At 44.0% G+C, this 57,671-nt stretch carries 47 protein-coding genes and 3 pseudogenes (1 of these 50 running past the window's edge); 30 read left to right on the top strand and 20 right to left on the bottom strand.

All coding sequences use genetic code 11. The features are described 5' to 3' along the window. Positions 1–870, bottom strand: partial view of an NAD(P)/FAD-dependent oxidoreductase gene (locus AB4407_RS09380; RefSeq protein WP_017059483.1) — the 5' portion only. It extends 762 nt beyond the left edge of the window; the window shows 870 of its 1,632 coding nt (coding positions 1–870); its start codon is at positions 868–870; its stop codon lies off the left edge, out of view. Positions 871–1,125: 255 nt separating this feature from the next. Here AB4407_RS09380 and fdxA point away from each other — a divergent pair, with 255 nt between their 5' ends. Then, positions 1,126–1,449 (top strand): ferredoxin FdxA, encoded by a 324-nt coding sequence (fdxA, locus tag AB4407_RS09375; protein WP_050650887.1) that lies wholly within the window; start codon positions 1,126–1,128, stop codon positions 1,447–1,449. Between the two features lie 96 nt (positions 1,450–1,545). Here the strand turns inward: fdxA and AB4407_RS09370 are convergent, their stop codons facing one another. From AB4407_RS09370 to AB4407_RS09360, 3 genes are all read right to left on the bottom strand, one after another. Beyond that, complete coding sequence (locus AB4407_RS09370; RefSeq protein WP_372120358.1) at positions 1,546–2,280, bottom strand: RNA methyltransferase; 735 nt, start codon at positions 2,278–2,280, stop codon at positions 1,546–1,548. Between the two features lie 215 nt (positions 2,281–2,495). Then, on the bottom strand, positions 2,496–3,548 hold the full coding sequence (locus AB4407_RS09365) for an aldo/keto reductase (RefSeq protein WP_372120357.1): 1,053 nt from the start codon (positions 3,546–3,548) through the stop codon (positions 2,496–2,498). Between the two features lie 369 nt (positions 3,549–3,917). Continuing rightward, positions 3,918–4,064: a hypothetical protein gene (locus AB4407_RS09360; RefSeq protein ID WP_008215590.1), complete on the bottom strand. Its 147-nt coding sequence runs from the start codon at positions 4,062–4,064 to the stop codon at positions 3,918–3,920. 348 nt (positions 4,065–4,412) lie between these two features. Between AB4407_RS09360 and pepT the strand changes: the two genes are divergently transcribed. The 3 genes from pepT to AB4407_RS09345 all read left to right on the top strand — a co-directional run bounded on the left by pepT (position 4,413) and on the right by AB4407_RS09345 (position 7,182). Then, complete coding sequence (gene pepT, locus AB4407_RS09355; RefSeq protein WP_372120356.1) at positions 4,413–5,645, top strand: peptidase T; 1,233 nt, start codon at positions 4,413–4,415, stop codon at positions 5,643–5,645. Between the two features lie 75 nt (positions 5,646–5,720). After that, complete coding sequence (locus AB4407_RS09350; RefSeq protein ID WP_372120355.1) at positions 5,721–6,188, top strand: DM13 domain-containing protein; 468 nt, start codon at positions 5,721–5,723, stop codon at positions 6,186–6,188. Between the two features lie 151 nt (positions 6,189–6,339). Then, a complete protein-coding gene (locus AB4407_RS09345) occupies positions 6,340–7,182 on the top strand; it encodes a mechanosensitive ion channel family protein (protein WP_372120354.1) in 843 nt (280 codons plus the stop codon). Between the two features lie 145 nt (positions 7,183–7,327). Here the strand turns inward: AB4407_RS09345 and AB4407_RS09340 are convergent, their stop codons facing one another. Then, a complete protein-coding gene (locus tag AB4407_RS09340; RefSeq protein ID WP_054541800.1) occupies positions 7,328–7,771 on the bottom strand; it encodes a dCMP deaminase family protein in 444 nt (147 codons plus the stop codon). Between the two features lie 259 nt (positions 7,772–8,030). On the opposite strand from AB4407_RS09340, the gene AB4407_RS09335 reads away from it, so the two are divergent. From AB4407_RS09335 to AB4407_RS09325, 3 genes are all read left to right on the top strand, one after another. After that, positions 8,031–9,167 carry an efflux RND transporter periplasmic adaptor subunit gene (locus AB4407_RS09335; RefSeq protein WP_372120353.1) on the top strand — a complete coding sequence of 379 codons (1,137 nt, stop codon included), beginning with the start codon at positions 8,031–8,033 and terminating at the stop codon, positions 9,165–9,167. A gap of 11 nt (positions 9,168–9,178) precedes the next feature. Further along, positions 9,179–12,331 carry an efflux RND transporter permease subunit gene (locus tag AB4407_RS09330; RefSeq protein WP_372120352.1) on the top strand — a complete coding sequence of 1,051 codons (3,153 nt, stop codon included), beginning with the start codon at positions 9,179–9,181 and terminating at the stop codon, positions 12,329–12,331. 333 nt (positions 12,332–12,664) lie between these two features. Beyond that, complete coding sequence (locus AB4407_RS09325; protein ID WP_372120351.1) at positions 12,665–13,351, top strand: MaoC family dehydratase; 687 nt, start codon at positions 12,665–12,667, stop codon at positions 13,349–13,351. A gap of 176 nt (positions 13,352–13,527) precedes the next feature. Here the strand turns inward: AB4407_RS09325 and AB4407_RS09320 are convergent, their stop codons facing one another. Next, positions 13,528–14,343 (bottom strand): phosphate ABC transporter substrate-binding protein, encoded by an 816-nt coding sequence (locus AB4407_RS09320; RefSeq protein ID WP_009844791.1) that lies wholly within the window; start codon positions 14,341–14,343, stop codon positions 13,528–13,530. 253 nt (positions 14,344–14,596) lie between these two features. Between AB4407_RS09320 and AB4407_RS09315 the strand changes: the two genes are divergently transcribed. After that, entirely contained in the window at positions 14,597–14,959 is a 363-nt protein-coding gene (locus AB4407_RS09315; RefSeq protein WP_372120350.1) for a DUF3024 domain-containing protein, read from the top strand. A 233-nt stretch (positions 14,960–15,192) separates the two neighbouring features. Here AB4407_RS09315 and AB4407_RS09310 read toward each other — a convergent pair whose 3' ends face one another. After that, entirely contained in the window at positions 15,193–15,999 is an 807-nt protein-coding gene (locus tag AB4407_RS09310) for a helix-turn-helix domain-containing protein (RefSeq protein WP_372120349.1), read from the bottom strand. Between the two features lie 277 nt (positions 16,000–16,276). Further along, positions 16,277–18,283 carry an exoribonuclease II gene (rnb, locus tag AB4407_RS09305; protein WP_372120348.1) on the bottom strand — a complete coding sequence of 669 codons (2,007 nt, stop codon included), beginning with the start codon at positions 18,281–18,283 and terminating at the stop codon, positions 16,277–16,279. 308 nt (positions 18,284–18,591) lie between these two features. Between rnb and AB4407_RS09300 the strand changes: the two genes are divergently transcribed. Further along, positions 18,592–20,661: a DEAD/DEAH box helicase gene (locus tag AB4407_RS09300; RefSeq protein WP_372120347.1), complete on the top strand. Its 2,070-nt coding sequence runs from the start codon at positions 18,592–18,594 to the stop codon at positions 20,659–20,661. A 696-nt stretch (positions 20,662–21,357) separates the two neighbouring features. Beyond that, on the top strand, positions 21,358–22,551 hold the full coding sequence (locus AB4407_RS09295; protein WP_372048982.1) for an acetate/propionate family kinase: 1,194 nt from the start codon (positions 21,358–21,360) through the stop codon (positions 22,549–22,551). A 201-nt stretch (positions 22,552–22,752) separates the two neighbouring features. Here AB4407_RS09295 and AB4407_RS09290 read toward each other — a convergent pair whose 3' ends face one another. Beyond that, positions 22,753–22,968 carry an acetyltransferase gene (locus AB4407_RS09290; protein WP_372120346.1) on the bottom strand — a complete coding sequence of 72 codons (216 nt, stop codon included), beginning with the start codon at positions 22,966–22,968 and terminating at the stop codon, positions 22,753–22,755. A 170-nt stretch (positions 22,969–23,138) separates the two neighbouring features. Between AB4407_RS09290 and AB4407_RS09285 the strand changes: the two are divergent. Together AB4407_RS09285 and AB4407_RS09280 are read left to right on the top strand one after the other, a co-directional pair. Next, positions 23,139–23,564: pseudogene (locus tag AB4407_RS09285) on the top strand (pyridoxal-phosphate dependent enzyme); the annotation flags it as partial. 2 nt (positions 23,565–23,566) lie between these two features. After that, a pseudogene (locus AB4407_RS09280) lies at positions 23,567–23,689 on the top strand (zinc-binding alcohol dehydrogenase family protein); the annotation flags it as partial. A gap of 254 nt (positions 23,690–23,943) precedes the next feature. Here the strand turns inward: AB4407_RS09280 and AB4407_RS09275 are convergent. From AB4407_RS09275 to AB4407_RS09255, 5 genes are read right to left on the bottom strand one after another with little or no spacing between them, the layout of a single operon-like run. Then, positions 23,944–25,146 carry a type III PLP-dependent enzyme gene (locus AB4407_RS09275; RefSeq protein ID WP_372120345.1) on the bottom strand — a complete coding sequence of 401 codons (1,203 nt, stop codon included), beginning with the start codon at positions 25,144–25,146 and terminating at the stop codon, positions 23,944–23,946. Beyond that, a complete protein-coding gene (locus tag AB4407_RS09270) occupies positions 25,139–27,004 on the bottom strand; it encodes an IucA/IucC family siderophore biosynthesis protein (protein WP_372120344.1) in 1,866 nt (621 codons plus the stop codon). Before AB4407_RS09270 ends, AB4407_RS09275 begins: the two co-directional genes overlap by 8 nt. Further along, a complete protein-coding gene (locus tag AB4407_RS09265) occupies positions 26,976–28,181 on the bottom strand; it encodes an MFS transporter (RefSeq protein ID WP_372120343.1) in 1,206 nt (401 codons plus the stop codon). The genes AB4407_RS09270 and AB4407_RS09265 overlap by 29 nt, the downstream gene beginning before the upstream one ends. Before the next feature lie 6 nt (positions 28,182–28,187). Next, positions 28,188–29,999, bottom strand: a complete 1,812-nt coding sequence (locus tag AB4407_RS09260) for an IucA/IucC family protein (RefSeq protein WP_372120342.1) — start codon at positions 29,997–29,999, stop codon at positions 28,188–28,190. Beyond that, a complete protein-coding gene (locus tag AB4407_RS09255; protein WP_372120341.1) occupies positions 29,996–31,207 on the bottom strand; it encodes an acetyl-CoA carboxylase biotin carboxylase subunit family protein in 1,212 nt (403 codons plus the stop codon). The genes AB4407_RS09260 and AB4407_RS09255 overlap by 4 nt, the downstream gene beginning before the upstream one ends. Before the next feature lie 239 nt (positions 31,208–31,446). Here AB4407_RS09255 and AB4407_RS09250 point away from each other — a divergent pair, with 239 nt between their 5' ends. The 7 genes from AB4407_RS09250 to AB4407_RS09220 all read left to right on the top strand — a co-directional run bounded on the left by AB4407_RS09250 (position 31,447) and on the right by AB4407_RS09220 (position 40,243). After that, complete coding sequence (locus AB4407_RS09250; protein ID WP_372120340.1) at positions 31,447–33,483, top strand: TonB-dependent receptor; 2,037 nt, start codon at positions 31,447–31,449, stop codon at positions 33,481–33,483. A gap of 242 nt (positions 33,484–33,725) precedes the next feature. Further along, positions 33,726–35,849, top strand: coding sequence for a TonB-dependent receptor family protein (locus tag AB4407_RS09245; protein WP_372120339.1), 2,124 nt, complete (start codon positions 33,726–33,728; stop codon positions 35,847–35,849). 87 nt (positions 35,850–35,936) lie between these two features. Beyond that, positions 35,937–36,914, top strand: a complete 978-nt coding sequence (locus AB4407_RS09240) for a Fe(3+) dicitrate ABC transporter substrate-binding protein (RefSeq protein WP_372120338.1) — start codon at positions 35,937–35,939, stop codon at positions 36,912–36,914. Then, positions 36,911–37,966, top strand: a complete 1,056-nt coding sequence (locus tag AB4407_RS09235) for a FecCD family ABC transporter permease (protein ID WP_372120337.1) — start codon at positions 36,911–36,913, stop codon at positions 37,964–37,966. Before AB4407_RS09240 ends, AB4407_RS09235 begins: the two co-directional genes overlap by 4 nt. After that, the gene (locus tag AB4407_RS09230; protein ID WP_372120336.1) at positions 37,966–38,937 is read left to right on the top strand and encodes an iron chelate uptake ABC transporter family permease subunit; all 972 of its coding nucleotides are present in this window, start codon (positions 37,966–37,968) and stop codon (positions 38,935–38,937) included. The genes AB4407_RS09235 and AB4407_RS09230 overlap by 1 nt, the downstream gene beginning before the upstream one ends. Before the next feature lie 2 nt (positions 38,938–38,939). After that, the gene (fecE, locus tag AB4407_RS09225) at positions 38,940–39,704 is read left to right on the top strand and encodes a Fe(3+) dicitrate ABC transporter ATP-binding protein FecE (RefSeq protein ID WP_372120335.1); all 765 of its coding nucleotides are present in this window, start codon (positions 38,940–38,942) and stop codon (positions 39,702–39,704) included. A 152-nt stretch (positions 39,705–39,856) separates the two neighbouring features. Further along, positions 39,857–40,243: a hypothetical protein gene (locus AB4407_RS09220; RefSeq protein WP_009844806.1), complete on the top strand. Its 387-nt coding sequence runs from the start codon at positions 39,857–39,859 to the stop codon at positions 40,241–40,243. A gap of 129 nt (positions 40,244–40,372) precedes the next feature. On the opposite strand, the gene AB4407_RS09215 is transcribed toward AB4407_RS09220, so the two are convergent. Then, positions 40,373–41,305 carry a LysR family transcriptional regulator gene (locus tag AB4407_RS09215; protein WP_372120334.1) on the bottom strand — a complete coding sequence of 311 codons (933 nt, stop codon included), beginning with the start codon at positions 41,303–41,305 and terminating at the stop codon, positions 40,373–40,375. A gap of 206 nt (positions 41,306–41,511) precedes the next feature. On the opposite strand from AB4407_RS09215, the gene AB4407_RS09210 reads away from it, so the two are divergent. Then, the gene (locus AB4407_RS09210) at positions 41,512–42,537 is read left to right on the top strand and encodes a zinc-binding alcohol dehydrogenase family protein (RefSeq protein ID WP_372120333.1); all 1,026 of its coding nucleotides are present in this window, start codon (positions 41,512–41,514) and stop codon (positions 42,535–42,537) included. Positions 42,538–42,688: 151 nt separating this feature from the next. On the opposite strand, the gene AB4407_RS09205 is transcribed toward AB4407_RS09210, so the two are convergent. After that, entirely contained in the window at positions 42,689–43,309 is a 621-nt protein-coding gene (locus tag AB4407_RS09205; protein WP_372120332.1) for a CIA30 family protein, read from the bottom strand. Positions 43,310–43,339: 30 nt separating this feature from the next. Beyond that, the gene (locus AB4407_RS09200; RefSeq protein WP_372120331.1) at positions 43,340–43,606 is read right to left on the bottom strand and encodes a DUF3081 domain-containing protein; all 267 of its coding nucleotides are present in this window, start codon (positions 43,604–43,606) and stop codon (positions 43,340–43,342) included. 379 nt (positions 43,607–43,985) lie between these two features. Between AB4407_RS09200 and AB4407_RS09195 the strand changes: the two genes are divergently transcribed. Beyond that, positions 43,986–44,402, top strand: a complete 417-nt coding sequence (locus AB4407_RS09195; protein ID WP_371710654.1) for a VOC family protein — start codon at positions 43,986–43,988, stop codon at positions 44,400–44,402. Positions 44,403–44,600: 198 nt separating this feature from the next. Here the strand turns inward: AB4407_RS09195 and AB4407_RS09190 are convergent, their stop codons facing one another. Together AB4407_RS09190 and AB4407_RS09185 are read right to left on the bottom strand one after the other, a co-directional pair. Continuing rightward, positions 44,601–45,500, bottom strand: coding sequence for a DMT family transporter (locus AB4407_RS09190; protein WP_017103817.1), 900 nt, complete (start codon positions 45,498–45,500; stop codon positions 44,601–44,603). A gap of 42 nt (positions 45,501–45,542) precedes the next feature. Continuing rightward, complete coding sequence (locus tag AB4407_RS09185) at positions 45,543–46,571, bottom strand: LysR family transcriptional regulator (RefSeq protein WP_372120330.1); 1,029 nt, start codon at positions 46,569–46,571, stop codon at positions 45,543–45,545. 100 nt (positions 46,572–46,671) lie between these two features. On the opposite strand from AB4407_RS09185, the gene AB4407_RS09180 reads away from it, so the two are divergent. The 8 genes from AB4407_RS09180 to AB4407_RS09145 all read left to right on the top strand — a co-directional run bounded on the left by AB4407_RS09180 (position 46,672) and on the right by AB4407_RS09145 (position 56,412). Then, on the top strand, positions 46,672–48,024 hold the full coding sequence (locus AB4407_RS09180; RefSeq protein ID WP_372120329.1) for an MATE family efflux transporter: 1,353 nt from the start codon (positions 46,672–46,674) through the stop codon (positions 48,022–48,024). Positions 48,025–48,259: 235 nt separating this feature from the next. After that, positions 48,260–48,505 carry a hypothetical protein gene (locus AB4407_RS09175; RefSeq protein ID WP_009844815.1) on the top strand — a complete coding sequence of 82 codons (246 nt, stop codon included), beginning with the start codon at positions 48,260–48,262 and terminating at the stop codon, positions 48,503–48,505. A 380-nt stretch (positions 48,506–48,885) separates the two neighbouring features. After that, positions 48,886–49,890 carry a response regulator gene (locus AB4407_RS09170; RefSeq protein WP_372120328.1) on the top strand — a complete coding sequence of 335 codons (1,005 nt, stop codon included), beginning with the start codon at positions 48,886–48,888 and terminating at the stop codon, positions 49,888–49,890. Between the two features lies 1 nt (position 49,891). Then, complete coding sequence (locus AB4407_RS09165) at positions 49,892–50,329, top strand: PAS domain-containing protein (protein WP_009844817.1); 438 nt, start codon at positions 49,892–49,894, stop codon at positions 50,327–50,329. Positions 50,330–51,186: 857 nt separating this feature from the next. Continuing rightward, a complete protein-coding gene (locus AB4407_RS09160; protein WP_009844818.1) occupies positions 51,187–52,230 on the top strand; it encodes a GMP reductase in 1,044 nt (347 codons plus the stop codon). A gap of 447 nt (positions 52,231–52,677) precedes the next feature. Then, positions 52,678–54,174 (top strand): AAA family ATPase, encoded by a 1,497-nt coding sequence (locus tag AB4407_RS09155; RefSeq protein WP_372120327.1) that lies wholly within the window; start codon positions 52,678–52,680, stop codon positions 54,172–54,174. Next, positions 54,167–55,714, top strand: coding sequence for a VWA domain-containing protein (locus tag AB4407_RS09150; protein ID WP_372120326.1), 1,548 nt, complete (start codon positions 54,167–54,169; stop codon positions 55,712–55,714). Before AB4407_RS09155 ends, AB4407_RS09150 begins: the two co-directional genes overlap by 8 nt. Positions 55,715–55,875: 161 nt before the next feature. Further along, entirely contained in the window at positions 55,876–56,412 is a 537-nt protein-coding gene (locus tag AB4407_RS09145) for a HEPN domain-containing protein (RefSeq protein WP_372120325.1), read from the top strand. A gap of 187 nt (positions 56,413–56,599) precedes the next feature. Here the strand turns inward: AB4407_RS09145 and AB4407_RS09140 are convergent. After that, a pseudogene (locus AB4407_RS09140) lies at positions 56,600–56,731 on the bottom strand (integrase); the annotation flags it as partial. 324 nt (positions 56,732–57,055) lie between these two features. On the opposite strand from AB4407_RS09140, the gene AB4407_RS09135 reads away from it, so the two are divergent. Next, the coding region (locus tag AB4407_RS09135) for a retron St85 family effector protein (RefSeq protein ID WP_372120324.1) at positions 57,056–57,671 on the top strand (616 nt) is incomplete at its 3' end.

The raw sequence follows: 57,671 nt of genomic DNA, 5'->3' as shown, positions 1-57,671 counted from the left end.
ACGGAAACCAACAGAGAAAGGCTTCGCTTCCATGTAAACGCCACGATCGTACAGCATTTCAAACGTGTCACGAGCACTATGGCCAACAGCTAATACCACGTGACGAGATTTAATCTCTTCACCGTTAGAAAGCGTCAAGCCAGTGATTTGACCGTCTTCCATGTGAACGTCGTCTACGCGAGTGCTGAAGCGGATTTCACCACCTAGCTCAATGATAGAAGCACGCATCTTCTCGATCATGGTAACCAGTTTGAAGGTACCGATGTGCGGCTTACTTACGTATAGAATTTCTTCTGGTGCGCCAGCAGCTACGAATTCTTCTATTACTTTACGGCCGTAGTGTTTTGGATCTTTAACTTGGCTGTACAGCTTACCGTCAGAGAATGTACCTGCGCCACCTTCACCAAACTGCACGTTTGATTCAGTGTTCAGTGTACGTTTACGCCAGAAACCAAAGGTATCTTTTGTACGTTCACGAACTTCTTTACCACGTTCAACGATGATTGGGTTGAAACCCATTTGAGCAAGCACTAGACCAGCGAACAAACCACAAGGGCCAAAACCGATAACCACAGGGCGCTCAGTTTGATTCTCAACCGCTTTAGCGACAAACTTGTACTCCATATCAGGAGTCACTTTTACGTGCGGGTCGCTGATGAATTGCTCTAGCAGCTCAGCTTCGTTTTCAACGAGAACATCCAACGTGTAGATAAGTAGGATCTTCGATTTCTTACGAGCATCGTAGCCACGTTTAAAGATATTAAAAGAAAGTACCTGATCAGAGTTAATACCAAGCTTCGCTTCAATCGCGTCTTGAATGGCTGATTCTTCGTGGTCTAGTGGAAGTTTAATTTCGGTTAAACGTATCATTTCGATGTCTCGTTTTTTATAGGTGTCTTAGCTAGACCACTTCTTAACACAGAGTTTGATGAAAACGCTGAGGTTGAAAGAAGCGATAAGCTCACAATGGCGCGCATTTTACGAGAAATTGATTTATCTGTCATACTAATTTGGAAACATGAAGCAAATAGACACGATATTAGAGCCGTATGATGTTGAATTTTGCCTTGGGATGAGTATTATCCTCCATTCTTCAATTTTGACTAACTTATAGAGCAGAGCATCATGGCATTTGTCGTAGGCGATAACTGTATTCAATGTAAATACACAGACTGTGTGGCCGTGTGCCCCGCAGATGCATTCCATGAAGGCCCGAATTTCATGGTAATTAACCCAATCGAATGTATTGATTGTGGTTTATGTGTACCTGAATGTGATGCTCAAGCGATCTTCCAAGAAGATGAACTGCCAGAAGATCAAAAGATTTTTATCGAAGTGAATGCCGAGCTTGCCGAGATCTGGCCAGTGCAAACTGAAGTCAAAGCACCGATGGATGAAGCTGAAAAGTGGAATGGTGTCGCTGATAAGTTGGCAATGCTAGAAAAGTAATTGTTGAAAAGAACTCAAATAAAAAGGCGTACTGATTTAATCAATACGCCTTTTTTAATATCTGAACAATGTCGATTGGCTCGTTAGCCTAGAGGTCTAGCTATGCTGACGACGCATGTTGTCGAGAATGATACCTGTCGCCATTGCTACGTTCAGAGACTCAGCCCCACCGAATGCTGGAATCGTAATCTTGTCAGTCACGTATTTAGCCGCATGTTCACGGATACCGTGAGACTCGCTGCCCATCAGCAAAATACCGTTCGCAGTGAAGTTAGTCTTATGAACGCTTTCACCTTGTAAGAAAGCACCGTAAACCGGTAGGTTCGCTTGCTCTAAGTATGCAGGTAAGTCCGTTTGGCTTACGTGTACTCGGCCAAAGCTACCCATAGTTGCACTGATTGTTTTAGGGCTGTATGGGTCTGCGCAGTCGCTGCTCGCAACGATATGCTTAATACCATACCAGTCTGCCACACGAATAATCGTACCTAGGTTGCCCGGATCAGACACACCATCAAGCGCAATCATTAACCCTGTTGCTTCTGGTAGTTCAAACGTTGGAATCTCGACCACAGCAATCGCGGCATTGTTACTTACTAGAGTGCTTGCTTTGGTTAGATCGTCTAGCGAGGCTTCAACACAATCAAACTCAATCAGTGATGCGTGATTCTCAGATAAGAAATCAGCAGTAGCGAAGACGTTCTTTACGACTAAGTCACTATTGAACAGCTCAAGAACGTTCTTTTCACCTTGAACTAGAAACAGGCCGTGGGCTTTACGTTGTTTCTTTTGGCCCAAAGCACGAAGGAGTTTTAATTGGTTTTTTGAAATCATGTTTTTATCCTAGATATAAGCCCGCGCATTATAGAGCAAAGGTTGGAGAACCAAAAGAGCAAAGGTTGGAGAACCAAAAGCGTGATAACTCAATGCGATCCACTAAAAAGCAAAAGCAACCCACTTAAAAAAAGAAAAGCGCACTAAATAGCGCGCTCTTATCTGATTTACTCATCTAACATTAAGCTGAACCCAAGATTAGCTGACTTGTATGATTAATATGGGGCAGGGTAGCGCCTAAACACTGTGTTGATATCGGTAAGGATCTCTTCTGATAGAGGCTTGCTGAATGCTGCCACGTTTTCTTTTAACTGTTCCATGGTGGTTGCGCCGATAATGGTCGAGGTAACACCGTCGACTTGATTACACCATGCTAATGCCAATTGGCTTGGCGTAAATCCGTGAGCGTTCGCAACTTCGACATATCCTTTTACGGCTTCATTGGCAGACTCAGTGTCGCGGAAAATGCCTTTACGCTGCATGTAAGTCCAACGGCTTCCTTCTGGTCTCGCACCATCAATGTATTTGCCACTCAGCATGCCCGCAGCTAACGGTGACCATGGTAGGTAGGCGACGTCTTCGTGCACACAGTTTTCAATCAAATAAGGCCAGTCTTTCGCGTGCAGCAGGCTAAATTCATTCTGAATAGAGACCATTCGCGGCAAATCGTGTTTCTCACTCAGCTTAAGGTACGTATTAATGCCCCAAGTTGTGTCATCTGAAAGGCCGACATGACGAATCTTACCCGCCTTAATACAGCTCGCTAATGCCTGAAGGATCTCCAACATCTCCGCTTCATGCTGCTTTCGGTCGATATCGCTGAATCGAATGTAATTAGGAAAGTGCTTACCAAAGTGAGGTGTGGTGCGATTTGGCCAATGCAGTTGGTAAAGGTCGATATAGTCCGTTTGTAAACGCGCTAATGAAGCGTCAACCGCTGCAATTACCGCTTCCCCCGTGATTGGCCCGCCATCTCGAACCCAAGGCAATCCCGGACCTGCAATTTTGCTGGCGATGATGACTTCTTGGCGACGCTGCGGATTGCGAGCTAACCAGTTACCTATGATTGCTTCCGTTTTACCGTAGGTGTCTGGAGACGGTGGCACTGCGTACATCTCTGCGGTATCGATAAAGTTAATACCTTGGCTTAGTGCGTATTCGATCTGTTGGTCGGCTTGCTGTTGCGTGTTTTGCAGCCCCCAAGTCATGCTACCAAGACAGATTCGGGAAACGGGAATTTGACTACTTCCTAGTTTTGAATATTCCATTGAATTCGGGATTCCTGTGGTTAAGTTCTCTGGTACTCGCATAAAAGTATTTGAAAAGAGGGCGAGTGAGGAATGAAAACGAATATGAATTATTAGCACAAAATGGCGCGACAAGGTATGGCTTGAGGAAGTTTAATGAGTCATTTCTCAGCGTGACGAATGAGATGGCGATGTACTCGAATAACTATAGGTGCAGGTATAGATACAGATATAGGCGAAGGTCGGGAAGCAAAAGAGTGCGGACAGGCTGACGCCTGAATAGTGCTTATTGGAAATAGAGAAGAAAGGTCTAAAGACAAAGAGCTCTACATCATAGAGAAGTAGAGCTCTTATTTAGGGTTCTATAAATACGTTCTGAGTATTATCAAGTTACGAGGTCGCGTTGGTATCAAACCCACCTTGGGATTGCGCGAGCCTTAGAGCTTCCTGCCTTTGAACTTCTTTCTCAGTCAATACTGGTTGAAGTGCTTCCTCAGAGGCTTGAGGAGAAAAAATAAAATACTTATTAATCGTCATAACTGTGTCTCCGTGTAACGTATGACAGATTCTGCATCAAGGATAAACTGTGATCATCATCCACTTTGTACTTTTTTTAGGCTGAGAGCGAAGGGCGTAGAATGCGTACAAAGCTATCTCTTATCATCCGTATGCAATGTTGAACTGACGAGACCCTCTGTTTCAAAGTATAGGAAGCGCATCTAATTTCGCACAATAATGATTTAGAGCAATTACACAGATGGTCAGGGGCGTAAGATGAAAAACCTCGCTACTGACTCTGTGTTCGTATTTATTTAACGATGCATCGCTTATCGACATAATAATTAGGTCAGTAAATCAATTACTTAATCCATGGTGAGATAAATTATGGAAAAGCTTGTAGAACGTTTTCTGAATTACGTTACTTTTGATACCAAATCCGATCCCTCTAATCAGCAATGCCCAAGTTCACCGGGGCAAATTACCTTTGCTGAAGCCTTAAAGTCAGAATTGATCGAATTAGAGTTAGTTGATGTTTCTTTAGATGAAAATGGATATTTGATGGCGAAACTGCCGTCGAACGTTGATTTCCCAGTACCTGCTATTGGCTTTGTCGCGCATATGGATACCGCCCCTGATGCTTCAGGGGAAAATGTGAAACCACAGGTGATTAAAGATTATCAAGGTGGAACGATTGAGCTAGGCACAAGTGGTGAAAGCTTAAACCCAAGCCAATACCCAGATCTTGATACTTTGAATGGTCATGACCTTATTACGACCGATGGCACGACGTTACTGGGTGCCGACAATAAAGCGGGTATCGCTGAAATCATTAGTGCGATTGCTTACCTAAAGGCGAATCCTGAAATCAAACACGGTGACATCTGCATTGGTTTCACGCCAGATGAAGAGATCGGCCGTGGTGCAAACCTGTTTGATGTAGAGAAGTTTGGCGCTGAATGGGCGTACACCATTGATGGTGGGCCTGTCGGCGAGTTGGAGTTTGAGAACTTCAATGCCACAAGTGCTGATGTTATTTGCCACGGCGTAAACGTTCACCCGGGTACCGCAAAAGGTAAAATGGTCAACTCAATGAACATCGCTGCGCAATTCCAATTGATGATGCCAGCGCAAGATACACCAGAATGCACAGACGGTTATGAAGGTTTCTACCACCTGAAATCGGCTGAAATGAGCGTTGCTCGTTCTGAATTGGGTTATATCATCCGTGATTTTGAACGCGAGGGCGTAGAAGCACGTAAAGCATTCATGCAGCAAAAAGTGGATGAACTGAACGAGCGTCTTGAGAAAGGCCATGTTGAGTTGGTGCTAACTGATAGCTACTTCAATATGAAAGAGATGGTTGAACCACATCAACATATTATCGAGTTAGCAAAGCAAGCGATGATTGAATGCGATGTTGAGCCAATGATCAAACCGATCCGAGGTGGTACTGACGGTGCTCGCCTCTCGTTTATGGGGCTACCGTGTCCGAATATCTTTACTGGTGGCTACAACTTCCACGGTATTCATGAGTTCATTACCATTCAAGGTATGGAACAGGCGGTGAAAGTGATTGTCGAATTGTCTCAACGTACTGCTCTGCATTGCCAGAAATAGCAGCCTATAACGCGATATCTCTTTGTATTTTGAGAGTATTCAATAATACTCTCTTTAAGCATAAGGGAGTACGCGATGAAAAAGTTAGTTTTACTTTGCACCCACTTGGCCGTGGGTGCTGTTGGTTTTGGGCTTGGTGTTTATGCATTGCCTATCTTGATTGAGCCTGATTCTCCATCTTCGAGCTCAGTTGAAGCCATCTCACAACAAGCTATCTATACAGGTGAGTTTACCAAAGATCGACAAGACAGTGACTTTTTGCATTGGGGAGAAGGCATCGTTTCTGTGTCTGAAAGTGCGATCGCTTTTGAAGGTGAACTGGCACCGGGACCGGATTATAAGGTTTACCTCTCGCCTCAGTTTATTGAAACCGAGCAAGCCTTTAATGAAAGTAAAAGCGAGTTACTGAGAGTGGGAGATGTGAAAACATTCGACCGATTTATGGTTAACCTTCCGGAAAGTGCTGATCTTAATCGATTTAATACGGTTGTGATTTGGTGTGAAACTTTTGGCCAATTTATTACTTCTGCCAAGATAAAATGATAGCCTTACCTAAGCTAATTTAGGCACGAAAAAGCGCTCCATTTCTGAGCGCTTTTTTATAATGTGTTGTATCGACCTAAATATGGTTGAGTTAGTCGCTGTAAAGCTCATTGTTATAGAGCTCAATGTTTTAATGCTAAAGGAATAAGTAATGGAAAAGATGTGGCAAGTAATAGATTTCCTACTCGCTCATAAATTTATTTTTAGTACACTGATCATCTGCATTATTTTAATCATCCGTCGAATCACCTTGTCTCGAATTCGCGGTGATGTCGCTTTCCTTACTGAAGACCAGCGTAATTGGATGTCACGAACAAAGAACGGCACTTTTGCTGTGATTGTGTTCACTATGTTTGTTTTGTGGAAACCTGAAATAAGCGAGTTTGCACTGTCTGTAACTGCCATTGCCGTTGCGATAGTCGTGGCTTCGAAAGAGATCATTTTGTGTTTCACTGGCTCTATTCAGCGAGCGAGTTCACGTTCGTTCCGAATTGGTGATTGGATTGAGGTAGGTAAAATCAGTGGTGAGGTGATTGAGCACAATTTGATGGCGACTGTGATTCAAGAAATCGATTTGTATCATGGGCAATATCACTTCACAGGTAAGACCGCCACTTTGCCTAATAGCATGTTCTTCACTTATCCGGTAAAGAACCTCAACTTCATGAAGCGCTATGTTTATCATAACTTTTTTGTGACGGTGAAAGACTTTGTAAATCTATACCCTATGGTGCCGGGTCTTATAGTGAAAATTGAAGAGCATAGTGAAGAGTTTATCGATGTTGCTCGTCGTTATAACGGTGTGATCGAAAAGCGCGCTGGCGTCGACCTTCCAGGTTCTGAGCCACACATCCACATCACGAGCAGTTCAACGGGTGAGCAAGAAGTGCATTTTATGATTTTCTGCCCGACGGAAAAAGCGATTCACTTAGAGCAAGATATTCGCAAAGACTTTATGGAAGCGTACGCAGAAGCCTTTCCAACTAGCGTTTAACCCCAATTAACGCTTAACCCTAACTAAAGCTTTATGTTGTTTACGCGTTTAGTCTTTGAAACGCGAGATACTTAAATAACAAAAAAAAGCCGAGAACGATAACATCGACTCTCGGCTTTTTTATATTTGAAATTTAGCTTCGATATTAGTCTAGGTCAGCGAGTGGTAACCAATCGATTTCCACACCAGCTTGCTCAAACATATCTTGGCTTATTTTGATCTTATCTCCCCAACGAGAAAGGAAATCTTCACTTTGCTCTGGGCAATGTACCGCTGAAATTCCAGTTTGGATGATTTTTGCTGCACAGTTCGGACAAGGGAAGTGAGTTACCCAAACTTCACAACTGTCTAAATCACGTTTAGCAAACAAGATTGCATTTTCTTCAGCGTGAAGCGTCTTGAGGTACTTCATCTCTCTGTCATCAGTATCCGCACTATCAGACACGCCATGTGGGTAGCCATTAAAACCAACGGAAACGATACGGTTGTGTTTAGTGATTACGGCGCCGACTTGAGTTGAAGGATCTTTACTCCAAGAACCGACCAATTCCGCCATTTGATAGAAACGTTTAGCCCATTTTGAAATCATGAGAATTCCTTAACAATTAAATGTGAATGCTTATCTGTCTGACAATACATGATGTTAGACAATATCCATAGAGAACAAAAGCTGAGAGATTGATTTTCTTAGGGATTGTAGCGTGTTTGTAATTACTTTATAAGCACTTGGTTTCAATTAACATGTTGATACACTTTTGCGAGCTATAATTGATATTCCTCGGACATTTGAAGCAATTGTGTTACGTAACTTTTATGCTGTTCAATTTCTTATAAGTGACGGTATAAACATGCGTAAAAAGTTAATCCTTACGGCTCTTGCAAGCTCTCTTATTCTTGCTGGATGTGGGCAAGATGCTCAGAATGCCAAGCAAGCGCCTTTACCTCTCGTAGCTGTACAGGATGTTAGCGTTGTTTCTCATCAGCAAAGTAAGTCGTACATCGGTCGTATTGAAGCCGTTGAAGACACGGCGATCACGGCGCAGGTTTCTGGCTACCTACAAAGCCGTCATTTCAATGAAGGTCAAATGGTCGAAAAGGGCCAATTGCTTTACTCTATTGAACCTTCTTCATTTGAAGCTGAAGTAGCAAGCGCGAAAGCGGCTGTTGCTCAAGCAAATGCTAACCTTAAAAAAGCTGAACTTGATTTCAACCGTGGTAAGAATCTACTTCCTAAGGGCAGTATTTCTCAATCGGAATTTGATGCTTTAACGGCAAATCTATTAGGTTCTCAAGCACAGCTTGAAGCTAGCCAAGCTCAGCTCAATGCAGCCAATGTTCAGCTTTCTCATACTAAAATTATTGCGCCTTTCTCTGGACGAATTAGTGACACCAAAGTGAGCACGGGTGATCTGGTTTCACCGTCTTCAGGTGTATTAACCACCTTGGTTAGCCTAGATCCAATCCATGCATCGTTCAGCATCAGTGAGCGTGAGCGTATTGAGCTGGGTATGGATCGTATCGAAGGCGACGGCAGCAGCGATTCTGCAGGGGTTGAAGTTCAGATCATGCTTGAGAATGGTGAAGCGTTCGAACATCTAGGTCAGCTTGATTTCTTGGGTAACCGTATCAACCTCAATACGGGTACGATCGCGATGCGCGCAATTGCTGATAACCCGAACCAGCAATTACTTCCAGGCCAACACGTTCGCGTTGATCTACGTGAAAAGCAATCTATTGATGTTGTGACTATTCCACGTCGTGCAGTTCAAACCGACCTAGAAGGTGACTTTGTGATGGTATTGGTTGAAGGTGAAGCCGCGCCCGTTGCTGAGCGCAGAAACATTGAGATGGGGCGACAAGTTGAAGGTGGTGTGATTGTTCATTCTGGATTAGAGAAGAACGATGCAGTGATCACTCAAGGGCTACAGCGTGTGCGTAATGGTATGTCTGTTCGTATTCAAGCTTCTGCTGAACAAGCTGAGTAAGGGGGCTATTTATGTTAAGTCGTTTCTTTATTCAAAGGCCAAAATTTGCCCTTGTTATATCCATAATTTTAACCCTGGCGGGTGCGATCTCTCTCGCTATCTTGCCAGTGGCGGAATATCCAAAAATTAGCCCTCCGTCGGTCAGTGTGTCGGCATTCTATACGGGTGCAAGTGCAGAAGTGGTGGAGCAGGCGATAGCCGACCCCATAGAAACGTCGGTTAACGGCGTAGAAGATATGATCTACATGTCTTCTAAAAGTGCTAATGATGGTTCATACAACCTTAATGTGACCTTTGATGTTGGAACTGATCCAGATATGGCTCAGGTCAACGTTCAGAACCGCGTTGCTCAGATCGAATCGAAACTTCCACAAGAAGTAAGAATGGTGGGTGTAACGGTCAAGAAGCGTTCACCTGACCTATTGATGGTATTGAACTTCTACTCGCCGAACGGAGAGTACAACGACCAATTCCTTATCAACTACGTGAACTTGAACATTAAAGACCAATTGGCTCGTGTAAAGGGCATTAGTGAAGTTAACGTGTTGGGTGGTGGTGAATACGCGATGCGTGTTTGGTTAGATCCTGAAAAAATGGCTAACCTCAATATAACTACCTCTGATGTGAATCGCGCGTTGGCGGAGCAGAACGTTCAAGTCGCTGCAGGCCGTATTGGAGCTGCGCCTTATAACGACGCGCAAGAAGTGCAGTTCAACTTGGTAACAAAAGGCCGATTAGAAACGGCTGATGAGTTTGAAAATGTAGTTCTTCGTGCAAATCAAGACGGTTCAACGGTTTATTTAAAAGACGTTGCACGTGTTGAGTTAGGTAAAAAGTTCTATGATGGTAACGGTAAATACCGTGGTCAAGACGCTTCAATCGTAACGCTGTCTCTTCAGTCAGACGCTAATGCGCTGGAAAGTGGTAAAGCGGTCATGGCGATGCTCGACAACCTAAGCAAGAACTTCCCTGAAGGCGTTGCTTATGAAGCGAGTTATGACACCACACTCTTCGTTGCAGAGTCGATCAAAGGCGTAGTAAAAACGCTAATCGAAGCTATTTTGCTGGTTATCGCAGTTACCTACTTATTCTTGGGCAGTGCCCGTGCGACCTTGATTCCTGTGGTTGCGATTCCAGTGTCTTTGATTGGTACTTTTGCGGTCATGCAGATGACCGGCTTTACCATTAATACAGTAACCCTGTTTGGTTTGATTTTGGCGATTGGTATCGTAGTAGATGATGCGATCTTGGTTATCGAGAACGTTGATACCACGATGGCCAAAGACCCAACGATTTCACCGCGTAAAGCCACGCTTATCGCGATGAAAGAAGTAACGGGGCCAATTGTTACCTCAACCTTGGTTCTGTTAGCGGTATTCATCCCAGTAGCGATGCTGCCAGGTATTACCGGCATCATGTATCGTCAGTTCGCTCTGACCATCTGTATTGCGGTTGTGATCTCTTCTATTAACGCTCTAACGCTGTCGCCGGCACTGTGTTCATTGGTTCTTAAACAGGGTGGTGGTAACACAGCACGTTGGTACCAAGCGTTTAACCGTGGTCTTGAATCTGTCACCAACAAATACGGTCAAATTGCAGGCTTCCTTGTGAAAAAGGGCGTTTTGCTATTTACCTTCTTTGTAGTAGCGCTAGCAGCAGTAACTTACTTTGCGAAAACCACGTCTACGGCGTTTGTACCTCAAGAAGATAAAGGCATCTTACTGGTTAACGTACAGCTTCCTGACGCGGCATCGCTGTCTCGTACAGAAGATGTGACAGAGCAGTTGCTAGAGATGGTCGAGCAAGAGCCGGGCGTTGATGGTGTGACACTGGTTAACGGCTATGCATTCATGACGGGCGCTTCAGCTTCGAATGGTGCGTCGATGTTCATCAAGCTCCACGATTGGGACATGCGTAACGCACTGGACGGTCAACATTCAGCGCAAGCTATCTCACAACGTATTAATGGCCGAGCGGCAACAGAACTGCCTCAGGCTATTGTATTTGCAATGGGACCTCCAGCTGTACCGGGCATGGGTGCTGCGTCTGGTTTTGAGTTTGTTCTCGAAGATACATTAGGTCGTAGCCGCACTGATCTGGCGATGGTAATGAATGACGTGATTGCTGAGGCGAACAAACAGCCTGAGATTTCACATACCTTCAGTACCTTCCGCGCCAATGTACCTCACTACTATGTCGATATTGATCGTGAGAAAGCGCAACAGCTAGGTATTCCTCTATCGGAAATATTCCAAACGCTGCAAGGCAATCTTGGGTCAATGTACGTGAATGACTTCACCATGTTTGGTAAGAATTTCCGTGTCACCATGCAAGCAGACAGTGAACACCGTAGCAGCATGGATGACCTACAACGATTCCACGTGCGTTCGTCTAATGGAGAGATGATCCCGTTAAGCACATTGGTGACTTACGATCAGATCTTTGAACCAGACGTAGCATGGCGTTACAACATGTACCGCAGTGCCGTGATTCAAGGCCAACCAGCGCCGGGTTATTCAAGTGGTGATGCGATTGCAGCAATGGAGCGTGTAGCCGCAGAAGTATTACCTCAGGGTTACCAGTATGAATGGACAGGCATGGCTTACCAAGAAGTACTAGCAGGTAACCAAGCGATCTTTGCTTTCGCATTGGCGCTGATCTTTATCTACCTGTTTATGGTGGCTCAATACGAGAGTTGGACAATCCCTATAGCGATTATCTTAGTGGTACCGGTTGCAACCTTAGGTTCCTTCTTAGCGTTGAACCTGACTGGTACACCGTTGAACCTCTATGCACAAATTGGTTTGGTTCTCTTGATAGCCTTGGCCGCGAAGAACGCAATTTTGATTGTGGAGTTTGCTAAGGTGGAGCGTGAAGACAAAGACGCATCAATCGAAGATGCAGCAGTGAAGGGCGGTACGCTACGTTTTCGTGCTGTGAACATGACGTCTTGGTCATTCATTTTAGGTATATTCCCGCTTATCTTCGCTGCGGGTGCTGGTCACGTGAGTCAAAACTCATTGGGTATTTCTCTGATTGGTGGCCTGCTATGTGTGTTGTTAGCGGGTACGTTCCTAATCCCTGGCTTCTATGCATTCGTGCAACGTAAGCGTGAGAAGGCACACGGTGGCAATACCAAGTTGATTCCACTGGACGATGAATAGGGAATTAGTGTCTTGTAGGATGAGCCCTTTATAAGGCTTCTCCTTGGTAATTAATTTCTTGTTAAAACGAAGGCTTAGCATTGTGCTAAGCCTTTTTTTTATTCCACTTGTGAATAAAGAATCTGTTTATATAATGAAATGTTTATTATAAGGTGGAGCTAATGCTCTAATTGAAGCTCTCCAATAAAATGGTGTTTTATTCTTAGGTTGTTGTTTTTGTTGGGTATATAAGTATTCGGCTAACACTTGTATGCTCGAAAGTATTTGCACAATAGTGTGAAGTGTTTCAAAATTACCGAGTTATATTGAAATATTTTGTGCATTGAGGTTCTTATGAAAGTCATTGATTTATTTAAACACCGAGGCGACAGCGTGTCTTCGCAACACTCAGAGTTTATGCAATGGATGTCTCCAGCTCTTAGAGATTACTGGGGAGACTTTCTGAATCGCACGCAAAATAGTCATTTCTTTGCGTGGGTTCGTGATCACCACAAACCTGCTGTCAATGAAGATGCGCCAGAGATGCCTGTCGAAGCACAGATCGTACTTAAGCCAGAAGCACAGCTTGTATTTGATGAGCTTGAACAGCAGATCGGTGAAGTGATCCATACTGGGGATTGGATCAATGTAAGCCAAGACAGAATCAACCAGTTTGGCCTCGTTACTGAAGACATGCAGTGGATTCATACAGAGCCTTCTAAGGCTGAAACAGATTCTCCGTTCAAAACAACCATTGCACATGGTTTCCTGACTTTGTCTCTGCTTCCTCGACTGACAGACAGTGTTGATCCTGACAAATCTCAATTCCCAACGGCGAAGATGGTTGTAAACATTGGCCTTAACCAAGTACGTTTCCCATACCCTGTAAAATCGGGCAGTAACGTTCGCGCTAAAAGTACGCTAACAAAAGTAACGCCAATTAAAAAAGGCTTAGAGATTGAACGTGAAATCCGTGTAGAAATCGAGGGCATCCGTCGTCCTGGTGCTGTGATTGTTTCGGTGATTCAACTTCACTTCTAGAGCTTTTTTATAAGTAGAATTGCTTTTAGCGAAGATTATAGATTCAAAAAAAGAGAGAGCTTAAGGCTCTCTCTTTTTGTTTTTGTCTATCAAGGCTATATCATCAGCATCCTAACAACATCACTAAAAGTCGTTATCTTACTTGATACGTGTGTAGTTACTTAATGCGTTTGTAGTTACTTGATGCGCGTGTAACCGTACTCTTCGATAAGATCTTGCCCTTGTTTTGACTTCACGAACTTAATGAAATCTTTGCTCTCGTCAGAAACTGATTCAGTTTTGTGCAGCAATAAGAATGGGCGAGCCAATTCATAACTGTGGTTGGCGATGTTCTTAGATGTCGGCTCAACGCCTTCAAATGTGATTGCTTTGATCGAACGGTCGATAGAGCCAACAGAGATGAATCCAATCGCATGTGGGTTATGGTTAACAATCGTTTTTACCATGCTGTTGCTGTTTACAACCAAGTTATTTGGGTTGATGTCAGACACTAGACGGTCGTTAATTATTTTTGTCAAACCAAGTAAGCTCTCGAAGCTGTAACGTGAACCAGAAGAAGCTTCACGAGTTACAACTGCGATAGGTTGATCCGCACCACCTATGGCTTTCCAGTTTGTGATTTTTCCTTTGTAGATATCGAATAGCTGTTCACGTGTAACGTTGCTTACACCGTTTGAACGGTTAGTTACGACAGCTAGGCCGTCAAAGGCAATTGGAAATACCTTCAATTTTTCGCCCTGTTCGCGGTCAGTTAAGTAACGCGAGCTCATACCAATATCAGCGACACCTTTATTGACCATGGTAATACCCGCTGTAGAACCGATGCCCTGAACAGCAATATAGTTATCAGGGTGAGTCTTGTTGTACTCCTCAGCCAATACATCCATCACACGTGATACCGAAGTGGAGCCCGAAATATTGGTTTCTTGTGCAAAAGCAGCGTGAGAAGACAGGGCTAAGGATAAAAGAGAGGCAAGCGCGACTCGTAACATAAACAACTCCTAGTTAATAACATTTGCCGGCTATGATAGGTCGGTTATATGACAATTTTGTGAAATTCTATCCGCTCAATGTGTCACTATTAGCTTGATGAGTGAAAGCGAGTTGGGTTTACAAAAGCAGGGTTCGTTTCTGGGAGCAGGTCGGGTATTTTGTTTGCGCTTGTTCGCTAAAATGTTGGTTGAGTCCTAAGCTAAGTAGAGGAATTCACTACTTAGAAGTTTCTATGAAGTTACAAGGGGTGTTATGTCCGTCATTCATATCGAACTGAATCGTCTTTTAATTGGAGCTGAGAAGCTCTGTACATCTCGAAATCGCAGTTTACCTGTCGAGTTAGGCAAATCCCTTTATGAAGAGTGTGAGGGTGGTGTGCTGTTTTCTCAGGCGCATTATCTGCTCGACTCATCGCATAGCGATTACACAAATGAGATTGCCTGCGTTAGCTTTGATGAGTCACTGTCATGTTGGTTGGTGATGGTGCCGCTTGAAGGCGATGTAGAAACCGACTCAGTAAATTGGGGGCCTTATCCCTACCTACCACAATCGAAGGACCTTGATGCTATTTTGTTTGAAATAGAAAAAGACCCTAAATCGTACTTCTGGTCGTGATTATTCTACTCGATAGACGTTCGCGATTGGCTTGACACCTTAAACGAATAACCTTCGTAAACTCACCACATTACGACCTTCTGCGTCACCAAAACGGTCTATGTTACTAAAGCTTATTTGCTTAACTACAAGCTCATTTGCTTAGGTGTGCGCTTATCTGCATAACCAAAAGCTTATCTACGTGACTATAAACGATTTATGTCACTTCAAATAATGCGATTAAGATTGTGCATTTAATAAGACTGTGCAACCAAAGAGCGGAAGTCTTTTGGAGTCTTGCCATGATAGGTTTTAAAAGCGGTACTGAAGTGTGCCGCGCTTTTAAATCCAGATTCGTAAGCGATTTGAGTAATCGATTTGTTCGATGTTCTGAGTTGTGTGGCTGCGTGGGCGATTCGTTTTATCTTCAAGAGGTTTGAAAACGAAAGGTCTTCCGCCGATAAACGGCGTTTAAGTGTGGCTGGTGACATCCCCATATAGCTGGCTAGGGTGTCGAGTGAGATATTATTTTCTATGTTCTGTTCAATGTAATGGATGACCTTTTGTGTCACCGTCAATCTAGAAATTCGGCTAATAATCGTTAATAGTTCCGGATACTGCTCAACCATTAAAGACAGCAAACCTAAGCCTAGCTGGGTGAGTGCGTAATCATTCTGAGTCGATGAATTGGCCAGGGACATGATGAGCTCTTTCAATTGGCAGATTTCGGTATCCGTTTGATTGAACTTAATGTACTTATCTGGAGTTTGAGTGGATTCTAAATCACTGAACTGATTTATGAACTTTTGGAAAATTGCCAAATCAAAATCTAAGCAAATCGCACTAAACTCACCATTTTCAGTGTCGACCGTGATGTCTTTAATCTGACCAGAATTGTAAAGCGTGAAATCTCCCGCTTTTAGCGAGGCTTGGGTGCCATTAGGCAGCATAAAAGATATGCTTCCTTTCGATACCATAAAGATACCGTTTTTAGAGGCGGGGTAGCGTTCGCGTTTCCTGGGAATAAAGTTTCTGAATTGAGTGACCGTGATTGATGGCATAGTGAGCTTCTTTGGCGTTGTAGATTAATACCAATCGTAGTAACTAACTGGTCACCCTAGCTTGTTAAAAATCTCGATAACTTCGTTAGAATTTTTGATTGTAGAATAACTACTTATCGAAAAATGCTGCCTTGTTCTCAAGCTTTTTTCCTACGCTATGTTTGAGCACTTATTTACTGTGATTGGTATAATTGCTTTTTTAAGTATTGTTTAAGCATGAGGCATTTACAAAAACGGCGCTAATAACTAGCGCCTTTAGAAGTAAACCTATCAGAAATTAGGCTTCGGTTTCATTTGTTGCTTCAGGCTCGCTAGGCAAGTCCGCAAAAACTTGTGTAGGTTTTGCTACCAAGTTACGGTTTTCCTGATTAACTTCTGAGAGAACTACTTCTAAAACGTCTCCCAGTTTGTATACCATTTCTTTATCGATAGATACAGTACCCATATCACCGTTGCACTCTATTCTTTCTTTATTATTAAGAATGAGAGAACCAGGGATAAATGCTGCAGCACCATTTTCAAGTAGACGTACACGCATACCAGCACGGTTAATGTCGAAGATCTCTGCTTGGAAACGAGTTTCTTCATCTGGAGCGTTCGCTAGAGTACGAGCATACAACCAATCGCCAACGTTACGTTCAGCCATACCGTGGTGACGGCGGTGCAGGGCAAGTTCATCACCAATGGTTTCGTCTGGTGTTTGAATTGGCGCTTTACCTAATATGTGTGCTTTAAGCATGCGGTGGTTAATCATGTCACCGTATTTACGAATTGGAGAAGTCCACGTCGCGTAAATATCTAAGCCCATCGCGTAGTGTGGCGCAGGTTCATTGCTGATCTCGCTGTATGCTTGGAATTTACGAATACGGTTGTCGTAGTAGCTGTTGTCTAAAGAACCTAACCAACGGCGCAGAGTAGCAAAACCTTCCAGAGAAACGATCTGCTCTTCTGTAAACGGTGTTTCGGCTTCTGGGTTAACCAGCTCCAGAACGTCTGCTATTTTCTCAGCTTTAAAACCAGAGTGGCAGTTAAACACACCTTGGTTAAAGCTCTCTTTTAATACTCGACCTGCACAGATGTTCGCGCTGATCATAGACTCTTCAACCAACTTGTTTGCGCTACGACGCATGTCCGCGTGGATAGCGACAACATCGTTATCTTCGCTAAGTTCAAAGCGGTAGTCAGGGCGGTCTGGGAACACAACCGCATTTGCAGAACGCCACGCTGAACGTGCTTGAGCAAATTGGTGAAGGTCAGAAACAATTGCAGCGATCTCTTCTGACGGTTGCCATTTCTCTGATGCACCTGTTTCTAGCCAGTCTGATACGTGGTCGTAAGCAAGACGAGCGTGAGATTTGATGTTTGCAGCGAAGAAGTTAATGTCATCACCGATAACACCATCTTTAGATACCGTTACTGTGCAGCAAAGTGCCGGGCGAACTTCGTTCTCTATGAGTGAACATAAGTTGTCAGCTAGATCGCGAGGTAACATAGGAATGTTACGACCAGGCAGGTAAATAGTGAAACCACGCTCGCGAGCCACTTTATCCATTGCATCATCTGGAGAGATGTAAGCGGTAGGATCAGCAATTGCGATAGTCAGTTCAAAATCACCGTTCTCTTTCTTCTTCGCGTAAAGCGCATCGTCCATATCTTTTGTGCTTTCGCCATCGATAGTCACAAAAGGGATGTGTGTCATGTCTACACGTTCAAGATCGGCATCGTCGTTGATTAGCCAGTTGTCGATGCCTTCAGGTTCGCTGTTTGGTAGGTCGTTTTGTGCCAGCGTTACCCACCAAGGTGCAATCTTGTCGTCAGCGTCTGTGATTTTCTCAGAGATTTGAGCCAAGAAGCCATTGTCACCTTTTAATGGGTGTTGAACGATATGAGCAACAACCCAATCACCTTCTTTAAGCGTTTCAGGGTTTAGACCCTTCTTTGCTTTCGCTTTAAGTTGCAGTTTTTTTAGCTGCGGGTGATCAGGAACAACGTTCAATCGGCCTTTGAAAAGCTTAACTCGCGCAATAAAGCGAGTAAGACCTTGTTCAACCAATTCCTCAGGCTCTGCTACTTCGCGCTCTTTCTCGGTGCGAATGATGGCAATCACCTTGTCACCGTGCACACATTTTTTCATGTACGGAGGCGGGATAAAGAAGCTTGTTTTGCTATCAACTTCGAGAAAACCAAAACCTTTTTCAGTGGCTTTGATAGTGCCTTCCTTTTTAGGGAGGGTTTCTTGGATTTGCTGCTTGAGTTGAGCGAGTAGAGGATTATCTTGAAACATTTGACTTTTATCTAACGAGAACAATTGAGCACACTATAATCATTGCGAGGCACGATTACTACTTAAAGCCGAAGTGAGCGTAAATTAATTACCCTCTTATTTAATCCTATCAATTTGGTCGAACTCTATCGCCCTGACGAGATATTCATCAAGTTTTGACGATATGATAGCCAGTATTGATGGAAAACCGAAAAATATGTGATGTATTTCAATTTTTTCTGGCTTTTTTTATGCATTTAAGGAATAATCCGCCTCCCTTAGACGTCCCTAATGGCTTGAAGTGTTTTATTACTGCTTCGTAACTCTGAATGGAATCAGTATCTGATTGGATCAGTATTGGAATTGATAGAGCTCCCGGGACCTTTTGTTTACTTATATATAGTGGGATCCCAATGTCCGAATCTGTAATTCAATTTAATGAATTAGCCCTAAACGAAAACATTCTTTCAGCTCTTGATAGCATGGGTTTCGTTTCTCCGACTCCAATCCAAGCAGCAGCTATTCCTCTTCTTCTTGAAGGCCGTGACGCACTAGGTAAAGCACAGACTGGTACTGGTAAAACAGCAGCATTCTCTCTGCCTTTACTTAACAAAATTAACCTGAACCAACATAAACCACAAGCAATCATCATGGCTCCTACTCGTGAGCTAGCGATTCAAGTTGCTGCGGAAATCAAAAACCTAGGCCGTGATATCAAAGGTCTTAAAGTTCTTGAAATCTACGGTGGCGCTTCAATTGTTGACCAAATGCGCGCTCTAAGCCGCGGTGCTCACATTGTTGTTGGTACTCCAGGTCGTGTTAAAGACTTACTAACTCGTGACCGTCTACACCTAGATGAAGCACACACATTTGTTCTTGATGAAGCAGATGAAATGCTAAAAATGGGCTTCGTAGATGACGTTACTTGGATCCTAGAGCAAGCTCCAGAATCTGCACAACGTGTACTTTTCTCTGCGACTATGCCTCCAATGGTTAAGACTATTGTTGACCGTTACCTACGTAACCCGGCTAAAGTTGACGTTGCTGGTACTAACCACACAGTTGACAAAGTAGCGCAGAACTACTGGGTTGTTAAAGGCGTAGAAAAAGACGAAGCAATGTCTCGTCTTCTTGAAACTGAAGAAACTGACGCGTCAATCGTATTCGTACGTACTCGTCAAGACACTGAGCGTCTAGCTGATTGGCTATCTGCTCGTGGCTTCAAAGCTGCTGCACTGCACGGTGATATTCCTCAGTCTCTACGTGAGCGCACTGTTGATCACATCAAACAAGGTGTTATCGATATCCTAGTTGCAACTGACGTTGTAGCTCGTGGTCTTGATGTTCCACGTATTACTCACGTATTCAACTACGACATCCCATTCGATGTTGAATCTTACATCCACCGTATTGGTCGTACTGGCCGTGCTGGACGTAAAGGTAAAGCGATCCTACTCGTTCGCACTAACCAAATTCGTATGCTTCGCACTATCGAGCGCGTAACTAAGTCTCAAATGGAAGAAATCCAACTTCCACAACGTGACGAAGTTGCTGCTGCACGTGTTGCTAAGCTTGGCGCTGAGCTTCAAACTGAGAAAGAAAGCAAAGCTCTAGAAAACTTTGCAGGTCTTATCTCTACTCTGCAAGAGTCTCTAGAAGTTGATGCTGCTACTCTAGCTGCAATGCTTCTTAAGCGTCAGCAAGGTAAGAGCCCACTATTCTACGTTGGCGAAGACCCAATGATCGCTGCTATTGAGCGTGATAAGAACCGTCGCAAAGAGCGTCGTGAAGATCGTGACAATGGCCGTGACGGTGGTGGACGTAACTTCAATACTCAAGATTGGGATACGTACCAACTACAAGTTGGCCGTGAGCAAGGCGTTCAGGTTAAAGACATCGTTGGCGCACTAGCAAACGAACTAGGCCTAACTAAAGGTTCTATCGGTGCTATCAAACTAGACCAAGGTTCTACTTACGTTCAACTGCCAAAAGCAATGAACTCTGAAACTGCTGGTAAGCTAAGCAAACTTCGTATTCGTCAAAAAGAAGCTGGCGCTGTAGTTGTTGATTTCAACGACTTCCGTGAGCCTCGTCGTGGCGGCGGTGGTCGTGATGGCAACCGTGGTGGCGGTCGTGGCGGTCGTGATGGTGGCGGCTACCGTGGTAACCGTGAAGGCGGTAATCGCGAAGGTGGTAACCGTGAAGGCGGTCGTGGTGGATACCGTGGCAACCGTGATGGTGCTCGCGATGGTAACTCTGCTGGCGGACGTGACGGCGAGCGTCGTTTCGACCGTAACCGTGGTGGCGATCACCGTGGTAACTTCCGTGGCGAACGTGGCCATGGTAACGGCAATGGCGGTGGTAACCGTGGTCGTCGTCCAGAGCGCAATGAAGGTTAATCAACCTGTCGCTTAGACGCTTTAGTCTAGACTCTGAATTTAAAAGCCGAGCTCAATGCTCGGCTTTTTTGTGCCTGCTATTTGAACTTAAGCTTTGGTTGGTTCTATATATGCCGCAGCTTACTTCAACTAAACTTCGTCCCTATATCTAATGTTAGCGCTTAAACTTAGCTGTATCGCGTTCTAAGCCTATATTGAAATAACGTGCTACAAGATAATAAAACAATGAGTGAAGGCTATCTAAGCGACGTTACAGTGCATCTATTCGCAGAGTTGTACTCGAATGCAATTAAAAGAAGATCGGATTTTGTCGTTCACTATTCCCAACTCTTGTGATCTTTTTGATGCAAACATTGAGCAATTGAGCAAAAAGTTATCGGTAATGATAAACAGACAAAAGGGAAGGGGCTAGGTGGATTACGTGCATTGGTTCGATTCACTCTAGTTAACTTAATCGAATAAAAAACTAATGTGAGCAGTCCTTTACTTCGTTTATTAACCAACTGTCATATTCAACTATTTTTTAATTTCGCTCTCGAAATAAATGAACTAATGACTCAGATCAACTTAATTGTGTTCATTTGGTGCTTTTTGCAAAACAAAAGTTGAAAGATTCAAAAATTATTGAATAATGGGCTTAACTAAAATTGAAGTAAACACTTCATCCAATTCGTACTGAAACAGGATCCATATCCAATGTCTAATTCGTTTGTTCTGGTTATTAACTCGGGTAGTTCATCCCTAAAATTTGCTGTTATTGATTCTGTTTCTGGTGAAGCCGTATTGAGTGGCTTAGGGGAGTGTTTTGGTCTTGAAGATGCTCGTATGAGCTGGAAGTATCAAGGTCAGAAAACAGAAATTGCTATTCAAGGTGAGGGTAACCACCACAAAATTGCCATTGGCAAGTTGGTAGGCTTGATGGAAGATCTAGGCTTCACTGCTGATATCGTGGCTATCGGTCACCGTATCGTTCACGGTGGCGAGAAGTTCACTCAAACGGTTCGAATTACTGAAGAAGTAACGAGTGAAATTGAGAGCCTATCTGACCTAGCTCCACTTCATAACCCTGCAGGTGCTATTGGTATCCGCGCTGCGATTGAAGCTTTCCCTTCTTTACCTCAATTTGCTGTATTTGATACGGCTTTCCACCAAACAATGCCACAACGTGCATTTACTGGTGCAATCGCAAAAGAACTATACACAGACTTCGGTGTTCGTCGTTACGGTTTCCACGGTACGAGCCACTACTTCGTTAGCCGTGAAGCTGCGAAAATGGTCAACAAGCCAGTTGAACAAGCTAGCTTCATCTCTGTTCACTTAGGTAACGGTGCATCTGTATGTGCTATCAAAGACGGTAACAGTGTTGATACGTCAATGGGCTTCACACCGCTTTCTGGCCTTATGATGGGCACACGTTGTGGTGACTTAGACCCTGGTATCATCGAGTACCTACTAAAGAAAGGTTGGTCACAAGAGCAAGTATTTAACTCTCTAAACAAGGAGTCTGGCTTCCTTGGCGTGTCTGGTCTAACGAGCGATGCTCGTGGCATTCTAGAAGCGATGGAAGAGGGCCACGAAGGCGCTAAGCTTGCTTTCGAGGTGTTTACTTACCGCGTTGCTAAATACGTTGCTTCTTACCTTGCAACGCTAGACTCTTTAGACGGCATTATCTTCACTGGCGGTATCGGTGAGAACTCTCTACCAATTCGTCGTGAGATCCTAAGCAACCTTAAGATTCTTGGTTTTGTTGAAGATGTAGCGGGCAACGAAGCCGCTCGCTTTGGCGCTGAAGGCATCATCGCGAAGTCTGAAATGCTAGACGCTGTAGCAATGGTTATCCCAACCAACGAAGAGTTCGTTATTGCTCAACAGTCGGTAGAACTTCTGTAATCGAAGATAAAGTCTAAGCAAGACAAATATTGAAAAGCGAGCCCAAGTGGCTCGCTTTTTTGTGTCTAGTAAAGATGCGTCTGAACGCTTTAACAGGGGGCCAAATTAACTATGCCATTACATAGCCCACATGGCCATCGTCAAACGCTTTTAGAACAGAGTTTCAATTACAACTCACTTGGTACTCTGGAAGAGTTAAGGTTATTTAGCCCCTGAGCGGTAGTTTGGATCTGTCCAGTATCGAGGTAACTCTTCACCTGACATAAACACCAGTTCGGACTTTTTAAACATCTCAGGGTCTTGCTGTTCTTCGCCTGCTTGAAACCGACCTTCGATACTGTCTTGAAATAAGTTGGTCAATTTGGTCATTTCAGTAACATCTACGAGGTCACCGCTCTTTTTCTCTTTTAGAAACATTTCATTTACCCTCAATCTAATCGACTACCCTAATTATAATTGTTATTTAGAAAGTGAGAGTCTTTTCAATTCCGGCACTTCTTGACTAAGCGGACCTCAGAGCTACGCTTATGATCATCGACAACCCAATCGATGAGCAAACTCATCCTCAACAAATAAATGGAGTCGCGATGTCATCTGTCCACGTTGCAAACAATCTCAGTGAACTCATTGGCGATACCGATCTTGTTAGAATCAACAGTCTTTCAGAGATTTCAGGTTGTGAGATTCTTATTAAGTGCGAACACCAGAACCCGGGTGGTTCGATTAAAGATAGAGCAGCTCTTCAGCTTGTTAAGGATGCAGTAGAAGCTAGCAAACTTAAGCCGGGAATGACAATCGTCGAAGGTACTGCGGGAAATACGGGGATTGGCCTTGCTCTAGTGGCTAAATCTCTCGGTTATAAAATGTTGGTGGTGATGCCAAAAGGGCAGGCACAAGAGAAAGAGCGTATGATCTCGCTTTATAACGCTGAATTGTTATTGGTCGACCCTTGTCCTTTTGCAAATCCTGAACACTTTTATCACACGGCCAAGCGGATTGGTGTCGAAAATGAGATGATGCTGGCCGTATTAAGTCGACGCTTACCACTACATTGAATGGCTTTAGTGTTGAGAAACCGAAAGATGCGCACCAACGGATTGAAAGCAGTGCTTCGATTGGAAAAACAGCATTCAAACACTCTGAGAAACTCAATAATACTGATTCGGTTGTCCATGTGCCGATCCTGCTGAGTAGTCGAGTACTCAATCACCGTGGTTGTTTGGAAAAAGGAGTAAGGTAAACATAAGAAAGGCGTTAGTAGGCCTGAGCTTACTAACGCCTTTTTCATTTGGTGTCTTTTTATTTAGTGCCTTTTCTATTTTGTGGTTTTAGCTAGCCCCATGGAGTTTCACCTCAAACCGTAAGTTAAAAATCATAGAGCACAGCGAGATGTTAGAAATAATGAAACACCGGAGGTTCATGCATTAAGAAATTCTGATGCGAGATGTTCCAAGCATAAGCCCCCGCTAAGGTGAACACCACATAATCGCCGATGTCGATGTGATCGATATTTTGATTCCGTGCAAGGACATCTTTTGGTGTGCATAACTGCCCAACCAGCGTGGCTTTAGTCTGGTCTATCGGGTTTGAAATAGCAGGGGACTGCTTATTTTTCATGATAACAAAAGGGTGATCATGCCCTTGTGCTGCGGGCGTCCTGAAGTGATGCGTGCCTCCGCGAGCAATCACAAAGTTTTCACCGAGGTTTTGTTTAATGTCCAACACTTCCATCACGTAGTAGCCACAAGGTGCTGAGATGTAGCGCCCGCATTCAAAACGCAGTGTCCAATCTTGTAGTTGTTCTTTGGCGATCAAGAATTCTAACTTGTCACAAAACTCTACCCATGGAAAATGTTGCTCCTGATCTTGGTAATTGATTCCCATACCGCCACCCAAGTTGATCGTAAGATCTTCAAGTGAGTATTTCTCTTTCCACTCCTTCACTACTTGGAAATAACGCTCCATCAAAGCTAAGTGTCGACCGACTTCAAGTTGGTGTGACATCAAATGGAAGTGAAATCCTTTCAGTTTGATTAACGGGAAATCACGCAAATACATCAATGCGTTGTTTAACTCACTTTCATCTAAACCAAATGGAGTGGGCTTTCCTCCCATGGCTAATTTGCTAAGTGTGATGTCTCCAATGTCGATGTTCATGCGCAAGAAGATCGAAGCAGGCTTATCTAATTTTTTCGTTAATGCCCCAATACGCTGTAACTCAGTGATGCTTTCAACATGAATCGCATCAACATTGAGTTGAACTGCTTGCTCTAATTCACTTGGCATTTTCCCAGGACCACCAAAGATCAATGGTTTGTTAAGTTGTTGCTGGTGAAGGTGATTAAGTTCTCCACCCGAAGCCGCTTCAAAACCATCAATATAAGGCGCTAAAGTACGCAGTATAGGTGCTGAAGGATTCGCTTTTGCGGCATAAAACAGTTCAACGTTGTTAGGCAATACATGACGCATCTGCTTTATGTGTTGCTCCAGAGCCTTAAGATCATAAAGGTAAGCACACAATGGTTGATCTTGTTGTTGGGCGAGGTGTTTTACTTCTTGCTCTATATGCAAAGGAAGCTGAGATGAATTAGGCATGAGTAGCTCCTTTGATTTGGTTTGCCCAAGGCGTCGCAACTTGGGTGTAGCTTGATTCTTTATCGGCACTCTGCATTAAACGAGTTGTGAAATTGTTTTTGCTTGGGAAGTGTCCGCCATTGAGCAGATCAACCAACTCAGGCTGTTTACCATTGATTGACTGCCAGCGAGATATAGCATCTTGTAATGCGGCCCATAATGCCTCTTCAAGCTCTGAGTTCCCCTCAGCGATAAAGAAAATAGCTTCACTAACATTGTTAATGAAGGTGCAGTAACCTATGCGGTTCCAACCTTGCTCACGGCTGTAGTACACCGATTGACGAGCACGCTCTGAAAGTTGCTGAAGTGTCTCTGATGGCCAAAATTCGGGTAGCAGCTTAGTGCCTTCTAAATCTCGAATCCAAACACAGCATGGCATGTCTTTCTCAAAGCCAATCAGCGTGTTTTGTAAATGAGGTTCAAACGCAACCCCGTGTTTGAAGTAGTAGTTAAATACGCCAGGTATCAAGCAATGTAAGTAGCGCTCGAACCACAGTGTTGCGATACTTTCATACTGGTTTTGTGTGGCTTTCGCTTTTTGTTTGAGTTGAGTGACGATGCAACTGTTCCCGTCAGTGTCGTAAGCAAAGAGCGCACCCGCTAACGTTGGTTGCAAAATATCGGTTTCACTTAAACTGAAATTCTCTCGATATAAAATACCAAATGATTCTCGAGCTTTAATAACATCAGCTTGTTCTTGCTCGGCAACCGACTCTAGATTCAATGTGGTTGCGTAAGGTTCGGTCATTACCTTGAATACAGGATTATGAAGCTGTTCGCTTTCCTTTATTGGACGCAGAATTGAGGTTAATTGCACAGCACTATCAAGTTCATACCACGCGTTTTTACGAACACAGTTAGTTAAACGTACATTGATAGAAAACTTAGCAAACCAATCCATATCTGGGTGATAAAGAGTGCGTACTGATGACGTAGGTAAGAGCTTGTCTCCACCTAAGCCTAACGGCGTGATTTTTCCTTGTTCAATGGCGCGTTTGACGATTGGGTTCTGCAAAAGGGTATAACTTTCCCAAGGGTGGCAGGGGTAAAGCATTGTTGATGCTGAATCACTTTTTTCTGGGGCGAGTTGCTCAAGCATAGTCTGTGGCAACTTTCGACTATCTGAACAAAGGACGTCAAGCAGCGATGAGTCGACTTTAAACCAATACAAGGGCACCTTTGCGCCTACTTCTGGTGAACAAGCGAGTAAATCATCCATGCTGACACCAGAACGACTCTTCGGTGTTGGATGAAATGTGTGACCCCATAACAAGGACTGTTCTGAGGCGATAAATGCATTGTGGTGTTGAGGCGCAGTGTCTACATTGAGAAACTGCTCGGTGATCAACAAGCTGTTTTCCATTTGCTCAACCAACTCGTGATTGAATGGGATCACCAGCACTTGTTTGAGGTAGTTGAGTAACAGTGTGAGAGTCTGAGTCGCGTCAAGTTTACACCAGCCCGCCCCCGACGTTCTTGACCAAGGCATATCACAGAGTTTTACCTTTCCCAATGTACTCATGTATTGAATGGGCAAAACCAACAAGTCAATTTCTTCGGTCCGGTTTTGCTGAGGTAGATGAATCGCGACACGTTGCTCAGCGGCATAGTTTCTTTTTAAGGTTTGTGGCAAAGAAGCAGAGCTAAAACACCATTCGACTTGTTCGTTGGGTATGGCGTATTCACGCAGGTAACAATTCACTACGCCCATGATGGTATTAAGCTGGGCTCTTTCATGGTTAAGCTGAATCTTGTTACGATTTAACAGCTCTGTATTTTCAATGAAGTTCTCAGTGAGAGATGATTGACTGTTTAACATGTAGACGTCCAAATTTTGAAAGTATGATCATCGCTATAGCAGTACTCGCGCTGACCAAAGTAGAAAGTAAGAAAGGAACCTCAAGCCAACCCCAGTTTGAGATAAAAGACGCGCTTAACCCGGCTACTACGCCACCCCATTTAGACATAGCATCAAAGCGTGAGAATATTTTGCCACTTTGTTGTCGGTCGATTTGGCTTGCCAAAGCTTGGTGCAGCCCTTGATAGCAACAGACCATGCCAAGACCAAACAGAATACGAGCAAGTATCAACACCGCCTGATAAGGCATCAGATGCAATAGCGTACTGAGCGAAAGTAAACCAAAACCTAGCCACAACGTATTGAGCGGATGGCGGCGGTTGACCTTTTCAGAAAAAAGATGAACCTTCCCTGCGAAGAGCAAGTAAACACCGTGTGGAAGGGCATACAAAAAACCTATCCAAGCTTGATTTGTCACGCCGTATTGCTGCACGAAAGGTGAGAAATAGGGAAACGTGACGACCATGGCGAAAGCAAAGCAAAATTGCGCACTGAACACCCAATAAAGGGAGCGCAATGACGGTTTGGTGTGCTTTGTTTTATTCGCTGTTTGGTTTTCTATGTCACATAAAGCATCTGATTTCTCTGCCTTATCCGTTGGCAGCGTTAAAGTGATCGCCATCGCCAACAAAGGTAAAACGGATAACCATAGGTATGCATTCAGTGGATTTGTGTCAGATAGACCCCAGCCGAGCCCAATTGGCGCAATGATCAACGCCAAGCGGGCAGAAAGCTGAGTCTTATTGAGTGAGTTTCCGAGGGTTTTTGCATCTTTAATCTGGCTAGATAAATAGCTATTTGAGGCGGCCATAGTGCCGCCAAAGGTTCCTTGAACGATAAGACCAAACACAAACATGGTTAGGTTATCTGCCAAACCACACAGCGCAAAACCGGCTGCAAGCCCTATTTGGGCGCGTAATAGAGAGCGACGTCTACCATATCTATCGGCAAACTGTCCCCAAAAACGCGCAGCCAAAGCCGTGCAAAAGGTGGGTAGAATAAATAATACTCCTGCCCAATCAGAATCAATATGTGCGCCAAGTGTGGGTAATACCATAGGTAGAAACAGAGGCATCCCTAAGGCTGCAAATGCCGCAATAAAGTGGCACAGCAGCACGCAGTATATGAGTTTGGTCATACTGAATTAGCTTATGCTCTGTTTGACGGATTCGAGGTAAGCATGTTGTGCTTCTTTACTGGTAAGCAATAAAAAATTTGGTGCAGATAACCCATAGAACTTGTTGATATCGCTCGCGCCCGACGCTTCTTTTGACAACAAGCTACCTGAGCTCAATAAGTACTTTGCGTAGAGGTTTGGTGAATCGAGCAACATCTCTTTGGCCAGTGTGATGTCGTGACCTTGTCTGGCTAGTTGGTCAAGTTGCTGTGAAAGGCTAGCGGCAACCGTTTTGTAGAGCTCAGCCGATGTAGCAATACCTCGTTTCGCCATTGCTTCGACAATCGCTGCAATGTCTAGTTGCAACGTGATGGTGGTAAACATCTGCCCGAGAGCCAGTTCATCATCGACCTTAATGCGTTGATCTAACAGTTGGTTGCACTTGGTTGGGAAGTATTGTTCAAATGCTTCAAAACGTTCAGGCCAAATACGTGCTGCATCATTGTCTTTCATGGCCAAGGTCATTTTCCCTTGGTCATCGAAGGCAATAATGGCGTTCTGTTGGTTTGATTCCAAAGCGATACCATAGCGAATCCATAAAGTGAGGTGCACTTTAGATAACAGGTTAACGTAATCCTTGAACCAAGTTAGGGTGTCCTGCTCGTAATACTGCTCTGCAAGATGTTCTAAGAATAAGCGTCCATCAGGCATCGGGCTGGCAAGGGCGGCAACAGGCACAAGTGCCTTGTCTTGCGAATAGCTTAGCGGGTATTCACGCACAATATAGGCGAACGTTTTGTCATCTCCAACGTGGCCGCCGTGTTTCTCATTGCAATGAAAAAGCGTGCCTTGTAGGTCTGAATCACTCTGTTCTAAGTGCGTTAATAGGCGTTCAAACCAGTGGCCATCATAGAGCGTTGAAGGCTTGATGAGACGGATGTTTTTGGTACCTAATGAGCGCATGATCAGCGGTACTTTTATGTGAATGTGAGGCGCTTGATTCACGACTACAGTACGTACCGATAAGGTAGGGGTAACATCAAGGTATGGCGAAGGAGCCTGTATGATGCCATCGGGAAGAGATTTAAGACTTTGCAGTGTTAATGGGTGCGCCGGGAATAACTCATGACTCAGAGCAAAATCGTCGGGTAGGCCGACTTGTTCCATGGTAGGCCAGCATTGTGGCTGTGAACTGGTTAAGGTAACCAGTGATTTATCAATCGCGACCCAGCGTAGAGCGAAGCTTTGTGCGAACTCTGGTGCGTATTGTGCGAGGTCTTCATCGTTCAAACCGAATTTAGCGCGAGCGGTTGGGTAGTAAGGATGGTCAAGGTATGATGCGATTTGATCGGCACGTAGGAGTTTGTGACTCCAATGATCTAGCTGAGAAATCGGCTGCATTAACGATTCAGAGTGTTGATTGAACGCTGAGTCACAAAGTACTTTGTGCTTTTCTGCACATTCAAGTTCTTGCAAGTAACCATCCAATAACGAATGAGAGCTTTCGTGAGCACACGCTTTCAGTAATTTAATCCAATCACGATAATGCTGTTGAAGTTCAACCTGACCATTTTTCTCGATTAGCCAGCCATTACTCTCCACCCCATTTGAAGAGCCGTAACCCCAGCGTTGCATGTAATAACTTGGCGTGACGGGCAAATAGAGAGTGAAATCCGCATGCGTAAAAATAGCCCACACTTGCTCACTAGGGTAAGGCGATAGACTGAGTGTAGTAGGGAGCTGAGTATTAAATTGGCTTTGAGATACTAATCCAAATAGATCCTCACGAAGGCAGGTGTCTACAAGGCGTTGAGTTAGGTATAAAGCGTTGTCGTTCATGCTGTTACCTCGTTGACAGATGTGAGGTTAAATCGAGAGATCGCTCGTTGAAGCGCTGGTTCTAAAGATTTTCCGGAAGGAGACACGATTGAAATTCTTGCTAAGTAGTCTTTGTTTGAGAAGCTTTGTTGGAACGTGTCTCCAACTTGCTTGAGCACTTGCTGTTGTGTGACGATATCGCCACTTTGGTGAATAAACGATGTTGATGTGCCTTCAATGGTGCCGTTTTGGCCAGCCACCACATAGTGAACATTCGCACTGCCATTCATTTGAAGTGTGGAATCGATTTTGTTACCGAGGTGGAGGTTTAGAATGGTGCTGAACCATTTTCCTCCACTGAGGTTATTGAGTAAAAATTCTCGACCATCACCAATACTTCGATAGTTTATTTCGACTAATACTGGGCCTGACTCGGTGATGATGAATTCACTATGACAAACACCAAAACCTACCCCAAATGCCTGTAGTTGCCTTACACACTCGTCTCTGTATTGGACACTGTTAGTGCCATTCCAGCGTGCTGCGGTTTCAATAAAGTAAGGTGGTTCAGAGAGTTCTACATCAAACCCACCAAGAGCTGTCAAACTTTCTCCGTCCCCCAAGGTTTCAACTGTGATAAGAGGGCCCTGTAAAAAAGCTTCGACCAATATAGGGCTCGTGGGGTGTTTTTGCCAAAAGCGTCCGCAATAGCTATCAAGCTCAGCTTTAGAATTGCAACGTTGAACGTCCAAGCTTGCTACGCCTTCCTTAGGTTTGGCTACCACCGGAAAAGTGAAGTCAGATTCAGGAGGGGTGCCCGGATACAGTAATTTGCTTTGTGTATTAGGCAGTGACTTTTCGGTGAGAACTTGGCGCGTTAAGTGTTTGTTTTTTGCTTTTAGCGTCACTGTCCAGTCTTTCGAAGGTACACCAAAAAATTGAGCACATATTGCAGTAGAGGTTTGCAAATGGTCACTGTTGCTAAAAACACCTGTGGGTTTTAGGTCTCGCTCTGTGATGGTCTCGATAAGTTCAAGGGGGTTAAACACATCACATTCAAGAATTGCGTCAGGGCTAAATCGGTCATCATCACTGCTCAATCTTAGGTGGTTGAGCTTGTGATCTGTGATCAAAACGACGTGAAGACCCATCGCCTTTGCGGTAGGTACGAAGCCGTGAGTGACTGCGTCATTCACGACATGACTTACGATAATAATCGTAGATTTCATGGGGCTTTCCTAATTTTAAACGTTGTTGTCGCCTGCTCACAACTCGCTTTCAAGTGGTCTCTTTCTGTCTTTTAGGAAAGAGACTTTTGCTATCTTATTGTTTTTATTTACCGTTCTGTCATTAGCTGTGTTGCATATTGCTAGGCAAATATAGATCAAAAAATATATATTGCAAATATAAATGATATTTGTTCTTATTCGTATCCGTTGTGATTTATAAACTAAACCGGAATTAGAATATGAACGTTAGATTGGCTTTCACCCCTCTCGCCTTGGCAATTGGAGGTGCATTAACCACAGTGGCTACCGTGTCGAATGCAATGGCTTCAGAAGAAGTAACGGTGGATGAAACCGTGCAAGTTATTGGTCATCAGTACGAAGGCTACGCGGAGCACATGCCGCAATCGGGTACCAAAACGGATGTCGAATGGCTAGATGTCCCACAAGCCGTATCGGTGGTTACTAAAACAGAGATGGAAGATCGTGGTGCCGTACGCTTAGTGGATGCACTTGATGGTGTTGCAGGGGTTAACAATACCCTCGGTGAAGGTAGCCGAGACCAATTCGTGATTCGTGGCTTTGATTCGCTAAATGACATGTATCGTGACGGTATGCGTGACGATGGAACGTTGCAGTCGTATCGCAGCCTAGCCAATATTGAGCGTGTTGAAGTGGTAAAAGGCCCAGCCGGTGCACTTTATGGCCGAGGTTCTGCGGGCGGTATCATCAACTTGGTAACGAAACGCGCTAACGGTGACAACTTCACCAACGTAAATGGCAGTGTAGGAAGCAACAGTCAGTTTGTTGGTCAGGTTGACAGCTCAATGGCTTTTACTGATAAAGTCAGCGGCCGTATCAACGTGGAAAGTCGACAAGCGGATTCCTACGTAAACCATGTCGATTCTAATGATTTCTTTATCGCACCTACCATTCGAGTACTGCCAGCTGAAGGGCATACCGTTGACTTAGATGTCGAATATGCACACCAAGAGCTGGTGCCATATCGTGGTGTTCCATCCAAAAATGGCAAACCTGTCGATGTCTCTGAGAGTTCTTTCTACGGTGGCACTAACGATTATCAAGAGTCCGATAGCCTGCGTGTTGGCATTAATTATGAGTGGCGCTTGAATAGCGAGTGGGTATGGACAAACCGAGCGGCATACAATCATATCGAACTTGAGCAAAAGGGTACGCGTCAAGGTACTGTGACGGGGGATAAAGTTTCTCAAACCGTGAACAACTTCGGCTATGATCCTCGTACCACGACAACACTACAGTCTGAGTTGGTTTGGGAAACGGATTCTAACCAAATGATGATTGGTGCCGATTACAACCAGATCAATATCGATCTCACTCTCGCAAGCGACAAAACCTTACCTTCGAAAGATATCTATAATCCTGTTGCAGGTCCAACGCCTGATCCGGGTTTCAAACCTTTCCGTGATAACACGACAACGACCACTGGCGTCTACATTCAAGACGTTTACACCTTTGGTGATCTATCGGTGATCGGTAATGTGCGTTACGACTCTATGGAACTTGAGCAGCAAAAAGCCGGGAAAGCCCAAGAGAAGCTAGATGATAACAGAGTGAGCTACCGTGGTGGCTTGGTCTATCGTATCAACAACGATATGTCGGTATACGCAAGCTTAGCTCGTTCGTGGCAATTGCCTTACTCCGGTATTTATATCAACCCTAAACTGGCTGAATTCTTCCATACCGATCTAAAAGAAGTGGGTGCGAAAGCTTACTTACTCGATAACGCTTTGATGCTCAATGCCGCTATTTTCCAAATTGATCAAGAACAACCACAAACCAATATTAATGGCGACGTTATTAATAAGATTGAAGCACGTCACCAAGGTATTGAACTGGAAGCTCGCGGCCAGATTACAGAATTGTGGGATATTTCAGTTGGTTATAGCTACCTAGATGCAGAAGATAAAGATACAGGCAAAAAGCCTAATGATGTATCCGATCATCTGTTCTCACTCTGGAGTACTTACCAATTATACGAAAACTGGCGTTTGGGCGGTGGTGTGAAATACGTAGGCGACCGCTACGCGGGTAACAATGAAGCTGTTGCATTAGGTGATTACACCACTGTTGATTTGATGGCTGCGTACACCACGGGCCGTCACAAAGTTCAAGCGAACGCTTATAACGTACTTGGCGAGAAATACATTCTCGGTGCAACCAGTGGTAAGTCGGGTACGAACCAGATTGGTTACGGAGCGCCAGCTGAATTCATGCTCAGCTACGGCTATCAGTTCTAAAAGCGAGCTCAGCTCTAAGAGTCGTCAATTTCTATGCGTTTTTACGTTTCTAAGATCTAGTACGTTTCTAAGAGCTATTACGTTACTAAAAGCTATTTCAACTGAAAAAACTATTGATTTGTTCGCTACGAGTGAGTGAACAGTTGACCTCATTTTGAGGTCGTTTAGCCCAATGGGTCAAAGCGTTGGCATAACTTAAAAGCACAACCTTTGACCCTAATTTGCCTACTTAGGAGATTTTCATGCCTTACCAGAATTTGGATGGTAAACCCCACGCGCAACATAAGCTTCGCTTGAGCGCACTTGCAACAGCCATTGCAGCAGTGACTTCCATGAGTGCATTCGCTGCGTCGGATCCGCAAACGACGACCATGGAAACGGTTGTCGTGACGGGCAGCTTGATCGGTAATTCAGAATTAGAAGATGTGAAAGAGTATCCGGGAGCGCGTACCGTTCTAACTAACGAACAAATTAAAAAGACTGGCGCACTCTCTATTGATTCAGCATTTCAAAGTGTACCGGGCATTAAGGTTCAAGACGAAACGGGCACGGGTGTATTGCCTAACATCTCGGTGCGCGGCTTGAAAGCGAGCCGCAGTGGTCACGCTCAATTCCTAATGGATGGTGTACCACTGACTCTTGCGCCTTATGGTCATACCGGACAATCTATTTTCCCAGCAACGCTATCGATGCTTGACCGAATTGATATCGTACGTGGTGGTGCGGCTGTGCAGTACGGGCCAAATAACGTGGGTGGTGTGATCAACTTGGTGACTAAGCCTATTCCACACGAGTGGCAAACAGAAATCAGTAATCGCTTTACGGTATTTGAAGATGGTAATACACCGCTTAATGACTTTTACCTACGCACGGGTGGTTGGTTAACCGATACGCTGGCACTTCAAGTAGAAGGTAACTTCCTAAAAGGTGAAAGCTTCCGTGATCATTCAGATACGGATGTAAAAAACTTCCAAGCGAAGTTGCAATGGTTACTCAGCGATACCCAGGAGCTGCAAGCATTCGTTCAGCGTTACGATGCCGACACCCAAATGCCGGGCGCTTTGTCGCCAAAAGATTACCAGCAAGATCGCACTCAATCGAAGCGACCATATGACGAATACAAAGGCACATCAACACGTTGGAGCCTGAAGTATTTGCATGATTTGAATATTGCGGATGGCGCAGAGTTAGAGATTCTGACATTCGGTCACCACTCTGAGCGTTTCTTCCAATGGGGCTTTAATAGCGCAGGCGGTCACTGGGCGGATCCAGCATTACCATCAACAGATATTCGTAACTCACCACGTGAATTCGCGGTTTATGGTGTGGAACCTAAGTTAGCTATGTACTTTGACGGTAATACGGTGACGCAAAACTTGATTGTGGGTGCTCGCTATGTAAATGAAGATATCGATTACAAGCTAACGCAAACGCCAATTGCTGGTGGGGTAACAAAAGTGCCACGTGATTGGAACTTGAATACCGATGCATTCGCAGGTTACATCAGCAATGAAGTTGGCCTGTTTAACGACGTACTAAAGGTTACTCCGGGTATTCGTTACGAATCGATTGATATGACCTTTAATGATTTAGGTAAAGCACAGAGTACAGACAACAAAGTGACCGAGTGGTTGCCGGGCTTAACCGTGGCATACCATTTAACTGAGCAATGGGTTGGGTACACCAATGCGCAGAAATCCTTGCGTGCACCACAAATCGCTTACATCCGAGGCAAGGGTGAAGAGGGCAGTGAGCTAGCATGGAACTACGAGTTGGGTGCTCGTTACAATCAAGATTCAACTAGCTTTAATATCGCGCTCTACCGCATTGATTTTGAAGACCAACTCCAATGGCAAAGCGGAACACAGACCTTTGATAATATTGGTAAAACGCTTCATCAAGGTATTGAGCTTTCAGGTCGTTATGTTCCGCAGGCTATGCAAGCTCTGAGTTTAGGCGCGGGTTATAACTATTTGGATGCGACGATAGAGGCAGAAGGTGCAAACAAAGGTAAGCAACTTCCTTACACATCCGAGCATCAACTTAGCTGGGATGCGACTTATGCGTTTAGCAGGGTAGATACGACCTTATCTGGTTACTATTTCAGTGAGTCTTATTCTGACAATGCCAATACCAGTGCTGAAGATGCAACGGGTGCGAAAGGCAAAGTACCTGCTTACATGGTATGGAACTTAAACCTAGGCTCAGACTTGTATAAAGATGAAAACAGTAAGTTACGCATGAATGTTGCAGTGAACAATTTGTTTGCTGAGGACTACTACTTCCGCGGTATTGATACCAGTCCGGTTGGCCGCTATCCAGCGCCAGGGCGTTCATACACTTTGGATCTGAACTATCAGTTCTAATCGGTAATTGATTAAAAATAATAACGAATATAAGTCGCCAATATTATTGGCGACTTTCACGGTTCTAGTGTTTAAGGAAAAGTAAATATGGAAAACAGTTCTCGACTTTTATTTTCGAACCAATGGCTGCTGCCGAACGGACTGCTGTCATTCAAAAGGCATTTTTTATTCAGCAGGATAGCGATAACCTTAGCTTTGTTGGCTTTAAGCTTGTTCTCATTCTCCAGTTCAGCAAAAACGAGGATCATTCAAGATGAGCAAGGTCAGTTTGAGATAGCGACTACCCCGCAACGCGTTGTGGTGTTGGAGTTCTCATTTGTCGATGCGTTAGCTGCGGTAGGCGTGTCTCCGGTTGGTGTTGCCGATGACAATGATGCTTCGCGAGTGATTCCGGCGGTGCGTGAATTAGTGAAACCATGGAAATCGGTTGGGATGCGTTCGCAGCCTAGTCTAGAAGCCATTGCGGTATTAAAGCCCGACCTGATCATTGCCGATGCAGAGCGTCATCGTACGGTTTATCAAGATCTACAGCGAATCGCACCAACTCTGCTGCTCAAAAGCCGTGGAGAGACTTATCAAGAGAACTTGGAATCTGCGCTTAAGGTTGGTATTGCCCTCGATAAGCAATCGGCAATGGAACAAAGAATTCACCAACATCAACAAGCCATGGTGGAATTTAAAAGTCATTTTTCACTCAAACAAACGGTCCAATTTGCTGTCGTGTCGGAAAAAGGAATGTGGCTACATAGCCCTGCTTCCTATGCCGGAGGTGTACTCACCACATTAGGTATTGCAAGCCCAATAGTGGAGCCGACAGACAAGGCGTACTTACCAACTAGCTTTGAGTTGTTGTTGAAAACGAATCCTGACTGGTTGCTCCTTGGTGCTTACTCAGATCCAAATATCGTTGATGATTGGCAGAAAAACCCACTGTTTAATGTATTAGCATCCGCGAAGAATCAACAAGTGGTAGAAGTGTCACCAGCACTGTGGTCATTGAATCGAGGCATGTTGGCTGCAGAACAAATGGCGAAAAATCTAGAGCAGATCTTGGATCGTTCATGAGTTCGATGTTGCTCTCTAGAGGTAAGCGACGTTCGCTTATAGTGTCGTGGCTTACGGTATTAGTGTCGTGGCGAGTCACGTTATTCACGGCTTTAGTGTCGTGTTTGGCGATGTCTGGTTACGTGGCCTCTATGCTAGGTTGGTCGAATTTCTCCCTGATATTGAGTGACTTAGTTCACTATTGGTTTGCGTTTGATGAGAGCAATATGACTCATCAAATATTGGCGACACTAAGAGCTCCAAGGGCTTACGCTGGGTTATTGATTGGTGCAAGCTTAGCCGTCGCCGGACTGTTGATGCAGGGATTAACACGTAACCCACTTGCGTCTCCATCAATTCTAGGGATTAACGCTGGCGCAGCCTGTTTTATGGCTTTAGCTGCGATAGGCATACCTGTGGTGAGTGATTTAAACCCGATCCTTAATGCCGTTCTTGGTGCATTGCTAGGCGGTGGTGCTGTGATGCTTCTCGGTGGTTTCTTCTCTGAACGTTCTCATCCGTTACGTTTGGTTTTAGCGGGTATCGCCATTACTGCTTTATTGATTGGGTTGACTCGAGCAGCGCTGATTCTAGCTGATGATATGGCTTATAGCGTGCTGCATTGGCTTACCGGTTCATTGTCTAGCGTGGATGAGGGACAGTGGCAACAGCTTTGGCCGCCAGTTGTGATTGGTTTGGTGTTGGCTGTTAGCCTTGCTCGTAACCTCAACTTATTGGCGCTTGGTGAAGAAGTGGCTGTGGGGTTGGGCAGTAATATCCGGCTTACTCGCCTCATGAGTGGATTGGCTATCGTGTTGCTTGCGGGTGCCAGTGTCGCTATCGCTGGTCCCATTGGTTTTGTAGGATTGTTGGTTCCTCATTTGGTTCGGCCCATGGTTGGGCACAATTACCATCTACTGATTCCTATATCCGCAATGGCAGGCGCAGCATTAGTGTCTTGGTCAGATGCGTTGTCACGAGCGATTGCTTTCCCGACTGAAACGCCCGTTGGTGTTATTACAGCCCTACTTGGGACACCTTGTTTTATTTTGATTGCGACGAGGAGATCTTAATGTACCATCACACTAAGATAGTTTTGTTATCAGGGGTTCTCATATTAGTGGCATCCGCGGGTTTGTTTGTCGGCGCGGCGTCACTTTCCATTCCTCAAGTCATCGAACATTTAGTCGCATTTTCCAGTGACGACTTTGTTATCCATCAGTATCGGCTACCACGTATGTTACTCGCGATAAGCGTGGGCGCAGGGTTGGGGCTATCCGGCGTATTAGTGCAAGGCGTGATACGTAATCCGTTAGCATCGCCTGATCTTATGGGTATTAGCGCTGGGGCAGGGCTTGCTGCGACAGCGAGTTTAGTTTGGTTCCCCAATGCACCAGTCAGTGTGCTTCCTGTCGTAGCGATGTTCGGTGGGGTATTGGCTGCTGGGCTGATTGCGCTATTGGCATGGTGGTCAAGGCCAACACCCGCCAAGTTGGCCTTGATTGGTATTGCAGTGAGTGCGTTTCTGGCGAGTTGCATCGACTTCTTGCTTGTCACTAACCCCATCGAGATTAACACTGCGATGGTATGGCTAACTGGCAGCCTCTGGGGACGAAATTGGCAGCAAGTTCCTTTTATTTGGGGAGCATTGCTCTTGTTGTTGCCAATGGCATTTTGGCTTGCTTGGCGATTGGATGTGATGGGTCTTGGTGAGGAAAGTGCCACCACATTGGGTACTAAGCCAAAACAGATACAAGCTCTTGCACTATTGGCCGCAGTGTTGCTTGCCAGCGTCAGCGTTTCAGTGGCTGGAACGATCAGTTTTGTGGGTTTATTAGCACCTCACTTAGCGCGCTTGTTGTTTGGGCATAATCATAAGTTGTTAATCCCGGCGTCTGCTCTGGTGGGCGCGATTCTGGTTACTTGTGCCGATGGCTTGGCAAGAGGTCTACAACCACCGATTGAATTACCTGCAGGGGTACTTACTTCTGTCATTGGCGCGCCTTATTTCATCTTTCTTCTCTATCGTTATCGAGGTTGGTAACCATGCTAAAAACGCAGAATCTTTCCGTCGCGTACGGCAAACAAACGATCATACCGAACCTTTCGGTGTCCATCCCAAAGGGAAAAATCACAGCCTTAATTGGACCCAATGGGTGTGGTAAATCTACCTTGTTAAAGACGTTAGTCAGGATCAATAAGCCGGTGACTGGAGAGGTGTTATTTGAAGACAGACCGTTGTCGAGCTATGGCGATAAAGTGCTCGCACGTTCGTTGTCGCTTCTGCCGCAAATATTGGTCAGCCCTGAAGGCATTTCGGTCAGAAAGCTGGTTGAATATGGCCGTTCTCCTTATGTGTCCCATTGGGGAAGGTTAGGGCAAGAAGACCAAGCTATTGTGGAACAAGCAATGCATGATACCGGCGTACTTGAGTTTGCTGATAAACCGATTGAGTCACTGTCGGGTGGGCAGCGTCAAAGAGCATGGATAGCGATGATAATAGCGCAAGACACTGATGTCGTGATGTTGGATGAACCGACCACTTATCTTGATATGTCTCACCAAGTTGAATTAATGAACTTGATGCAGCAGATGAATGACAAGGGAAAAACGGTGGTGGTTGTGCTCCACGATCTGAACCAAGCGAGCCGTTACTGCGATCATTTGATCGTTTTAGAAAGAGGTGGTTTAGTGGCTGAAGGCACCCCCGATGAGGTGATGACCGAGACATTGCTGAATGATGTTTTTGATCTCAAAGCGAGCGTATTTCGTGACCCTATATCCAATACGCCGATGTGTGTGGCGATTTAAGCAAATAGCCGATGATTAAAGTTGTCAGTATGGCTTGCTGTGCATCTGGTTAAAATAATCAGAGCGAATCAATTTTTGGTGTTGATTGAGATAGTATTTTGCTATAAAACGCGCATAATCTCGCTATACAACACTTAAAGAAGAAATTACCTATGACTACCTTTCAATACTACTTTCACCAACTGCCTTGCTTCGACTGTAAAAAAACGACAGTAAGTACTGATCTTGGTTGGTTAACGCCTGCGATGAAAGATACTGCTCTAGAGCAAGTGACAAAGACACTTGCGGAAGGTGAAGTTACGCCTGATCTTTCAGCAAATGTGGTTTGTACCAAAGACGAAGCTCGCGAGTATCTATTACTGAATTTCTTCGGTTATTCAGAAGAAGAGTTAGCGAGCGGAATTGAAGCTGATGATGAGCAAGAAGTCGCGGATGAAATTGCAGAACTTCTAGAAGAAGGCCAAGATACAATCACCTTCGAACATGAAATTGCGCTTCAGTGCTGTGCTGATTGCGATGTTGAAGAAGAGTCAAACTAAGCACTCGTATTAAAGTACATTTATCCATTAATACGGTGTGATGTTCAAATGAAGAAAGGCGTTAGCGAATTGAAGTTCGCTAGCGCCTTTTTTGTATCTCTACGTCTTATCTCTAAGCAGCATTAGATCCTATGATGCTTTATTTTCTAGAATACCTTGGTCTCCCAATTGAGAGAGGATCTCTGCGGTTTTCTCGCGGAATAAATCTCTTAATAAGCGAACCGTTGGTGTGATGGATTGACGGCTTGGGCAGACTAACCACAACTCGGTTGGTGTTGGTTTAAATTCAGGCATAACTTTAATCACTTCGCCAGAAAGCAAATGTTTCGACATATCTAAACAAGACTTTATCGCCACGCCTTTACCGGCAACACACCAACGTCTAACAAGGTCAGCATCGTTCGATGCACGATTCCCTTTCAGCTTCACTTTGTGCTCCTGCTTACCATCCTTAAACACCCATTCGTCTTGCAACATATCATGCAGCTGATAAAGCAAACCATTATGTTGAGTTAAGTCATTCGGGTGTTTTGGTGTTCCCATTTCAGCCAAATATTCAGGAGCCGCACACAATATTCTCGGCACATCGCAGATCTTGAAACCATACATGTTGGCGTCACTCGGAGAGCCGTAACGTAGCGCCATATCAACAGAATCACGGTAAAAATCGATATTACTGTCACTGATGCTCGTTCTAAGTGATGCTTTGGGGTATTCAAGCAAGAACTCATCTAACCAAGGTGTGATGAGGTTGCGGCCTAGATCCGATGAAAGCGCAATGCGGATTTCTCCATCGAGAATACCAAGCTCTTCACGCATGCTGAGCTTGGCTTGCTCTAATATTTTCAAGGCCTGTTCACACTCAGGTAAATAGCGTTCGCCTGCTGAAGAGAGCCTTAGATGGCGCGTGGTTCTTATAAACAATTCAGCACCTAACGCAGATTCAACTCGTTTGACGGCAGCACTCGCGGTAGCAGTACGCATGTCTAGGTTGGTGGCTGCTGCGGTGATGCTGCGAAACTCCGCCACTTTTAAAATGACCTGTAAGTCTTCAAGAAGCATCTTATCTACCTGTGTTTGATAATGTTCTAAACATTGTATTGAAATCTTTGCTAATCACAAAGCGGGTTAACCCTTATTTACCTCTTCTAAGCTAACTTTATACGCTTAATTATCAAAATATATTTGAAAATCATTCAAATGTTAGACGGTTTATCTAGAGTGAGAATTGACTAAGATTAACTCGTCTAATTCAAGGAGAAAGCACAATGTCAGTACCATCAAAAATGAAAGCTATTGGATTTACTCAGTCATTTGCGATTACAGAGCAAGACAGTTTATTTGAGTTTGAAACGAATCTTCCAGAACTAAAAGAAAGTGACTTGCTTGTAAAAGTGAGCGCGACTTCTATCAACCCTGCTGACGCAAAAATTCGTATTCGTAATGCTAAGGATAAAACACTCGAACAACCTAAAGTGCTGGGCTATGACGCAGTCGGTGAAGTTGTCGGTAAAGGTACAGACGTTGAAGGTTTTGAATTAGGTGACCGTGTTTACTACGCGGGTGACGTCACTCGTATGGGAGCTAACGCGGAATACCAAGCCGTTGATTACCGTATTGCGGCGAAAGCACCAAAGAGTCTTTCTGATGAAGCTGCTGCTGTGATGCCGCTAGCGACACTCACTGCGTGGGAAGCGTTGTTCGATCGCCTACGTGTTCGTCCTGAAGAGCAAAAGTCGATTCTGATCATTGGTGGCGCTGGTGGCGTAGGTTCAATCACTATTCAATTGGCGAGCCAACTGACTAACCTGACTGTCATTGCGACGGCTTCAAGGCCTGAAACCGAGCAGTGGGTAAGGGATATGGGTGCAGACCATGTGGTGAATCACCGTAACTTGGTTGAGTCTGTGCGCGAGCAAGGCATCCAGCATGTCGATTACATTTTTAATGTTGCGGATACCAAAGGGCACTGGGAATCGATGGTGGAGCTGATTGCACCACAAGGCATGATCAGTTCGATTGTGGAGTTCGATGGTGGAATTGATCTGTCGGCGCTTCAAGGTAAGTCTGTCGGTTTTGTGTGGGAGCTAATGTTTACCCGTTCACTGTTCAACACAGACGATATCCAGAAGCAACAAGACATCTTATTCCAAGCTGCGAACTTGATTGATGCAGGCCGCATTAAATCGACGCTTACCACCACATTGAATGGCTTTAGTGTTGAGACTCTGAAAGATGCGCACCAACGTATTGAAAGCAGTACGTCGATTGGAAAAACAGCCATTAAATATTAATAGTTAATGATTTAGATCTTTGACGGTTTGAAACATTGATCTTTTGAACGCTTGAATAGAAAGCCCCTGATATCTATCGCGAATCGGTAAGATATCAGGGGCTTTTGTTTGTCTGTGGTTTATTCAGACTTTACCTTATTTCAACAAAGCGTTACTCCGTTTCTTGCGAGGTTTTGAATTGAATCTGAAGTAAGTTTAGCTCGAAGGGCAGAGGCTGTTTGTCTGCAATCAAAAAGCCGATCTGTTTAATGTCTTGAGCTTTAAGCTTCGGAGCTCCGTTGAGTAACCGACCTCTAAACACCGCTTGAAAGTCGTTTAGTCGGAAGATTTTCTTGAGTTGCTCACCTTTGATGGTCTCAAAGTTGTGCTTGTAGTTAGTCCTGTTTCCATCTATCCACGTTGTGAACCTTAATTGGTAAGTACGACCATCACCCACAAACGTCAACTCTACGCTGTCCGTTTCAGAGCTTAGTGTTTTAACAGAGCGATTGATTGAACTGAAGCCACCATTGTTCTCTAACGATAGTTCGCCCTTAAATTGACTCGTCTCGCCATCATGAATAAGACCGCCTGTTGAGATGCCGCCCATCACATTGTCGTTGGTCGCTGTCCAATTCTTCTGTTCGTTCGCTTGTGTAAAATCAATCATATCTATTCCTGCTACAGATACTTGAGACCATAAAAAAGAAAGGCTGAGTATTAGGCACAAAGAAGCGATTCGTTTAGGCAGTAAGTGCGTTTTAAAGTTAGTTTCGTGCATGATTTTCTCCATTAGTTATTAGGGCGTGTTGACCTTTCGTACTTACGGAGAAGGCTCTGTAGCAAGCATAGTCAGACAATGGTTGATGAAGTCTTCGTAGTTCGACGCTTTGTCGTATTCGATTTTTAATGAACCATGAAACATCAGGGTTACCGTAACGTCTCTGTAGCTTAGCCAACAGGTGTAACCGTCGTAATCGTGCCAAGCAAACATCTCACCTATTTGATATTTATTGTCCAACTGTTCGCCCGTTGAACGAAGGTAATCGAACACTCTGAGAAATTCTTTGATGGTAATTCTGCTGTCCATGTATCACTCCCGCTACGCAGTCGACTAAAAAATACCAAGTGCTTGTATTTCAATTAACTACGGTTTGGTTCTGCATTGCGATCACTGAGGGGAGGCCTGTATACAGCATCCATTTCATCGGCTCACTTTGTGGAAGGTGTAGTTTGGATAGAACACTTACTTACTTTGACTGGTATTAAGTACAAAGAACATAATACGAGGCAAGAGAGTTACATTAGATTAGGTCGTCTAAACTCAAAGTTTGTATTTAGTGATAAATAGAACAACTTGGGCTCTAAAGACGTTCTCGAAATAAACGCAAATTAGCCCTTTACCTCAACTTAACTTGAGGTATTAGGATATGCAACGTTGCTTAAGAGAATACTTTAAGGAGAGAAGAATGATCCAACTTGAACATGTAAATTTAGTGGTTAAAAATATCCCAGAGATGCTGACTTTCTATAAAGCAGCTTTCCCTCACTGGTATGTGCGTGATGAAGGGCAAGGCGAATGGTCTGGCAAGCCACGTAACTGGCTACATTTTGGTGATGAATACCAATACATCGCGTTGAGCGATCACGGCGAAGGAGAAAACAGAGATTTGGCTGGGCATTCGGTTGGCCTCGCGCACTTCGCTTATGTGACCAATAACATTGAGAGCGTCACTCAACGCCTTATCGATGCGGGCTTCCCGATTGCTAAACCCGGCGCTGAAGAACCTTATCGCAAAAACGTTTACTTTGTGGATCCGGCGGGCTTTGAAATCGAATTTGTAGAGTACTTGAGTGATGATCCCAAGCTGCGCAATGCCACGTAGTAGAACTCGTAATCGAGTTGGTGTGCTAGAGCGAGATTGTTCGAAATAAAACGTTTAAGAAAGGGGGCTAGGAAGACTCACAGAAAAGGGCATTGTGGAATATTCCGCAATGCCCTTTTTATATCTATTAGCTGATTGGCTAACTGATCTTTACTCTGCTAGTCGCTTAGTCGCTTAGTCGCTTACTTAGCTACTTAGCTACTTAGCTTTAAACGGTACTAACAGTTGTTTTCCAAACACATTGATCAAGGCACCTGTTACGATCAGGCCACCACCTAGGTAAGTCCAAACGGATGGAATCTCATTGAAGATCCACACGCCTAACAACGCTGAGAATACGATTTGAACGTATGAGTAAGCTGAAGCTTTACCGGCAGCTTGAGTTTGCATCGCTTTGGTTAAACCGTATTGACCGATCTGAGTGAAAATCCCGACCAGAACCAACATAACGGTTAAGAATAAGCTTGGCCATACAAAGTCGTTCCAGATCAGGGCTGTTGAGATTGGAAGAGCAACCAGCGGGAAATAGAAGATGATCACCGAGCTATCTTCAGTTTGGCTAAGCTTTCTCACAATCACATAAGCAATTGAGCTACCAAACGCGCCCAATAACGCCACCATAATACTGAACATGGGTAACTCACTGTTTACGCCACTGTTCATGCTTGGTTGTACCATCACCAGCAATCCCGCGAGGCAGAATGCAATGCAGATCATGGTCGATTTTTGCACGCGCTCTTTTAAGAACAACACGCCAAGCAACGCAGTAAACACGGGATGTACGTATTGTAGAATGGTTGCTTCTGCTAATGGCAAGGTGGTGACTGCGTAGTAAACACACATCAACGCCGCAGTACCGACAGCACCACGAACAAACAACAAAGGTTTGTTATTGCCCCAGATCGAAATGCCTTTTCGTTTCACATCGATATAGCTGATGATCAAAGAGACCAAAGCCCTTGCTGCGACAATTTCAAATACAGGTATACCGTAGTTGCTGATGTATTTCACACAAGCAGACATCAGTGCGAACCCAAAAGCGGAGAGGATCATGAACCTAACCCCAACAGGGATCATTGAAACAGAGAAAGAAGGCATAAAAATATCAATCGGGTGAGGGAAGGGGAATCATAGCTTAATTTAAGAGAGTCGACCAAAGCCTTTGTCTTGCTCTATTACACCAAACCACTGATATTGCTGTGCGAGTGATTTCAGCAACTCGATCTCTTTTGCTGTCTCTTCCCTCAGCCATTCAATAAGGTCATTGATGATAGGCGTGTGTGTACGCTGGTGCATGAAGTAAGTCCAAGCACTGTGTTGAATCTTTGCATCCTTAGGGCAGTACAAGAAGCCCCGTTGTAGATCCTGCAAAACCAACAGTAAATCCGTCACCGTGACCCCTTCACCCGACAAGCAAGCACTGAGTGCCATATCCAAAGACAAGAAGCTGGTATTTCTAACGGGCTTTTTCGGTGGGAACTCGACATCAGCCAGCCACACTTTCCAGTCGTGATGATCTAAGGTTGGGTGGAGCCTTGGTAAGGTTAATATCGAATCGAGGTCAGTATCTTTGTTCGTTAAGTTGGTAGAATTACCTAAGTTGGTAGAATTATTTAAGCTGGCAGAATTCGTTAAACTAGTAGAACAGACCGGCGCCATAAACTCTTCACGCAAGAAGGTGATGTTAGGTGCCTTGTCATAGCGTTTTTTGAAGCGCGTGTGAAAGATCAACAAGTCGTACTCGCTGCTGTTGATCGATTCGTCTTCCTCAATCACAGGCACAATGACGATTTCATAATCTTGATAACGCTCGTTTAATTCCCTTACTTTAGAGATCAATACGCGCGTCGCGAAACTCAAGGTCGCTTTGATCACAATACGTTTCTGCTTGGGCTCGCCCCAAGAAGCAATAACCGCTTCGACATTGGCATAGTTTTCACGTAAAGCCACGTACAAATCGTGACCATGTTCTGTTAATTCAATCGCTCGATGCTTACGAATAACCAATGATGCGTTTAACTCATCTTCAAGCTGTTTAATCTGACGGCTGATCGCACTTTGTGTCACATGCAGCTCATCGGCGGCCAGCATAAAGCTCATCAGCCTTGCAGCAGCTTCGAAGGCTTTTAAGCCATTATGGGATGATGGCAAGCTAGGATATGGGGTCATAATTCGTTCGCATGAGTTTATGGAATGTTAGAGTCGCAAATTTATCAATTGAACGCCAGCCTCATCGATCGTATTTTGGGCGAAATTACCTGAGGCGCTCATGAAAAAAATACTCACTCTCGCATTCCCTTTGATCATTTCACAGCTGATCTCTATGGCGTTAGTCCTTACTGATGTTTGGATGATGTCGCGAATCAGCGTGTCAGCCCTTGCGGCTGGTGGCCTAGGCGCCTCTATCTACTTTTTTATCTTTATTATTGCGAGCAGCACCGTGGGTTGTGTCGCGAACTTGATTGCGATCGCTTACGGTCAGCGAGTGGCTCGTCCTGAGTTTGGTAACACACAAATTCGATTAGCCGTTAAAGGCGCCACCATGTTGGCATTTGTGTTGAGTGTGACCTTAATGGCCAGCTTTTGGTTTGCTCCGTTGGTATTAGAGGCAGCAAAACAGCCCCAAGAAGTGATTACTTTAGCAATGGAATATGTGCATGCCTTGAAATGGGTGATGCTGCCTTCGCTAATTTTGTTGGTACTGCGTGGATTAACCAGTGCCTTCGGTAATGTGCGCTCTATTCTGGTGATGTCTATTATTACCGTAATTCTGAATGTGCCAGTGAGCTACTTCTTAACTTTCCAATTAGACATGGGTTTAACGGGTTTAGGGCTAGGTACGGCTATCGCGGCCTTTATCGTGATGGTTGGATACACGGTTTGGGTATTCAAGCGTGATGAATTCAAGCAGTTCGCCCCTTGGTTAAACACAGAAGAGTATTCAATCAAATTAATGAGCCCGCTTTTGATGATGGGTTTGCCTATTGGGCTCGCTGCATTACTTGAACATGGCCTTATTTATGGGGGCACCTTGATGGCGGGGACGATCAGTATTGCTTCTCTAGCGCTGCACCAAATCCTGCTGCAATGCTTAAGCTTTACTTGGAACTTCAATTTCGGTTTCTCACAAGCCGCGGCGATTTTGGTTGGCCGTGATTTCGGTGCGGGTAACTACGAAGGCATCAAAAGAACCTCGATTCTAAGCTTTATATTGGTGTCGGTGTTGAGCGTAGCCTTGTCTTCCGTGTTCATCATCTGGCCAGAAATGATCGCGTCTATCTTCAAGTTAGACGATGGTACGGGCGCAATGACTTCGCTATTGGCCTCTGTTATTTGGGTGGTTGCGTTGTGCTTTATTGTAGACGCTTGGCAGTTATTGGCGATTAACCTGTTGAGAGGGATGAAGATTGTCTCAATGCCAACCGTAATGACAGCCATTGGTTACTGGGTATTTGGTTTGCCAGCGGCTTGGTATTTGATGTCTAAGTTTGAATTGGCAGGAATCTGGGGCGGAATCGGTGTTGGTTTAGGTGTGACAGGTATTCTGCTGCTTATCCAGCTGATGCGTGTCATTCAAAAAAACAGTAAGTCTCCGGATCTCTCGACTCATGCTTATTCGTGATCTGCTTGTGATGCTCGCCTTTACCATGAAAGCTTGAACGATAAACTTTGTACTGCTGACCGAGAACTATCAATGACCAATTACCAGTTTCTAATTACCGACAATGGGCTATCAGCTATCAGGTAAAAGCCCTGAATTGCGTACTTCGTAATTTAGACCTTGGTCTTACAGAAACCGAGCGTAAAGGTGGCTAGAATGATTTAAGTCGCTCACCGTTTTATCAAGGAAAATACAAATGGAAGTTGGATTGTTTTGGGCTGAGAAAGGAATGCTAGTACTTGGTGCTCTGTTTGTTTTGACGAGCATGATGCAGTACGGAAGACGCAGTAGTGATTGGAAAGGCGTGATTACTATGTTTTATAAGCGCATCCCAATGAATATTGCGGAATACAAATGGTACCGTCTGGGCATCGCTTTACTGGTATTTGCTGTGGTTATTCGTTTCGCATTACTGATTCTATGGCCGACATATCAGTTTTAGTTGCCTTGTGTTCATTATATAAAACGGATAAAAACGTCAACCTGATAAACGCGTAGTAGGCGATCAACACGTATAGCTGAGCAACATGTATGGCTGTTGCGTGCATCGGCAAGTCGAGCCTTAATGGTTACTTATTAAGGTCGTTATTCTATAAATTATCGCGCTCATTTTATGAAATAGTGCAATTACTTCATAAAAAGAGTTGTTACTATCTCTGTAGCATATTGTTTTACATAAAGAATAATCAGAGATAATCGAATATCCGCTTTTCCCATCAATCTGACTAATAATCTACATATAAATTCATTCACCCCGTACCTGATACGATAATGATCTGTTACACTCCTCAAAATTAGCTTTAATTTGTCGGTGGTGCATTTATGTCGTTCCCAGTTCTTATATGTGATGATTCTGCATTAGCAAGGAAGCAGATGGCTCGATCACTGCCTAGTTCTCTAAATGCAGATATAACTTTTGCTGTTCATGGGCTTAATGCACTTGAAGAGTTAGCTCAAAACCAGTTTAAACTGATGTTCCTCGACTTGACCATGCCAGAGCTAGATGGCTATGGCACATTGGAAGAGATGCAACGCTTAGGTGATAACACTCCTGTTGTCGTTGTTTCCGGTGACATCCAGCCAAAAGCGCAGCAGAGGGTCATGGACCTTGGTGCTAAAGCGTTTTTACAAAAACCGATCGATAAAGAAGCGTTAAAAGGCATTCTACGTGACCTTGTTGAGCCGCCAACGCAGCCTCAGGTGGTTACCCCAACTGCTTTAGATCTCCCAATACTACGCAGACGCGATATCTACATGGAAGTGGCGAACGTAGCAATCGGCCGTGCCGCCGATGCATTGGCGCGCCACTTTGATGTATTTGTCCATTTACCCCTACCGAACGTGAATATTTTGGAAGTGAGTGAATTGCACATGGCACTTCGCGACTTAGCAGACAACGACCAAGTGTCGGGCGTTTGCCAAGGCTTTAGCGGAGAAGGTATTGCAGGTGAGGCGTTAGTCTTGCTGAGTGATTCCAGTGTGAGCGATCTTAAAAAGCTCATGAAGGTGCCAACAGAAAGCGAACAGTTAGAAGAATTAGAGCTGTTGATGGATGTATCTAATATCCTTGTGGGTTCATTCCTGAATGGGTTAGGTGAGCAGTCAGAAGTTCGTTTCTTCCAGAGCTCTCCGGTGTTGCTGGGTCAACACATCTCAATCGATTCCGTTATTGAAAATACCGGCGGCTCATTCAAGAAAACGATGACTTTCGAAGTCAGCTATAACATAGACGGCACTTCAATCCGTTGTGACCTTCTATTCATGTTTGTTGATGAATCTTTGCCACTTCTAGATAATAAATTGGCCTACCTAATGGAGGAGTTTTAATATGTTGAATCTTCCTGCTGAATTTGAACAGTTCCACTGGATGGTGGACATGGTTCAGAACGTCGACATGGGGCTGGTGGTTATTAATCGCGATTTTGAGGTGCAAGTTTGGAATGGCTTCATGACTCACCATAGCGGTAAGCAATCACATGATGCTATCGGTAAGTCGATCTTTGAGTTATTCCCTGAAATCCCAGAAGAGTGGTTTAGGCTGAAAACCAAGCCAGTCTATGATTTAGGTTGTCGCAGCTTTATTACATGGCCACAAAGACCTTACTTGTTCAAGTGCCGCAATGTTCGCCCTGTCACTCAACAAGCTGATTTCATGTACCAGAACGTCACGCTAAACCCGATGCGTTCGCCTACTGGACAAATCACGTCATTGTTCTTGTCGATTCAAGATGCGACGGCAGAAGCGTTAAGCGCTCAAAAGAATTAGCACCTGTCTTAATTCGATACTCAATAGCTTGTAAAGAACAATTCAAAACATCGAATAAAAATGGCTAAGGTTAATTACCTTAGCCATTTTTTTGTTTTTTATTCTTCAAATCTAATCTTTCCCTAGCTTTTCACGTTAACCAATTCTCTTTTTCCATGCGCTTTACTGAATGTTTTAGGTTAAATCAACGAAAGGGCAGCCACGAAATGTGCTTTCGGCGCGGCAATATTACGGGTTAATCGAAACTGGATTTATAAAGTTTGAGTTTGAAAGTTTCATTTAATGGAGTGCGAGGACTGATTTCTAAAGTCTAAGTGAGTATTGGCCTCTAGATTGAGGCGTTTTCACTCTACTTTTCCAAGTGACCGCAAAACAGAAACGTCACCAGATTGGCCAATTTGGTCAAAAACCGATAAAAATTAGAAAAAAATCGAATTTATTTAAGAAAAAAGACATTTTTTTGTTGGAGAAAAGTGTGATTTTTATGTGATCTCGAGGCACTTTCTTCACATATTTTCTTAATGAAGGCGATATTGTGTGAAAGAGAGGCGGAAACGATTGCGCAATAAACCGACAACGTTTGCGTGATTGGTTCGCTAAGTTATTAATTAGTAAGAATTTAGTGGGAAAGTAAAGCTGAGGGGTTTGTAGCAGGTATGGAATCTTTGAGAGGATAGCATAAAAAAAAGTGAAATATCAGACTTGCTGTTACTAAATCACGACCTATAATGCTGAAAACCGGAGCGTCTGCCAACGCTCCGGTTTTTTTGTGTCCGAAGAAAAGTAAACTCGTCTGCCAACGGTTTTACTACGCATTTCGCGAGAGACACATAATTTTATGAATCAAGGAAAACACCATGCGTATCGAACAAGAACTTAAGTTAGGTTTCAAAGATGTACTCTTCCGTCCGAAGCGTTCTACCCTTAAAAGCCGTTCTCAAGTTGAATTAACCCGCGATTTTACATTCAAGCATAGCGGTCGTCAATGGTCTGGTACTCCAGTAATTGCAGCTAACATGGATTCGGTAGCAAGCTTTGAAATGGCAGCCGCTCTAGCAGAGCACGGTGTTATGACTGCAGTACACAAGCACTACACAGTAGAGCAGTGGGCTGAGTTTGCTAAAACAGCAGACAAGAAAACTCTGAACAACGTTTTTGTATCAACAGGTACTTCTGAAGCTGAGTTCGAGAAAGTTAAGAAGATCATGGCGCTTAGCGAAGAGTTCGTATTCATCTGTATCGATATCGCTAACGGCTACTCAGAGCACCTTGTTGAGTTCGTACAAAAAGTACGTGCTGAATTCCCGACTAAAGTTATCTCTGCGGGTAACGTTGTAACGGGTGACATGGTTGAAGAGCTAATCCTAGCGGGTGCAGACATCGTTAAGGTTGGTATCGGCCCTGGCTCTGTTTGTACTACACGTGTTAAAACAGGTGTAGGTTACCCTCAACTTTCTGCAATCATCGAGTGTGGCGACGCAGCACACGGCCTTGGCGGTATGATCATCGGTGACGGTGGCTGTTCATGTGCGGGTGACGTATCTAAAGCGTTCGGCGGCGGTGCTGACTTCGTAATGCTAGGCGGCATGCTGGCAGGTCACTCTGAGTCAGGCGGTGAAGTAGTAGAGCAAGACGGTAAGCAATACATGAAATTTTACGGAATGTCGTCTCAGTCGGCTATGGACAAGCACTCAGGTGGTGTTGCTAAGTACCGTGCTGCGGAAGGTAAAACTGTTTTACTTCCATACCGTGGTTCAGTTCACAACACAATTTCTGACATCCTTGGTGGTGTACGTTCAACTTGTACATACGTAGGCGCAGCGAAGCTTAAAGAGCTAACTAAGCGTACGACTTTCATCCGTGTACAAGAGCAAGAGAACAACGTATTCGGTAAAGAGTAATCTGAACGAGTTCGAATAGTTTGAAAATCAAGAGCCGCTTTTTAGCGGCTCTTTTTTTACCTGAAATTTGGCAAGTGGCGACAACGTGGCGACAGGTTTGAAAGAGGGTCATGGAGAATTGCTTCAGATAGGTGATCCGGCGCAAAGTGGGCATAGCGTAACGTTATGCTCATATTTGTACGGCTTAGAATATCCCTTCCCATTAGATCTAAGTATTTGTTGTATCTATAGAGGTGTCTAAATTTATAAATTCTGATGCATATCACCCAAGGAGAAAAGTGGAGATGTCATAATAAAGCGGAATGACTATATAAAATAACAACATAGCCTAACTCTTCTGTTGAATACCATTTCGACCACGAGGGCAATTGTGCTTATAAATATGTCTCGCTTTCCAGAATAACGAAAAAGGAACTTATTGTGACAACGACAGTATGTGCAACAACGATGAATAGAAAAGACAAGCTCCAAACCCTAATGATTCAGATGAGTGATGGGTTATTGGAAAGGAATCATCAAGTTCGACTCATGATGCTAGCTGCACTTTCTGGTGAGCATGTTTTACTCGTTGGGCCTCCAGGAACGGCTAAAAGTGAATTGGCAAAGCGATTGAAAAGTGTCTTTGTTGAGGCTAATTACTTTGAACGATTAGTGACTCGTTTTTCTGTTCCAGAAGAGCTGTTTGGACCGCTTTCGATCAAAGCGTTGGAAGAGGACCGTTACAACAGGCTTACTAGTGGATATTTGCCTGAAGCATCCGTGGCTTTTGTTGATGAAATCTTCAAAGCAAATAGCGCAATTTTGAATAGTCTTTTAACATTGTTAAATGAGCGTCAGTTTGATAATGGCAATAGAAGAGTCAATGTACCTTTAATCTCTGTTGTAGCAGCAAGTAACGAGTTACCTGAGGGGGAAGAGCTAAGTGCTTTATACGATCGATTCATTCTGCGATCTTATGTATCGCCTGTGTCTGATGAATCATTTGTTCAACTTCTGAGCGGGACGTTGAAAGAGTTTGATCCCGAACTGAATATTCGGTTAAAGCTTGATGACCTAGATGAGGTACAGAAGCTAGCTGAAAAAGTGGAATTAACCGCCGCTACGATTGAGGCGTGTAAAGAGTTCAAGAACTACCTGAAATCGCAAGATATTAAGGTATCTGACCGCCGTTGGCGTAAGCTGGTGAAATTAATGAAAGTGTCAGCTTTCACTTCAGGCTTTAATGAAACCAGTATTTACGACGCTTGGATTTTGCCGCATTGTTTATGGGAGCAGCCAGAGCAGTTTGAAGGCCTACAAGAGCTCTACAAGCGATTGGTGACAGTCGATGGAAAAACTCCATCATCGCGTTTGATGCAGGTTATCCAAGCATGGGAAGCAAAACTCAAGGAAGACCAACTTACTCATAAAGAAGATCCTAAAGGTCGTCCTTTGTATCTTGACCGAGAAGGTGACGAAGTCGTGGAAGAAGTAAGTAAGTACCACAAAAAAGATAACTACGGAAAATTGCTGTACTGGGATGGTTACTACAAAGAGAAAACTACTAATAAAAGAAATCGCATGGGAAGTGGAGAAAATAAACCAATTTTTGATGAAGTTAAAAATACTCCAATCCCTCTGAATAGCTCATTTTCGAAAGCTCATATTGAAGGTCGAGTTAGAGAAATCCAAAGTCTAAGAAGTAGTGTGGAATCCCATTACAATCATGTGAACAAAGAGCTATCAGAAGTCTCTGGCTACTTTGATAAACACCTCTGGCTAGAAAAAAGCTTATTGTCTGAAGTTACCAATGCTCTTCAAGCGTCTATAAAAGAGGGGGATAAATTACTGAAAAGGGTTGCTTCGTTAGAGGGAAGTTTTAAAAACCTCCCTCTAGAAAAATCCCCAACTTTGGCATTAGATTCTGGCAATAGTGATTTACTTGAAGGAGAACTCTGTGATTAACGAGTCATATCAAGTTCAATCTCCGTTATTCAACTTGGATAGTCAATTTTCATGCCTCGATAACGTACCGGAGAAGTTTCTTCCCGCTGTTATTACAAGTACTAATGGTGAATTAGTAGAACGGTGCGAGTCCCTAGTTAATTCCAGAAATGAACTTCTTGTGGGGGGGAGTCCGACGAGTTTAAATCCCTTAGCCCCCCAGTCACTGACAGATGCAATCAGTAAAGTAATAGAAGAAACTGGATTAAGTCGATATTGTGCAAAGAATGAAGAGGTCACGGATGCGCTGCTTTCGGACATTCTTACTTTAATAGAGAAGCTTCAATCGAAGGCCTCGCCTTTGGTATTTGACATGATAAAGAAGTTAGAAGATGAAGCGTTAAACCAAATTAAACAAACTTTAGAAAAGAGAAAGAACAAGCGCAATCAAACCAAACCTCTTTCTCTCACTAACACACAGCGAAAAGGGATTGCAGCAACCGACTCAAAGGAGATCTGGCAGCAATTGCTCGGCGAGCAGGATGGTGTTGGAATCTTGCCTGATATATGGCAAGAAAGGCTAACTGTATGGTTTCAATTAGAAGAGGTATTTACTGAACTTGGACTGATTACAGGTTTAGGCTTTGACTTATCAAAAGGCGTTTTCCAAAGCCATGGCTGGCTCGATATTGTTCGGTTAAACAAGCTTGTTAAAAAACTTCCCAAGTTGCAAAACCTGATTCGAGACTTAGGGCGTGATGAGCAAGCAGAAGGCTCAGTCCTTGAAGAAATAGTAATCAAAATGAGTGGCACTTCCAGACATGAAAAGTATGTAACGACACCTTTTGTTCCAATGGAGACTAAAGGCCTTACTCGCTCAGATTCAATCTCTAGAATGTTGCCCCAAGAAGCTTCGCTGTTAACCAATCCGGTACTCAAAAAACTCTGGCACGCTAAGCGAGCTGAGCATGCTTTACTTTCTTACTCAGTGGAAGGGACTGAGAACCTGGAAACAGAAGAGTTAATAGAACAAGAGAGTATAAGTGAAAAGCAGGGCAATAAAAGTAATAAGAACCGAGGTCCGATGGTGATCTGCTTGGATACATCGGGCTCTATGGCTGGGTTGCCAGAAAATATCGCCAAAGCCAGTGTTTTGGAATGTCTAAAGGTCGCATATAAGGAAAAGCGTCGCTGCTACGTTTATTTGTTTGGTAGCAAGGGAGAAGTCAGTGAGCTTGACCTAACATTGGATGCTTCAGACTTTAATGTCTTACTTAACTTTTTGACGATGTCTTTTAGTGGTGGCACTGATGTCGACGAGCCTCTTAATAAAGCTCTGCAAAAATGCGATTCAGAAGAGTGGTACAAAGCTGATATCTTGTTGGTGAGCGATGGTGAATTTCCTGTGTCTTCGGGATTAAGTAGAAAAATTAGCAACCGAAGGAAAAATAATGGGTTACAGGTTCACGGTATTCAAATAGGTAACTCTCACTACACATCAATGAACAAAATTTGTGAACCCATTCATTACTTTTCAGAGTGGACTGACTTAAGACGTTAGACGCTTTTTAGCTATGTGAATCTACTCCTAGCAAGATTCGTAGCTAACAGTAACTAGCTTATTGAAGTAATTCAACTTTATTGAACTTAGCTATCATTGGTTGAATCCTAAATATGGTAAATTTCACTTTATGCATATATCCATGATAACTAGGACCAAGGATGTCAGAAGCGAAAGCCAATTTTGAGTACGCGATCTCAGACGCAGAGCAATTATTAGAGTGTTACGATCAGTTAAACGGATGTAACTCCAACTCCCAACCTCCAGAGGTACTTAAGAGAGCAACTCTGATAATGACTCTTACTGCTTGGGAAACCTATGTAGAAGACATAGCAAAAGAGCTTGTTGATGCTAAATATGGTGTCGTTATAGGCTCACAACTTGGAAGAATTGTTGAGAACCGACTGGATGAGCATCTTAAGTACTTTAACAATCCTGGGTCAAAGAAGACCAAAGCACTTTTTGCTGAGTTCTTCGGTATTGATGTGACCGAAGCTTGGGTCTGGAATAATTTTCAAACCGCTGATGAAGCTAGAACACAACTCAATAAATGGTTAAAAAAACGAGGTGAGGCTGTTCATCGCGCTCAAACCGATAGAACCGAAGCTCATATCGTCAAGCGCGATGAGCTGGACAAGTGCATCAGGTTCTTTAGAGAGTTGGTGAACGTGACTGATACAAGGTTATCTGGAGTGTAATGATTAGGTGTTTTCTAAGCTTGAGGTGGTTGTTTTATGCGATATCAAGATATGGTTGCTTTTCGGTTAAGTTTTTTGATTTTAATGGATTTATTGTTATCACTTTATGGTTGTTCAAACATGGTTTGAAAATCAAGAGCCGCTTTTTTAGCGGCTCTTTTTTTGTCTGAAATTTGGCAAGTGGCGACAGGTTTGAAAGAGGGTCACGGAGAATTGCTTCAGATAGGTGATCAGGTGCGAAGTGGGCATAGTGCATTGTCATGCTGATATCGGCTTGGCCTAGAATGTCCTATAGCACTAAAATATTGCCACCATTCATCGTAAGTGACTTGCGAGCGACGTAAAACGTGGAAGGCTTGCACGAGTTTGGTGTGTTTATTTTGGGGCTAACTCTTCAAAGGTTGCTAAAGAGTAATTTAGCTCTTATTCGAGTTCAAAATTTGACATTAGAGCTAGTAAAGAATAATTAGTTTTGTTATATTTTTTAGGCCCTTAGAATGAGGTTAGTTTCACTATTAACCTTTATGATTGGTGTATAGCCGATCTGTTCTCTTTGACCGGGATTTGATGCGCATATGTGCACAGTCGCAAGCTCCTGAGTAAGGGCACCTTTTTCTCCTCTTTTTGAGTTGGTAATTTAATTATGTGGTTTGATCATCCTTACTACTTAGTAGCAAAGAATAATTTTATTCAAGAAACCAACATTTCAAATCTCAACTTTTTATCTAAGCAGTTACCCAAGATATTGTTCATCTGCGGCGGTGACCCTGAATTTTGCCCAAATAGAGGCAAAGTGGAGGAGTATCTTGATCGTCATCATCCAGAGTTCCTTCACTTCAGAGCTGAGCGAGCTTGGGCTGCGATATCCTCTCCAACAAGAAAGCAGGCTAAAAATGAGAATGCTTTAGAGTTGGAAGAGTGGCTTGATGACTTTTCTGATATTGTAGTTATTTTAGTTGAATCTTTTGGTACGGTAGCTGAATTAGGTGCATTTTCATTAAGTGAGCCTTTAAGAAAAAAACTACTACCAATATTAGAAAAAAAATATGAAAACGACGTATCATTTATTAATACAGGTCCAGTGAAGTGGGTAGACGCAGACTCCAACTATAAGCCATCAATTTACACTGATTTTTCCACTATTTTGACATGTATGCCAGAAGTAATTGAGCGTTTCAATCGAAAACCGAAAAGAGTATTTAGGAATAAAATAGATACATTTGGTGAGCATACGCTAACTCTGATCCGCACCAGAAGTT

Origin of the sequence: Vibrio sp. 10N.261.46.E11 (assembly GCF_041472735.1) — a bacterium.
Lineage (GTDB): Bacteria > Pseudomonadota > Gammaproteobacteria > Enterobacterales > Vibrionaceae > Vibrio.
Note: the sequence above shows the minus strand (reverse complement) of the source record. Positions and strands in the feature narration are given on the sequence as shown.

Excerpts from the sequence above, each read along its gene's own strand:
- AB4407_RS09275 (WP_372120345.1), bottom strand. The coding sequence starts at position 25,146 with ATGCCTAATTCATCTCAGCTTCCTTTGCATATAGAGCAAGAAGTAAAA.
- AB4407_RS09165 (WP_009844817.1), top strand. The coding sequence starts at position 49,892 with ATGTTGAATCTTCCTGCTGAATTTGAACAGTTCCACTGGATGGTGGAC.
- AB4407_RS09215 (WP_372120334.1), bottom strand. The coding sequence starts at position 41,305 with ATGCTTCTTGAAGACTTACAGGTCATTTTAAAAGTGGCGGAGTTTCGC.
- AB4407_RS09295 (WP_372048982.1), top strand. The coding sequence starts at position 21,358 with ATGTCTAATTCGTTTGTTCTGGTTATTAACTCGGGTAGTTCATCCCTA.
- AB4407_RS09335 (WP_372120353.1), top strand. The coding sequence starts at position 8,031 with ATGCGTAAAAAGTTAATCCTTACGGCTCTTGCAAGCTCTCTTATTCTT.
- AB4407_RS09340 (WP_054541800.1), bottom strand. The coding sequence starts at position 7,771 with ATGATTTCAAAATGGGCTAAACGTTTCTATCAAATGGCGGAATTGGTC.
- AB4407_RS09350 (WP_372120355.1), top strand. The coding sequence starts at position 5,721 with ATGAAAAAGTTAGTTTTACTTTGCACCCACTTGGCCGTGGGTGCTGTT.
- AB4407_RS09180 (WP_372120329.1), top strand. The coding sequence starts at position 46,672 with ATGAAAAAAATACTCACTCTCGCATTCCCTTTGATCATTTCACAGCTG.
- AB4407_RS09325 (WP_372120351.1), top strand. The coding sequence starts at position 12,665 with ATGAAAGTCATTGATTTATTTAAACACCGAGGCGACAGCGTGTCTTCG.
- AB4407_RS09235 (WP_372120337.1), top strand. The coding sequence starts at position 36,911 with ATGAGTTCGATGTTGCTCTCTAGAGGTAAGCGACGTTCGCTTATAGTG.
- AB4407_RS09270 (WP_372120344.1), bottom strand. The coding sequence starts at position 27,004 with ATGTTAAACAGTCAATCATCTCTCACTGAGAACTTCATTGAAAATACA.
- AB4407_RS09185 (WP_372120330.1), bottom strand. The coding sequence starts at position 46,571 with ATGACCCCATATCCTAGCTTGCCATCATCCCATAATGGCTTAAAAGCC.
- AB4407_RS09330 (WP_372120352.1), top strand. The coding sequence starts at position 9,179 with ATGTTAAGTCGTTTCTTTATTCAAAGGCCAAAATTTGCCCTTGTTATA.
- AB4407_RS09145 (WP_372120325.1), top strand. The coding sequence starts at position 55,876 with ATGTCAGAAGCGAAAGCCAATTTTGAGTACGCGATCTCAGACGCAGAG.
- pepT (WP_372120356.1), top strand. The coding sequence starts at position 4,413 with ATGGAAAAGCTTGTAGAACGTTTTCTGAATTACGTTACTTTTGATACC.
- AB4407_RS09365 (WP_372120357.1), bottom strand. The coding sequence starts at position 3,548 with ATGGAATATTCAAAACTAGGAAGTAGTCAAATTCCCGTTTCCCGAATC.
- AB4407_RS09195 (WP_371710654.1), top strand. The coding sequence starts at position 43,986 with ATGATCCAACTTGAACATGTAAATTTAGTGGTTAAAAATATCCCAGAG.
- AB4407_RS09300 (WP_372120347.1), top strand. The coding sequence starts at position 18,592 with ATGGAATCAGTATCTGATTGGATCAGTATTGGAATTGATAGAGCTCCC.
- AB4407_RS09155 (WP_372120327.1), top strand. The coding sequence starts at position 52,678 with ATGAATAGAAAAGACAAGCTCCAAACCCTAATGATTCAGATGAGTGAT.
- fdxA (WP_050650887.1), top strand. The coding sequence starts at position 1,126 with ATGGCATTTGTCGTAGGCGATAACTGTATTCAATGTAAATACACAGAC.
- AB4407_RS09220 (WP_009844806.1), top strand. The coding sequence starts at position 39,857 with ATGACTACCTTTCAATACTACTTTCACCAACTGCCTTGCTTCGACTGT.
- rnb (WP_372120348.1), bottom strand. The coding sequence starts at position 18,283 with ATGTTTCAAGATAATCCTCTACTCGCTCAACTCAAGCAGCAAATCCAA.
- AB4407_RS09240 (WP_372120338.1), top strand. The coding sequence starts at position 35,937 with ATGGAAAACAGTTCTCGACTTTTATTTTCGAACCAATGGCTGCTGCCG.
- AB4407_RS09345 (WP_372120354.1), top strand. The coding sequence starts at position 6,340 with ATGGAAAAGATGTGGCAAGTAATAGATTTCCTACTCGCTCATAAATTT.
- AB4407_RS09200 (WP_372120331.1), bottom strand. The coding sequence starts at position 43,606 with ATGGACAGCAGAATTACCATCAAAGAATTTCTCAGAGTGTTCGATTAC.
- AB4407_RS09230 (WP_372120336.1), top strand. The coding sequence starts at position 37,966 with ATGTACCATCACACTAAGATAGTTTTGTTATCAGGGGTTCTCATATTA.
- AB4407_RS09160 (WP_009844818.1), top strand. The coding sequence starts at position 51,187 with ATGCGTATCGAACAAGAACTTAAGTTAGGTTTCAAAGATGTACTCTTC.
- AB4407_RS09265 (WP_372120343.1), bottom strand. The coding sequence starts at position 28,181 with ATGACCAAACTCATATACTGCGTGCTGCTGTGCCACTTTATTGCGGCA.
- AB4407_RS09360 (WP_008215590.1), bottom strand. The coding sequence starts at position 4,064 with ATGACGATTAATAAGTATTTTATTTTTTCTCCTCAAGCCTCTGAGGAA.
- AB4407_RS09245 (WP_372120339.1), top strand. The coding sequence starts at position 33,726 with ATGCCTTACCAGAATTTGGATGGTAAACCCCACGCGCAACATAAGCTT.
- AB4407_RS09205 (WP_372120332.1), bottom strand. The coding sequence starts at position 43,309 with ATGGAGAAAATCATGCACGAAACTAACTTTAAAACGCACTTACTGCCT.
- AB4407_RS09175 (WP_009844815.1), top strand. The coding sequence starts at position 48,260 with ATGGAAGTTGGATTGTTTTGGGCTGAGAAAGGAATGCTAGTACTTGGT.
- AB4407_RS09290 (WP_372120346.1), bottom strand. The coding sequence starts at position 22,968 with ATGTTTCTAAAAGAGAAAAAGAGCGGTGACCTCGTAGATGTTACTGAA.
- AB4407_RS09250 (WP_372120340.1), top strand. The coding sequence starts at position 31,447 with ATGAACGTTAGATTGGCTTTCACCCCTCTCGCCTTGGCAATTGGAGGT.
- AB4407_RS09170 (WP_372120328.1), top strand. The coding sequence starts at position 48,886 with ATGTCGTTCCCAGTTCTTATATGTGATGATTCTGCATTAGCAAGGAAG.
- AB4407_RS09255 (WP_372120341.1), bottom strand. The coding sequence starts at position 31,207 with ATGAAATCTACGATTATTATCGTAAGTCATGTCGTGAATGACGCAGTC.
- AB4407_RS09315 (WP_372120350.1), top strand. The coding sequence starts at position 14,597 with ATGTCCGTCATTCATATCGAACTGAATCGTCTTTTAATTGGAGCTGAG.
- AB4407_RS09260 (WP_372120342.1), bottom strand. The coding sequence starts at position 29,999 with ATGAACGACAACGCTTTATACCTAACTCAACGCCTTGTAGACACCTGC.
- AB4407_RS09310 (WP_372120349.1), bottom strand. The coding sequence starts at position 15,999 with ATGCCATCAATCACGGTCACTCAATTCAGAAACTTTATTCCCAGGAAA.
- AB4407_RS09320 (WP_009844791.1), bottom strand. The coding sequence starts at position 14,343 with ATGTTACGAGTCGCGCTTGCCTCTCTTTTATCCTTAGCCCTGTCTTCT.
- AB4407_RS09370 (WP_372120358.1), bottom strand. The coding sequence starts at position 2,280 with ATGATTTCAAAAAACCAATTAAAACTCCTTCGTGCTTTGGGCCAAAAG.
- AB4407_RS09210 (WP_372120333.1), top strand. The coding sequence starts at position 41,512 with ATGTCAGTACCATCAAAAATGAAAGCTATTGGATTTACTCAGTCATTT.
- AB4407_RS09190 (WP_017103817.1), bottom strand. The coding sequence starts at position 45,500 with ATGCCTTCTTTCTCTGTTTCAATGATCCCTGTTGGGGTTAGGTTCATG.
- fecE (WP_372120335.1), top strand. The coding sequence starts at position 38,940 with ATGCTAAAAACGCAGAATCTTTCCGTCGCGTACGGCAAACAAACGATC.